This is a genomic window from Lelliottia sp. 489, from assembly GCF_050435885.1.
Classification (GTDB): domain Bacteria; phylum Pseudomonadota; class Gammaproteobacteria; order Enterobacterales; family Enterobacteriaceae; genus Enterobacter; species Enterobacter nimipressuralis.
In genome coordinates this window covers 1-56,133 of the sequence record NZ_JBNDLC010000001.1, presented here as the reverse complement: position 1 = coordinate 56,133, position 56,133 = coordinate 1, and the positions used below count along the sequence as shown (strand labels likewise).

Sequence of the window (56,133 nt, the reverse complement as noted above, 5' to 3'; positions counted from 1 at the left end):
GAGCGCATAATCCGCATGTTCGTTATCGCCCCGCTTCCATTCACGCACGCGCGCGCCCGGAATGGCTGTCGACAGCGCCTTAATCCAGTAAGGGGTATCAAACGTCGGGTGGTAAAAGATGATATCCATAAATGACTCCTGCTTTTTATTGCGATGTTTTATATGTGTTTTCAAGAGGATTATCAGGATAACAAATATTGCGCAGGGTGTGTTGATGATAAAAAAAGCGCTTTCAGCACATTCAGGAATCACATTGCTGAAACTTTATCTAAACACGCCAAATAACTGAAAAAGTTGATTGACGGCGATGCCCCTTTTACTTACATTAGCGCCCGTCCCAGCAACAACGGGATGACAATACGGTGAGGTGTCCGAGTGGCTGAAGGAGCACGCCTGGAAAGTGTGTATACGGCAACGTATCGAGGGTTCGAACCCCTCTCTCACCGCCATATTTGAAAAAGAGCTCGCATGAAAATGCGGGCTTTTTTTTCGTCTGTCGTTTGGGTCTACTCCTCGACAATCCGCGCGTATTCTTCGGCCAGAAAATCCACCAGCGTGCGCACAGAAGGCAACAGTCCGCGCCGCGAAGGATACACGGCGTGAATGACTTCCCGCTGCGGCTCCCACTCGCTCAGTACCCTGACCAGCTCACCGCGCGCCAGCTGCTCCTTGACCATTAAAACGGGCAACTGGACCACACCGACGCCAGCCGATGCTGCTTCGCGCAGCGCCAGCATATCGGAGGTGATATAACGCGGCGTAAAGTGGATCTCCGCCTTCGCGCCCGCAGGCCCGGTCAGCGCCCATTTGTGAACCTGCTTGCCCGCCCCCATACTCAGTCCGGGCCACTGGCTGAGTTCAGAAGGCGCTGTCGGTGTACCCAGCCGTTCAATCAGCTGCGGGCTCGCCACCAGACAGTGACCGCGATCGGCGAGCACACGCAGGACCAGATCGCTATCGTCAAAAGGCCGTGGCCTTACGCGAATTGCCACATCAATCCCCTCCGCCACCACATCCACACGCCGGTTGGTGGCTTCCAGCTGCAGATTCACGCCCGGATAGCGGACCATAAAACGCGCCAGCATCGGGCCAATATGGACATGCAGCAGCGTTACCGGGCAAGTTATGCGCACCATTCCGCGCGGCTCTGCCTGTAGAGCGGCGACGGCCTCCTGCGCCGCCTCGGCTTCGACCAGCATCGCTTTGCAGTGCTGATAAAAGGTATGGCCGATGTCGGTGACCGTAAACTGCCGCGTGGTGCGCTGTATTAATCGCACGCCCAGCCGCTCTTCAAGCTGCGCAATACGACGGCTGAGGCGGGATTTTGGTAAATCACAGGCCCGTCCTGCTGCGGCAAATCCGCCGTGGTCCACCACTTTCACAAACCACGCAAAATCATTGAGATCCTGCATTTCGCCTCCATCGTCCTGTTTATGGAACAGTGAGTATTAATTTCACACTCTACCGGGATATTAATGTCGAATATAAGCTAATACACATCAACCGAACAGCAGGAGAAAAACATGAAACAGGTTACTGGCGTCTATACCGCACCGCGTCCCCACTGGGTGGGCGACGGTTTCCCGGTACGCTCAATGTTCTCTTACCAGACTCACGGCGAAGCCCTCAGCCCTTTCCTGCTGCTGGACTATGCAGGCCCGCACGTCTTCCCCGGCGACGGCGTGAAACGCGGTGTGGGTGAGCATCCCCATCGCGGCTTTGAAACGGTGACCATTGTCTATTCGGGCGACGTGGAGCATCGCGATTCAACCGGTAAAGGTGGTGTGATTGGTCCGGGCGATGTGCAATGGATGACCGCCGGTGCGGGCATTTTGCATGAAGAGTTTCACGCCGATGCCTTCTCGCGCCAGGGCGGTGAGCTGAAGATGATGCAGCTGTGGGTCAACCTTCCGGCGAAGCACAAAATGGCCACACCGGGCTACCAGAGCATCACCAAAGCGGCGATCCCGGTCGTGGCGCTGCCCGATAACAGCGGCGAGCTGCGGGTGATTGCCGGTCAGTATGGCGATACACAAGGTCCGGCGCACACCTTCTCGTCCCTCAACGTATGGGACATTGCCTTGCATCAGGGCGGTCATCTGAGCCTGAACCAGCCGGATGGCTGGAGCACGGCGCTGGTGGTGGTCGAAGGCAGTATCACAGTGAATGGCACCACCGAAGCCGGTGAAGCCCAGCTGGTGGTGCTGAGCCAGAGCGGGGATAAACTGCATCTTGAAGCTACCCGTGACGCAAAAGTGCTGCTGATGTCCGGCGAGCCGTTAAACGAGCCGATTGTCGGTTACGGTCCGTTCGTGATGAACACCAAAACCGAAATCGCAGAGGCGATCGGTGATTTTAATTCCGGTCGTTTTGGTCAGATGTGAGCGTAAACCGGCAGAGATGATTATTGCTTAACCGAACAGCCACTCGGGCATAAAATTTGCTTGACCGTTTTAGCGCAACTCCCTATAGTAGCGCCCCGTTGCCCCCGAGAGGTCAGGCAGCGAAACAATACGGTGAGGTGTCCGAGTGGCTGAAGGAGCACGCCTGGAAAGTGTGTATACGGCAACGTATCGAGGGTTCGAACCCCTCTCTCACCGCCATATTTAGAGAAGAGCTCGCATGAAAATGCGGGCTTTTTTTTCGTCTGTCGTTTGGGTTCCCCAGAAAGCAAAGCCCGGTTTCCCGGGCTTTGTCATCAGTAGCAAATTCAGTCGTAGGCAAGCAGTGCGCGCTGGCACAGAACCGAGCGTACGCAATCATCTTTGTTGAAACGCACCACCCCAACCATGTCATCTTCCACAAAACGTGCCAGCGCATCGCTCAGGCCCGATTTGACACCCGACGGCAGGTCGCACTGGGTGATATCGCCGTTGACGATAACGGTCACGTTTTCCCCGAGGCGCGTTAAAAACATCTTCATTTGCGCTGCGGTCACGTTCTGAGCCTCGTCGAGAATGACGACCGCATTTTCAAATGTACGTCCGCGCATATAGGCGAACGGCGCGATTTCCACCTTACCAATCTCTGGTCGCAGGCAGTACTGCATAAAAGAAGCCCCCAGGCGTTTCACCAGCACGTCATAGACAGGCCGGAAATACGGGGCGAACTTCTCTGACATATCGCCGGGCAAGAAGCCGAGATCTTCATCGGCCTGCAATACCGGACGGGTGACGATAATTCTGTCCACATCCTTATGAATCAGAGCCTCCGCCGCCTTGGCAGCACTTATCCACGTTTTCCCGCATCCGGCTTCACCGGTTGCGAAGATCAGCTGTTTACTCTCGATAGCATTCAGGTAGTGCGCCTGAGCTTCATTGCGGGCGGCAATTGGGGAGTTATCACGGCTGTCTCGCGCCATGCCAATTGCTTCTACGCCGCCACTCATCTGCACAAGCGAGGTGACCGACTCTTCTTCACGCTGTTTATGGCTACGTGAATCCCGTCTCAGCACACGTTTTGCTTCGCGACGAGCTTTGATCACTGCTTTTTGTCTTCCCATGGATAGCACCTTGAGTTGTTGGTATTCATCACACGCGCCGTTGGCAGCGCGATTATGCGCACGAACATCTGAGGTTTGGCTTCCTTGTAAGCCCTTGCTTGCCTTTTGGAATGACGATGCAAAACAGCTACGCGCACCGTTCTGCACGCCGGATAAGTTCTTTTGAGGTATTGGGGAGGAGAATTTTGTGGTGAAGAAATCGCTGCCGGAGTCAGAGCCTCCGCGCCGGGTGCTGCGGTTGTTATGTTTAACTTGTCCAGTACAGGACCCAACCATTCGCGATCTCCATAGTGAATCGTTATCACTGCCGGGAACTACCGCTGTCTTATATTAAGTACATCAGGATTTATCACAAATGCAACATCTTTTTTACCTGAACGCAACTTTTTCACACTCGCCCTGCAGCTGAGTTCAGTCTCATACAGAAATATGACAGAAATATAACAGTGAGGGTCATAGGAAAAAATAATCTCCCCGCGCGGGTGGCGGGGAGAATAATCAGGCTTCGATCAGCCCTTGCGCGAGATACGCGGTGTTATCGCGCACGCCCGGCAGAGCAAAGAAATAGCCGCCGCCGATAGGTTTTATGTACTCTTCCAGCGCCTCGCCGTTTAACCGCTTCTGCACGGTTAAAAAGCCCTTCTCCAGATCGTGCTGATAGCAGACAAACAGCAGGCCCATATCCAGTTGCCCGGAGTTGGTCACCCCCAGCGAATAGCTGTAGCCGCGACGCATCATCAGGCTGGACTCGGTTTCCGGCGTTCGCGGGTTCGCCAGACGAATATGGCTGTCGAGCGCGATGGTATCGCCGTCCGGATCTTTTGTGTAATCCGGCACATCGTGTTCGTTTTTCATACCCAGCGGCGCACCGCTCTGCTTGTCACGACCGAAAATGGTTTGCTGCTCTTTCAGCGGCGTGCGATCCCAGAACTCCACGTGGAACTGGATAATGCGCACCGCCTGATAAGTGCCGCCCACCGCCCACGCCGGTTCGTGCTGATCCGCCGTGGTCCAGACCACGTTTTTCATCAGGGCCGCATCGCGGCTGTCCGGGTTGGCCGTTCCGTCTTTAAAGCCGAGCAGGTTGACCGGCGTCTCTTTTCCCTGGCTGCGCGCCGCGTGATCAGAGATAAACCCTTCCCGCTTCCAGCGCACGCTGAGCAGATCCGGCGTGTGCTTGATGATATCGCGCAGGGCGTGGATCACCGTATCCTGGGTGTTAGCACAGATCTGGATCAGCAGATCGCCATGACAGAGCGCGGCGTCGAGAGAATCATTCGGAAAACGCGTCATCTTTTGCAGCGTTTTCGGTTTCTGTTTCTCAAGCCCGTAGCGGGCGTCAAACAGCGACTCGCCAACGGAAACCGTGACCGTCAGGTTATCCGGGGCGATAAACGGCCCCAGAATACCTGAATCCATCGGCGGCATCCGCGGATTCAGCGTTTCCGGCGCCGGGCCGCCTGCCGTCAGAAACGCAATCCGCTTCGTCAGCAAACGGAACAGACGTTCCAGATCCGCTTTATCGCTCGCCAGCGAATCAAACGCCACCACCATCATCGCCGCCTGCTGCGGCGTCAGGATCCCGGCCTGATGTTCACCGTAGAACGGCTGCGTCTCCATGCGTGCATTCGGGGAGAGGGTTCCCGGCGCGCTTTGCGGTTTGGCCGCATGCGCCACCGGGCACCCCCCCGCCAGAGCGAGCGCGCCGCCAAGCGCCCCCACCCCTTTTAACAATCGACGGCGCGACGGTTCTGCGACGTCGATTTCATGATGTTTACTCATAATGCTTAGTCCAGACCCAGTACGCCACGCAGCTGTGCCAGATCTTCCGCCAGCGTCGTGATTGGCCCTTTCAGCGCATTCCGGTCGGCGTCCGTCAATTTGTCGTAAGTCTCATACCCGTCTTTGGTACGGTACTTCGCCAGAATGGTATTCACTTTCTTGAAGTTGGCATCCACTTTTGCCAGCAGTTCGCTGTTGTCTTTCTGCAGCTGCGGACGCAGCAGGTCTACAATCTTCTGCGCGCCGTCTACGTTCGCCTGGAAGTCCCACAGGTCGGTGTGGCTGTAACGATCTTCTTCGCCACTGATTTTGCTGGCCGCCACTTCTTCAATCAGGCCAGCCGCGCCGCCCACCACTTTTGACGGCGGGAAAGCCAGCTCGCTAATGCGTTTTTGCAGATCCAGCACGTCGGTATTCAGCTGCTCCGCGTACTTCTCCATCCCTTTGGTGGAGTTATCGCCAAACAGCGCTTTCTCCAGACGGTGGAAGCCGGTGAATTTCGGATCGGCGGCTTTCTGCTCGTAATCATCTTCACGGGCGTCGATGCTGCCGTCGAGGTCAGAGAACAGCTCGGCAATCGGTTCGATACGCTCGTAGTGCTGGCGCGTTGGCGCGTACAGAGATTTGGCTTTCTCAATATCACCCGCTTTTACCGCGTCGGTAAAGGCTTTAGTACCGGCAACCAGGTCGGCGGTCTCTTTGGTCACGTAGGCTTTATAGGCGGTGATCGCCTCGCCCAGACTCAGCAGTGCTTCGCCTTTCGCCGCATCCGCCGTGGCTTCGCCTTTGACGATCAGCTTGCCTTTCGGGTTGGTCAGCAGGCCGCAGGTCATGTCATATTCGCCCGGCTGCAGGTTAGCCGTCATTTTCTGGGTAAAGCCTGGCGCGATGTTTTCACGCTCTTCCACCACCATCACGCCTTTGAGGATTTCCCACTCCAGCGCCTTCTGGCTATGGTTCTGAATGATAAACTGGGTTTTACCGCTGTTGACCGTGATGGTCATCGGCTCACACTGTTTATCGTTCACGGTGACTTTCACCTGAGGAACATCTGCCGCGCCCGCTGAGAATGCATACGCAAACAGCGCTGCCACACCTGCCTGTAATGCAGTACGTCGAAATTGAATTGCCATGACCCTTCCCTTTCTAAAAGTATGTATAAACAACACGAAGCACTTCAGGGCGCAGTACGCGACGGCTGAGTACTGGGGCGTGATGGCATAAAGAACAGCACCAGCGCCGGAATGAGATAGATGAAATACATCGCCACTTCGCTGACGCTCGGCGTTTCCTGATAGCCGAAGATGCCTTCGAGCAGGGTGCCGGTCAGAGAGTGGGTGGAGAGCGTATTACTGAAATCGAACGCAACGTCCTGGAAGTGGTTCCACAGGCCCGCCTCGTGGAAAGCGCGAATCGCCCCTGCCGCCAGCCCGGCGGCGACCAGCAGAATGAACAGGCTGGTCCATTTGAAGAACGCGCCAAGGTTCAGGCGAATGCCGCCCCAGTAGAGCATGAACCCAAGCACAATCGCGGTGGCGAGCCCCAGCATCGCGCCGAGCGGCGGCCAGATCCCTACGTCCTGCTGGAACGCCGCCAGCAGGAAGAAGACTGACTCCAGCCCTTCGCGGGCGACGGCGAAAAAGACCATCCCAATCAGCGCCCAGCCGTGGTGGTTGCCCTTTTGCAGCGCGTGATCGACCGCCTGCTCCAGCTGCACTTTGACGTTACGCGAGACTTTGCGCATCCAGAACACCATCCAGGTGAGGATCACCACGGCGATCACCGCCACGATCCCTTCGAACAGCTCCTGCTCTTTTTGCGGGAATTCACCGGTGGTTTCGTTAATCAGGATCCCGAGACCTAAACAGAGTGCGGCGGCGAGAATGACGCCAATCCACATCACACCAATCCAACGGCCGCGCTGGGTGCGCTTCAGGTAGCTGGCAATCAGACTGACAATTAAGGCCGCTTCAAGCCCTTCACGTAACATAATGAGAAATGGAACAAACATGCCGACACCTTAAATGTTTATCGCGGTCAACTGGTGCAAAGAAAGGTAAATAACTGTGATAGTGATTATCATTACGGCAGAAAGAAAAACAAGCGAATTGTGTCAGGTTTTGATGACCAGTTGTAAATCCATCGCCGGTTAATAGTTACGATCGTTACCGTTATGTATATAACTTATAACGTAAATGCCCATTTACGGTTCCCGTGCCCTATGGCTAAATAAGCGCTTCGTTTACCTGCTGAAAATTCAAAATGTATAACTTTGTTCATTTCCTGCTGGCGCTGGTCATTATTCTCGCGCTCGCCTGGCTGGTGAGTTTCGACCGCCGAAAAATTCGTATTCGTTATGTTTTACAGCTTATTGTGATTGAAATTGCGCTGGCGTTCTTTTTCCTGCACGCCGAAAGCGGTCTCTTCGTGATTAAATATGTCTCCGGTTTCTTTGAATCCCTGCTGAAATTTGCCGCTGAAGGCACCAATTTTGTCTTTGGCGGAATGGGTGAAAAAGGGCTGGCGTTCATTTTCCTCGGCGTGTTGTGTCCGATTATCTTTATTTCTGCCCTGATCGGTATTCTCCAGCACTGGCGAATTCTGCCGATTTTTATTCGTCTGATCGGCACCCTGCTGTCAAAACTGAATGGCATGGGCAAGCTGGAATCTTTTAACGCCGTCAGCTCACTGATTCTCGGCCAGTCGGAAAACTTCATTGCTTACAAAGGGGTGCTCGGCGATCTCTCGTCTCGTCGTCTGTTCACCATGGCGGCGACGGCGATGTCCACCGTTTCCCTGTCGATCGTCGGCGCTTATATGACCATGCTCGATGCGAAATTCGTGGTCGCGGCGCTGATCCTCAATATGTTCAGCACCTTTATTATTCTGTCGGTCATTAACCCGGCAAGCCCGGAAGCCGAGCCGGAAATCAAACTGGAAAAACTGCACGAATCCCAGAGCTTCTTTGAGATGCTGGGCGAGTATATTCTGGCCGGTTTTAAAGTGGCGATGATTATTCTGGCGATGCTGATTGGCTTTATTGCCCTTATTAGCGCCGTCAACGCCCTCTTCTCCAACCTGTTTGGAATGAGCTTCCAGCAGATCCTCGGCTATGTGTTTTATCCGCTGGCGTGGCTGGTGGGCATTCCCCTGAGTGATGCGCTGAACGCGGGCAGTATTATGGCGACCAAACTGGTGGCGAATGAATTTGTGGCGATGATTGAGCTGCAAAAAATTGCCGGTCAAATGACACCGCGCGGGCTGGGCATTCTCTCTATCTTCCTGGTGTCGTTCGCCAACTTTGCCTCTATCGGCATCGTGGCCGGGGCGATCAAAGGGCTGAACGAGAAACAAGGCAACGTGGTATCTCGCTTTGGTCTGCGTCTGGTGTACGGCGCGACGCTGGTGAGCTTGCTGTCGGCAAGTTTTGCGGGGCTGGTGCTTTAACACTGTTGTCGAACAGATGATATGCAGGCCGGGTCAGCGTTAGCGCCACCCGGCTTTTTCTTGCAACAATAACAATGAGGATAGCGAACAATGACCATCAAAACAGGGCTTATGGTTGCCGCACTTTTCATGCTGGCAGGCTGTAACGCCCCCTCGCATACGGCTCCTGATGCCACCTGCAAAGTGGATAACCAGATGCAGCAAACCACGCTCTATTTCGGTCTGAATCGTCCGGCGGGTGCCGCCATCACCGGGCAGGAGTGGCAGCAGTTTGTCGATCAGGACGTAACGCCGCGTTTTCGCGATGGCTTAACGGTGTTTGATGCGCGCGGACAATGGCTGGGCAATGACGGGAAAGTGGCGCGTGAGCCAAGCAAAGCGTTGATGCTGATCCACGGGAAAGATGCTCAGAGCGAGAGCAATATCGAAGCATTACGCGGGATCTACAAATCACGGTTTGCACAGGAGTCGGTGATGCGCGTTGATCAGCCGGTCTGCGTGCAGTTCTGACAAAAAAAAGCCGGGCGGCGGCGACGCCTTACCCGGCTTTGAACACCTGTTAACGCTTATTCAGGCTGTAACTTTACCGGCGGTGCCGTGTGGTAATGCGCATCCGCTTCGGCAAAACGTTCCTGCATAGCCGCCGACGGCGCTTTACCCAGCAGGCTGAACACCACAATCCCGATGCTGCCGAAGATAAAGCCTGGAATGATTTCATACAGGCCCAGCCACGCGAACTGTTTCCAGACGATAACCGTCACCGCACCGATGATCATCCCCGCCAGCGCGCCGTTGCGGGTCATGCGTGACCAGAGTACAGAGAACAGCACCACCGGACCAAAGGCCGCACCGAAGCCCGCCCAGGCGTAGCTCACCAGGCCCAGCACGCGGTTTTCCGGGTTTGCAGCCAGCGCGATAGAGACCAGCGCCACCGCCAGCACCATAAAGCGTCCGACCCACACCAGCTCTTTCTGGCTCGCGCCTTTACGCAGGAAGGCCTTGTACAGATCTTCTGTGATAGCGCTTGAGCAGACCAGCAGCTGACAGCTCAGGGTCGACATCACCGCCGCCAGAATCGCCGACAGTAAAATCCCGGCAATCCACGGGTTAAACAGAATCTGCGCCAGCTCGATAAACACGCGCTCGGCGTTCTGGTTCACCGCCCCCGCCTGCGCCGGGTTGTTATTGAAGTACGCAATGCCGAAGAAGCCGACCGCGACCGCACCCGCCAGGCACAGGATCATCCACGTCATACTGATACGACGCGCATGCACGATGCTGTGGTGAGAATCCGCCGCCATGAAACGCGCCAGAATGTGCGGCTGGCCGAAGTAGCCCAGGCCCCAGCCCATCAGTGAGATGATGGCCACGAAGTTCAGCCCTTTGAGCATATCGATGTTTTCAATGCTCTTTTGCTTGATCACTTCCAGCGAATCGCCAAACCCGCCGACGGTGATAATCACAATCACCGGGGTGAGAATCAGGGCGAAAATCATCAGACTCGCCTGCACGGTATCCGTCCAGCTGACGGCCAGGAAGCCACCGACGAAGGTGTAAAGGATGGTGGCTGCAGCACCGGCCCAGAGTGCGGTTTCATAGCTCATGCCGAAGGTGCTTTCAAACAGACGAGCCCCGGCGACAATCCCGGACGCACAGTAGATGGTGAAGAACAGCAGGATCACCAGCGCGGAGATGATACGCAGCACGCGGCTTTTATCTTCGAAACGGCTGGTGAAATAGTCCGGTAGCGTCAGCGCGTTGTTGTTCACTTCGGTGTGAACACGCAAACGACCGGCCACCAGTTTCCAGTTAATCCATGCCCCGATACACAGGCCGATAGCAATCCAGCTTTCGGAAATCCCGGAGATGAAAATCGCGCCCGGTAACCCCATCAGCAGCCAGCCGCTCATGTCGGATGCGCCCGCTGACAGCGCGGTCACGAAGGGCCCTAAACTACGCCCACCTAAAATATAGTCGTCAAAGTTTTTGGTCGAACGCCATGCAATAAACCCTATCAGGATCATGCCAAAAATATAAACGAGAAATGTCACCAGCATCGGTGTGCTAATAGCCATTTAAAATCTCCAAAAATATCGAGCGACAGCCGTCCGGGCTGCCTTATTATTCGATTATCGGAACGTGATAATCATGAGTGTATTTCGGTTGGGCGCGCGTATCCTGCCGTAAGCGCTCCACATGCACAAATGATTTAACACTGCATTTACATCAAATTCATCCCTGGATTTATAGGTCTTTCGTATAGGTTGCACTCGCTCACGCTTTTACGGGTTGCACCTTTTAAAAGTGTTAAGTGCCGCATAAAAACTGGCCTCACACGCAGAATCTCATCGTATTTACCAGCTTACTTATCGTTAACAATCCATTCATTTTTCAGCTTGCAGTCCAGGTCACATTTAACACGGTTGCACAAAGTTGCAACATGGTGGATATTTCACGCTAACGAACGAACATCACTAAAGATCAACAGGAGTTACTGGCATGGGCATGACCACCATGGGGGTTAAGCTGGATGACGCGACCCGCGAACGGATTAAGAGCGCTGCAACCCGCATTGACCGCACGCCGCACTGGCTGATTAAACAGGCCATTTTTAATTATCTGGAACGTCTGGAAAACGAAGACGACTTACCGGAACTGCCTGCCCTGCTGGCGGGTGCCGCCAACGAAAGCGAAGACGCCGCCGCCATCGCCGAAGAGAACCACCAGCCGTTCCTCGACTTTGCCGAGCAGATCCTGCCGCAGTCCGTGAGCCGCGCCGCGATCACCGCCGCGTATCGTCGCGCCGAAACCGACGCCGTGCCGATGCTGCTGGAGCAGGCCCGTCTGCCGGAGCCGATTGCATCCCAGGCGCACAGCCTGGCATATCAGCTCGCCGACAAACTGCGTAATCAGAAATCCGCCAGTGGTCGCGCCGGTATGGTGCAGGGGCTACTGCAGGAGTTCTCCCTCTCCTCGCTGGAAGGCGTGGCGCTGATGTGCCTCGCGGAAGCGCTGCTGCGTATTCCGGACAAAGCCACGCGCGATGCATTAATCCGCGACAAAATCAGCAACGGTAACTGGCACTCGCACATTGGCCGCAGCCCGTCGCTGTTCGTCAATGCTGCCACCTGGGGCCTGCTGTTTACCGGCAAACTGGTCTCCACCCATAACGAAGCCAACCTTTCCCGCTCCCTGAACCGCATTATCGGTAAGAGCGGCGAACCGCTGATCCGCAAAGGGGTGGATATGGCGATGCGTCTGATGGGCGAGCAATTCGTCACCGGTGAAACCATCTCCGAAGCGCTGGCCAACGCCCGCAAGCTGGAAGAGAAAGGCTTCCGCTACTCTTACGACATGCTCGGTGAAGCGGCCCTGACCGCCGCCGATGCCCAGGCTTATATGGTTTCGTACCAGCAGGCGATCCACGCGATTGGTAAAGCCTCGAACGGGCGCGGCATTTACGAAGGGCCGGGGATTTCCATCAAGCTCTCCGCCCTGCACCCACGCTACAGCCGCGCTCAGTACGATCGCGTAATGGATGAACTCTACCCGCGCCTGAAATCCCTGACCCTGCTGGCGCGCCAGTACGATATCGGGATTAACATCGATGCCGAAGAGGCCGACCGCCTGGAGATCTCCCTCGATCTGCTGGAAAAACTGTGCTTCGAGCCAGAGCTGGCGGGCTGGAACGGTATCGGCTTCGTCATTCAGGCCTATCAGAAACGCTGTCCGTTTGTGATTGATTATCTGATCGACCTCGCCTCCCGCAGCCGCCGTCGCCTGATGATCCGTCTGGTGAAAGGCGCCTACTGGGACAGCGAAATCAAGCGTGCGCAGATGGACGGGCTGGAAGGCTATCCGGTCTACACCCGTAAGGTCTATACCGACGTTTCTTACCTCGCCTGTGCGAAAAAACTGCTTAACGTGCCGAACCTGATTTACCCGCAGTTCGCCACCCACAACGCCCATACGCTGGCGGCGATCTACAGCCTGGCCGGGCAAAACTACTATCCGGGCCAGTACGAGTTCCAGTGCCTGCACGGCATGGGTGAACCGCTGTACGAACAGGTCACTGGTAAAGTGGCAGAAGGCAAACTGAACCGACCGTGCCGTATCTATGCTCCGGTTGGCACACACGAAACGCTGCTTGCCTATCTGGTGCGTCGTCTGCTGGAAAACGGCGCGAACACCTCCTTCGTCAACCGTATTGCCGATACCACGCTGCCGCTCGATGAACTGGTTGCCGATCCGGTGCAGGCCGTGGAAAAAATGGCAGCCCAGGAGGGCCAGCTCGGCCTGCCGCATCCGAAAATTGCCCTGCCGCGTGAGCTGTACGGCAGCGATCGCACCAACTCAGCGGGCCTGGACCTGGCGAACGAACACCGTCTGGCGTCCCTCTCCTCCGCCCTGCTCAACAGCGCCCTGCAGAAATGGCAGGCGAAGCCGATTCTCGAACAGCCCGTGGACGCAGGCGACATGCAGCCGGTAATCAACCCGGCCGAGCCGAAAGATATCGTCGGTTTTGCCCGCGAAGCCACCGCCCAGGAAGTCGAGCTGGCGCTGGAAAACGCCGTCAACAATGCGCCAATCTGGTTCGCAACGCCGCCGCAGGAGCGTGCCGCGATCCTCGAACGCGCCGCCGTGCTGATGGAAGGCCAAATGCAACAGCTGATTGGCATCCTGGTGCGCGAAGCCGGGAAAACCTTCAGCAACGCCATCGCCGAAGTGCGCGAAGCGGTCGACTTCCTGCACTACTACGCCGGTCAGGTACGCAACGACTTCGATAATGAAACTCACCGCCCTCTGGGTCCGGTGGTCTGTATCAGCCCGTGGAACTTCCCGCTGGCGATCTTTACCGGCCAGATTGCTGCCGCGCTTGCCGCCGGTAACAGCGTGCTGGCGAAACCCGCTGAACAGACGCCACTGATTGCCGCTCAGGGTATTCAGATCTTGCTTGAAGCCGGTGTTCCGGCAGGCGTGGTACAGCTTCTGCCGGGGCGCGGTGAAACCGTCGGCGCTCAGCTGACCTCTGACAACCGCGTGCGCGGTGTGATGTTTACCGGTTCCACGGAAGTGGCAACGCTGCTGCAACGTAACATCGCCACCCGTCTCGATCCGCAGGGGCGTCCGACGCCGCTGATCGCCGAAACGGGCGGGATGAACGCGATGATCGTCGACTCCTCCGCCCTGACCGAACAGGTGGTGGTGGACGTCCTGGCCTCAGCCTTCGACAGTGCCGGACAACGTTGCTCCGCCCTGCGCGTGCTGTGCCTGCAGGATGATATCGCCGACCACACGCTGAAAATGCTGCGCGGTGCGATGGCAGAATGCCGGATGGGTAACCCAGGCCGACTGACCACTGACATTGGCCCGGTGATTGATGCCGAAGCCAAAGCCAATATCGAACAGCACATTCAGGCGATGCGTGCCAAAGGCCGTCCGGTCTTCCAGGCGGTTCGCGAGAACAGCGAAGACGCCCGCGAATGGAACACCGGCACCTTTATTGCGCCGACGCTGATTGAGCTTTCCAGCTTTGACGAGCTGAAAAAAGAGGTCTTCGGCCCGGTGCTGCACGTGGTGCGCTACAGCCGCAACAACCTCGAGGCGCTGGTCGATCAGATTAACGCCTCCGGCTACGGCCTGACCCTCGGCGTGCATACCCGTATCGACGAAACCATCGCTCAGGTGACGGGCAGCGCGAAAGTCGGCAACCTCTACGTCAACCGCAACATGGTGGGCGCGGTAGTCGGCGTGCAGCCGTTCGGCGGCGAAGGCTTGTCCGGCACCGGTCCGAAAGCCGGTGGCCCGCTCTATCTCTATCGTCTGCTGGCGAACCGTCCCGAGAACGCCCTCGGCGTGACCCTGGCACGTCAGGATGCGGAACGTCCGGTGGATGCGCAGCTGAAAACGCTGCTGACTCAGCCGCTGGAGGCGCTGACCAAATGGGCGGAAAAACGCCCGGAACTGCACGCCCTGTGCCAACAGTATGGCGAACAGGCTCAGGCCGGTACTCAGCGTCTGCTGCCCGGCCCAACCGGTGAGCGCAACACCTGGACGCTGATGCCGCGCGAGCGCGTGCTGTGCATCGCCGACAACGACCAGGACGCGCTGGTCCAGCTGGCTGCCGCTGCGGCAACGGGCTGTGAAGTGCTGTGGCCAGAAGACGGCCTGCACCGCGATCTCGCCAAACAGCTGCCGAAAGAGGTGTCTGCGCGCATCACCTTCGCGAAACCGGACGTGATCACCACGCAGGCCTTCGACGCCGTGATTTACCACGGCGATTCCGATCAGCTGCGTGAGCTGTGCGAGCAAGTAGCGGCGCGCGATGGCGCGATTGTGTCGGTGCAGGGCTTCGCGCGCGGTGAAACCAATTTGCTGCTGGAGCGTCTGTACGTTGAGCACTCTCTTAGCGTCAACACGGCGGCCGCAGGCGGTAACGCCAGCCTGATGACAATCGGCTAATCGTATAGCTACAATGAACCCGTAGGCCGGATAAGCGTAGCGCGTCCGGCTTTTTTATACGGAGGGTAAAATGAAACGAGTATTGATTGCCGGCGCGGTATTGCTCTTCAGCGCTAACGCGCTGGCGGATGAGTGTGCCAGTGCGACCACCCAGACCGATCTGAACACCTGCACCGCCCAGCAATATCAGGCGGCAGATAAAAAACTGAATCAGACGTACCAGGACGTGATGAAGCGTGCTGCCGCGCCCCAGCGTGATTTACTGAAAAAGGCTCAGCAGGCGTGGATTGGACTGCGTGATGCCGACTGCGCCTTTGCCGGTTCCGGCACCGAAGGCGGCAGCATCCAGCCAATGATCATTAATCAGTGCATGACGGAAAAAACCGTCGAGCGCGAGGCGTTTCTGGCCTCGCTGATGCAATGCGAAGAAGGCGATTTAAGCTGCCCGCTGCCGCCAGGCAATTAACGCAGACGGATCCCTTCAATAATCAGACGCTGCACGTTATCCACCGCACTCTGGAAAAACGCTTCATCCTGGAGCGTTTTTCCGGTCACGGCTTCAACCTGGCTGGCAAAGTCAGCGTAGTGTTGGGTCGAGGCCCAAATCATGAAAATCAGGTGCTGCGGATCGATTGGCGCCAGCTTTCCGCTCGCCACCCAGCCCGCAATGATGGCCGATTTGTCGTCGATCAGCTGCTTTAAATCCCCCGTCAGTTCCGCCTGCAACAGCGGCGCACCCTGCAGCATCTCCATGCAGAACAGCTTCGACGCCTGCGGATGGTCGCGGGAGACCTCCAGCTTGAGGCGAATGTACTCTTTGATCGCCACCAGCGGCGTCAGTTCTTCGCGAAACGCTTTCAGCGGCGCCAGCCAGATATCGAGAATTTGCTGCAGAACGGCGACATAGAGCGCTTCTTTCGACGGGTAGTAGTAGAGCAGATTGGTTTTCGACACGCCGGACAGCTCCGCCACCTGCTCCAGACGCGTGCCATGAATGCCGAACCGGGAAAAGGTCTCCAGTGCGGCTTTCAGAATGGCCTGCTTCTTGGCGCTCACCGCCCGCGAACGTTTACCTGCTGTTTGCACTGCGCCTTGTGTCATGCCTGCTCTCCTTGTTGATGTGCGTTCAGCATAGCAAAACCCCTCGCTTCTCACGACATTCTGCACCTCAATCGCGCATAACTGCCTGATTTGTGTGCATCGCTTTTGACCAGTTAGTCCACTTTTACCGGCATCTTTTTAACAACCATCAGTTAACACACTAATAACAAAGCCATTTTCAAAACTGGCATTCCCTTTGCAAAACCTCCATCACGAGGCTGAACAGGAAATGCAGGATGCAGCGCCACGTCTGACTTTCACCCCACACTGAGTTGAAGAGAGGTTCGTGATGAAAATTGGCGTATTCGTCCCTATCGGCAATAACGGCTGGCTAATCTCCTCCCACGCGCCGCAGTACATGCCGACCTTCGAGCTGAACAAAGCCATTGTGCAAAAGGCGGAGCATTACCATTTCGATTTTGCGCTCTCGATGATCAAGCTGCGCGGTTTCGGCGGTAAAACCGAATTCTGGGATCACAATCTGGAGTCCTTCACCCTAATGGCAGGCCTGGCGGCGGTGACGTCACGCATTCAGATTTACGCAACGGCCGCCACTCTCACCCTGCCCCCGGCGATTGTGGCGCGAATGGCGTCGACCATTGACTCTATCTCCGGCGGTCGTTTCGGCGTGAATCTGGTGACCGGCTGGCAAAAACCGGAATACGAGCAGATGGGGCTGTGGCCGGGCGATGAGTATTTCTCGCGTCGCTATGACTATCTTACCGAGTACGTGCAGGTCCTGCGCGATCTGTGGGGCACCGGCAAGAGCGATTTCAAGGGCGATTACTTCACCATGAACGACTGCCGCGTCAGCCCGCAGCCCTCCACGCCGATGAAAGTGATCTGCGCCGGACAAAGCGACGCAGGCATGGCCTTCTCGGCGCAGCACGCAGATTTCAATTTCTGCTTCGGCAAAGGCGTCAACACCCCGGCCGCCTTCGCGCCGACTGCAGCGCGGATGAAAGAAGCGGCGGAAGTGACCGGGCGCGAGGTCGGTTCTTATGTGCTGTTTATGGTGATCGCCGACGAAACCGACGAGGCCGCGCGGGCGAAATGGGAGCATTACAAAGCCGGTGCCGATGAAGAAGCCCTGAGCTGGTTGACGGAACAGAGCCAAAAAGACACGCGTTCCGGATCGGACACCAACGTGCGCCAGATGGCGGACCCGACCTCCGCGGTCAACATCAATATGGGCACGCTGGTCGGCTCTTACGCCAATGTGGCGCGAATGCTTGATGAAGTTGCCAGCGTGCCCGGTGCCGAAGGCGTGTTGCTGACCTTTGACGATTTCCTTACCGGCGTGGAAACCTTTGGCGAGCGCATTCAGTCGCTAATGCAGTGCCGCGCACATATTCCCGCCGTCACCAGGGAGGTCGCGTAATGACGACGTTACACGCACGCCCGGAAGCCATCACCTTTGCGCCTGAGCAGAGCGCGCTGATCGTGGTGGATATGCAAAACGCCTACGCAAGCCAGGGCGGTTATCTGGATCTGGCCGGATTTGATGTCTCGGCCACCCGTCCGGTAATCGACAATATTAACACCGCCGTTGCCGCCGCCCGCGCGGCGGGCATGCTCATTATCTGGTTCCAGAACGGCTGGGACGATCAGTACGTGGAAGCCGGTGGTCCCGGCTCGCCTAACTTCCACAAATCCAACGCGCTGAAAACCATGCGCAAGCAGCCGGAGCTACAGGGAAAACTGCTGGCAAAAGGTGGCTGGGATTACCAGCTGGTGGATGAACTGGTGCCGCAGCCCGGCGATATCGTGCTGCCCAAACCGCGTTACAGCGGCTTTTTCAATACCCCGCTCGACAGCCTGCTGCGCAGTCGAGGCATTCGCCATCTGGTCTTCACCGGGATCGCCACCAACGTCTGCGTGGAATCGACCCTGCGCGACGGCTTTTTCCTTGAGTATTTCGGCGTGGTGCTGGCAGACGCAACGCACCAGGCCGGGCCGGAGTTCGCGCAGCAGGCCGCCCTGTTCAATATCGAAACCTTTTTTGGCTGGGTCAGCACCGTCGCCGAGTTTTGCGATGCCGTCTCCCCGCCATCGTTAGCCCGTATCGCCTGAGGAGCCACACTATGCCGAAATCCGTGATCATTCCCGCAGGCACCAGCACGCCGATTGCGCCCTTTGTACCCGGCACGCTCGCCGACGGCGTGGTGTATGTCTCCGGCACGCTGCCGTTTGATAAGCACAACAACGTGGTCTATCCCGACGACCCAAAGGCGCAAACCCGCCACGTTCTCGAGACCATCAGGAGCGTTATCGAAACGGCGGGTGGAACGATGGAGGACGTGACCTTCAACAGCATTTTTATCACCGACTGGAAAAATTACGCCGCGATTAACGAAATCTACGCCGAGTTTTTCCCCGGCGACAAACCGGCACGGTTCTGTATCCAGTGCGGACTGGTAAAACCCGAGGCGCTGGTCGAAATCGCCACCGTTGCGCATATCGGAAAATGAGGTTGCCATGAAAATATCCGTTTCACCGCCCCCGTACGCCGGTGCGCCGGTGGTGGTTCTCATTGCCGGGCTGGGTGGCGCGGGAGGCTACTGGCTGCCGCAGCTGGCGGTGCTTGAGCAAGAGTATCAGGTGGTGTGCTACGACCAGCGTGGGACCGGGAATAATCCCGAGGCGTTGCCCGAGGGCTATTCTCTCGCGCAGATGGCGCAGGAGCTGTATCTGGCGCTGACAGAGGCAGGCATTCCGCGCTTTTGCGTGGTAGGCCACGCGCTGGGGGCGCTGGTCGGCCTGCAGTTAGCTCTCGATCACCCTGAGGCGCTCACCGCGCTGGTGTCCGTCAACGGCTGGCTAACGTTAAACGCCCATACCCGCCGCTGCTTTCAGATCCGCGAGCGTCTGCTGCATGCGGGCGGCGCGCAGGCCTGGGTGGAGGCGCAGCCCCTGTTTCTCTACCCCGCAGACTGGATGGCGGCCCGTGGCCCGCGCATGGAGGCCGAAGAGGCCCTGGCGCTCGCCCACTTCCAGGGGAAAGCGAATCTGCTGCGTCGGCTTCAGGCCCTGAAACAGGCGGATTTTAGCCGGGATGCGGCTCGGATTCGTTGCCCGGTGCAGGTGATTTGCTCCGCAGACGATCTGCTGGTGCCCGCCGTCTGTTCGTCTGCGCTGCACGCCGCGCTGCCCCTCAGCGAAAAAGTGGTGATGCGCCAGGGCGGACACGCCTGCAACGTCACCGATCCCGATACGTTTAATACGCTATTGCTGAACGGGCTTGCCAGCCTGCTGCATACGCGTGAAAAAGTGCTATAAGGAGCCGCCATGAGCGAAGCCATCAACCCGAGCGCGCTGAAAACGCTCTTTACCGACGCCCGAACGCACAACGGCTGGCAGGATATTCCGGTCAGCGATGAGACGCTGCGTGAGATTTACGACCTGATGAAATGGGGACCGACCTCCGCCAACTGCTCCCCCGCGCGGATCGTGTTTGTTCGCACGCCCGAAGGCAAAGAAAAACTGGCGCCGGCCCTCTCCAGCGGCAATCTGGCAAAAACCCTCGCCGCCCCCGTCACGGCGATTGTGGCCTGGGACAGCGAATTTTATGAGCGTTTACCTGAACTGTTCCCCCACGGCGATGCCCGCAGCTGGTTTACCACCAGTCCGGAACTCGCTCAGGAGACGGCGTTTCGCAACAGCTCGCTGCAGGCGGCCTATCTGATTTTCGCCTGCCGCGCTCTGGGGCTGGATACCGGACCGATGTCCGGCTTTGATCCGCAAAAAGTGGATGCAGCCTTTTTCACCGGCACCAGCCTGAAAAGCAATCTGCTGATCAATATCGGGTATGGCGATGCGAGCAAAGTCTATGCCCGGCTGCCGCGTCTGACCTTTGAAGATGCCTGCGGGCTGGCGTAAGGAGCAAACATGAGCGTACCGGATCAACAAACCTTTCGCGACGCGATGGCCTGCGTCGGCGCGGCGGTGAATATCATCACCACCGATGGCCCTGCCGGACAGGCGGGATTTACCGCCAGCGCCGTGTGCAGCGTGACCGACTCACCGCCCACGCTGCTGGTGTGCCTGAATCGCGGCGCGTCCGTCTGGCCGACGTTTAGCGAAAACCGCACCTTGTGCGTCAATACCCTCTGCGCCGGACAAGAGCCGCTGTCTAACCTGTTCGGCGGGAAAACTCCGATGGCGGAACGCTTCGCGGCGGCAAACTGGCAGATCGGTGAAACGGGCTGCCCACGGCTGGAGGAGGCCCTGGCGTCGTTTGACTGCCGCATCAGCCAGGTGGTCAGCGTTGGTACCCACGACATTCTGTTTTGCGACATTGTCTCCATTACCCGCCACCCCGCGCCGCAGGGACTGGTGTGGTTTGATCGCGGCTATCACGCACTCCTGCGACCCGCCTGTTAACCCTCCTTAAGGAGACAGCTCATGGCCTTGTTCAGTTTTCCCCACTGGCAGTTAACCTCGACCTCCACTGAACGCGGCGTGGTCGCGCCGGATGAGAGGCTTCCCGTCATACCCACCGTGGTGATGGGGGTTCAGCATGCGGTCGCCATGTTTGGCGCGACGGTGCTGATGCCCATTCTGATGGGGCTTGATCCGAATCTGTCGATCCTGATGTCGGGGATTGGCACGCTGCTGTTCTTTTTCATCACTGGCGGGCGCGTGCCGAGCTACCTTGGCTCAAGTGCCGCTTTTGTCGGCGTGGTGATCGCCGCCACGGGCTATAACGGCCAGGGCATCAACCCCAATCTCAGCATCGCCCTCGGCGGCATTATCGCCTGCGGGTTTATCTACACCCTGATTGGGCTGGTGGTGATGAAGGTCGGCACCCGCTGGATCGAACGCCTGATGCCGCCGGTCGTGACCGGGGCGGTGGTGATGGCGATTGGCCTGAATCTCGCGCCTATCGCGGTGAAAAGCGTCTCCGGCTCGTCTTTTGATAGCTGGATGGCGGCGGTGACGGTGCTGTGCATTGGTCTGGTCGCGGTATTTACCCGAGGAATGATTCAGCGGCTGTTGATCCTGGTGGGACTGATTGCGGCCTGCCTGGTGTATGCCCTGATGACCAGCGTGCTGGGGCTGGGTAAACCGGTTGATTTTACGCTGGTGCAAAACGCCGCCTGGTTTGGTCTGCCGCACCTTACCTCCCCCACCTTTAGCGGGCAGGCGATGATGCTTATCGCACCGGTCGCAGTGATTCTGGTAGCGGAAAACTTAGGCCATCTGAAAGCGGTTGCGGGAATGACCGGGCGCAACATGGACCCGTACATGGGGCGCGCGTTCGTGGGTGACGGGCTGGCCACGATGCTCTCTGGCGCCGTGGGCGGCAGCGGCGTGACGACATATGCGGAGAATATCGGCGTGATGGCGGTGACCAAGGTTTACTCCACGCTGGTGTTTGTCGCCGCGGCGGTGATTGCCCTGCTGCTGGGCTTTTCTCCGAAATTCGGGGCGCTGATCCACACCATTCCGGCGCCGGTGATTGGCGGAGCGTCGATTGTGGTGTTTGGTCTGATTGCCGTGGCAGGCGCTCGCATCTGGGTGCAGAACCGCGTGGATCTCAACCAGAACGGCAACCTGATTATGGTCGCCGTAACGCTGGTGCTCGGCGCAGGGGATTTCGCGCTGACGCTCGGCGGCTTTACTCTGGGCGGGATTGGGACGGCGACCTTTGGCGCAATTTTACTGAATGCGCTGTTGAGCCGGCGCACGGCTGAGGTTACCCAGGCTGAAGTAGTGCGTCAGGATTCCTGACAGAAGGTTTGTGCCGGGTAATGGCGCGTCGCCTTACCCGGCACAGGATAGCGCTGGCAGAGTGAATGGCCGCGCTTCAGGTGCAATACCGCGTTATTCGAGGGTCAGATCGGCCTCTTCACGACGTCTCTTTTTTAGCTTTAACTCACTGACCAGCACACCCAGCACGATAAACGCCGCACCTAACAGCGCCAGCAGTGGCAGGCGTTCGCCCGCCAGACGGCCAAAAATCCCGGCCCAGACCGGTTCACCGGTGTAGATGACGGTGGCGCGCGTGGGCGAAACGCTGCGCTGCGCCCAGTTCATTGTCACCTGAATAATGGCGCTGAAAATCCCCAGGCCGAGCGCCACAACCACCAGCCCGGTGGACATTGGCGGCACCGATTCGCCCGCAGGCACCATCGCGATAAAGGCCACTATTGAGGCTGTTGCCAGCTGCACGACGGTCACCCGTTTAACGTCGACCTTTCCGGCCCAGGCGCTGATCAGAATAATTTCTGCCGCGATCGCCACCGCGCCAATCAGCGTAATGATTTCGCCCGGCCCCATCGCCAGCAGGTTGTCACCCGGTCCTGCTAGCAGGATCAGGCCAATAAACGCCAGCACAATACCCATGCAGGACATCAGCCCCGGCATTCTGCCCAGACACAGCCACTGCAGCAGCGGCACCAGCGGAACATACATCGCGGTAATAAACGCCGATTTGCTGCTGGGGATCGTCTGTAAACCCCAGGTTTGCAGGCTGTAGCCCATCGCGATAGCAACGCCAATCGCCACTCCAGCCTGTAGCTCTTTCAGGGTCAGACCGCGCAGGGTTTTCAGTGAAATCAGCGCCACCGCAATCGCCGCCGTGGCAAAACGCAGCCCGACGAAGAAAAAGGGATCGCTGAGCGTCACCGCGTATTGCACCGCGAGGAACGTACCGCCCCAGAACATGGTGATCAGAATCAGGATCGCTTCCTGGGGTTTGATGGAAAAGGCGTAACGAGAGGAGGACATGAGCTACCTGCAACAAGAGTCAATCCGCTAGTGTGCGATGGCTTTGGTTACAGTTCAATGTCATGAAACGAAAAAACCGCCGGGAAACCCGGCGGCAGGGGGATATTTCAGGTTGGGTGACACTGAAATGGGGAGACGTTAACTCTTATTACTGCTCCCATGACTGTTTTTGCCCCCTTTTTTGCCAGCTTCAGATGCACGCTGCGGGTCATTCTTGAAGTTGCCCCCGCTCTGCTGGCCACCTTTACGACCTGCTTCTGATGCTCTGTCACGGTCTTCAGCGAAATTACCTGACCCACCACGATGGTTTGCCATCTCGAACCTCCAGAATATGAAACATTAGACATCATACTGCATTCAGTAAAAGAGGATTCTTTCACCTGACGACACAAGGTCAGTACCTTTGTCTGCGTCGCGTGAAACTAAGCTTAGTGGAATGAGCCGATCCAGCCAGTAAACGGTAATATTCTGCAACATGAAATCAGCCATTCGTGTGAGATCGCGAAAGCGAGACCAATAAGCTCCTCTTATCATTCAGAAAACGCGATTTCTTAAAAATGTTTCATTTTACTACAAGGAATCGTCTTAGATATCTTGTTATAAATCAAAGAAATGGCTTTCAGGTTTGCAGTCTGGCCGTGGCGTCTTATCTTTAAAAGAACGCAGCGATTCGCTGCCAGAAACCACAATCGAGGAGTGATGCAAGATGGCAAAAGTTCTGGTGCTCTATTATTCCATGTATGGACACATTGAAACCATGGCTCATGCGGTGGCGGAAGGCGCAAGTAAAGTGGATGGTGTTGAGGTCGTGGTGAAACGCGTACCGGAAACCATGAACGCCGAGGCGTTTCTAAAAGCGGGCGGTAAAACACAGAATGCGCCGCAGGCAACCCCGCAAGAGCTGGCCGACTATGACGCCATCATCTTTGGTACCCCAACGCGCTTTGGCAACATGTCCGGGCAGATGCGTACCTTCCTGGATCAGACCGGCGGGCTGTGGGCGTCAGGCGCACTGTACGGCAAACTGGCCAGCGTCTTTAGCTCCACCGGGACCGGCGGCGGCCAGGAGCAGACGATCACCTCCACCTGGACTACCCTTGCCCATCACGGGATGGTGATTGTGCCGATTGGCTACGGTGCGCAAGAATTGTTTGATGTTTCACAGGTGCGCGGCGGGACACCGTACGGGGCGACCACCATTGCTGGCGGCGACGGTTCACGTCAGCCAAGCCAGGAAGAGCTGGCCATCGCCCGTTATCAGGGTGAGCACGTCGCGGGCCTCGCAAAAAAACTGAACGGTTAACCTCAACAGGAGGACAAGCATGCCAACTCAACAATCCAAAGCTCATCACGTCGGTGAGTGGGCAAGTTTACGCAATACCTCTCCAGAAATTGCCGAGGCGATCTTTGAAGTCGCGGAATATGACGAGAAGCTGGCGGAGAAAATCTGGGAGGACGGGAGCGATGAAGTGCTGGTCCGTGCCTTCGACAAAACAGACAAAGACTCGCTCTTCTGGGGCGAGCAAACCATCGAACGTAAAAACGTCTGACCGTTGCCCCCCGCCGAAGCGGGGGGTTTTTACTTATTTCGCCGCGTCGTTCATCAGCGTATTAAATTTATCAATCGGGCAGAAACCGTTGGTATCCACCGGACAGTCTTTCAGTTCGAGCGTCACACGCTGCGCCGGAGATTTCAGCGACAGCACATCGGCGTTTCGCAACTGCTCTGAGCTTTGATAGACATACTCAATTTTCATCAGGTCACGATTCGCACTCTGATCATGCCAGCGCTGGAAGACGATCTTCCCGCCAATCGGCGTGCGTTCGTGCTGGTCATGCAGCTGATAAGGTTTGAAATCCAGCGCCGTCAGCAGCGATGCGATGTTGGAGTCATGCCCCACCAGCACGGTGATTTTCGGTGCTTTCGCCTGATCGGTGACCAGTGCCTTATCGATATATTTCACCAGCGGTTTGGCGACGTTTCGCGCCACTTCCGTGGAGGTGAAAAGAGAATCCTGATAGCCATTTTTCAGCTGTGACAGGACGCGCCACTGCTGGTCCGTCTTGATTTCGCCCCACGCCACCTGATCCAGCGGGAAACCTTCGTAATACTGCAGCGTAAAGGCATCCACCAGCGAGTTGCCTACTTTAAGCGGACCAGAGACGCTCGGCTCTTTTTCATAATCGGCGGTGAAGGTGTCTTTGGCCTCGGTCAGAGAGCACTCTTTTTTCTCTTTGCAGGACGGGGAATCGGTGTATTTGGTGATTTGTTCCAGCAGCTTGTAGCTCTCATCCAGCTTCATGCCCTGGCGCTCGGTCTCCATCGCTTTGACCGCTTTTTCGCGGAACTCCGGCGAATTATCGGTGATCACCGGGTTAAAGGTCGGGTCCATGGTGCCCATTTTTTCCTGATGATGCACCGGCACATCACAGCCAGGGAAAGCCCCGGTGATAAAGAACTGCGCGGTCGCGACGGTACGTTGCAGACTGTTGGCATAGGTATAGACCGCGTCAGCCGGTGGGCATTCGCCAGTGGTCACCATCCCCTGCTCCGCCAGCCATTCACGCATGTAATGGCCCATATAGACTTCGAGCACGCCGCCTTTGGTGGTGAGCTGCCCGCCCGGCACCTCCCATTCCGGCCATTTGCCCGGCGTGGACTGCTCCAGCACGCTGCCGTTATTCGCCAGCGGCGCGCGCAGGTTGTGGCGGCTCATGATTAAAACCTGCTGCAACTGATAGCCTTCCGGGGCCGGTTGCGCCTGAACGCCAGAGGTCATTGTTACGGTGCCAGCCACTGCAATAGCGAGTAGTGTTTTTCTCATCCCTTGTTCCTCACGTATTATTATCGTCGATGTGATTGTGACAGATTGATGACATATTTCCGGGAACCATTTCTCAAACTGATAGTTATCTCTTTTTACGCGGGCGAAAAAAGGTTTTATAATAAAACTATCAACCTCAGGAGTGACTGTGAAACGAACCCGTCTTGAAGAGAGTACCTGCCCCGTCGCCCGTTCGCTCGATATTATCGGCGACTGGTGGTCGCTGCTGATTGTGCGCGACGCCCTGCGCGGGCTGAAGCGCTTTGGGGAGTTCCAGAAAAGCCTCGGCATCGCCAAAAATATGCTTGCCACGCGCCTCAAGCTGCTGGTGGAAGAAGAGATTCTGGTGTTGCAGCCCGCCTCCGACGGCAGCGCCTGGCAGGAGTATGTCCTGACCGATAAAGGCCGTGCCCTGCAGACGGTGCTGGTGGCGTTGTCCCAGTGGGGCAATGAATTTCTGTTTGCGGAAAATGAGCTGGGAAGCGTGCTGGTGGATGCCGAACATCGTCAGCCGCTGCGTAAGCTGGCGCTTATCGCGCACGATGGCCGCGAACTGACGCCGGACGAGGTGGTCCCAAAGCTCCCTTAGCCCTTATTTTCAATACATTAGCCGTACCTTCGCCCTCCTTCTGACCGCAGAATAAAAATAATCTTCGCAAATTGGTTGCATTATAAAACCAAATATCTCACAGTTGATTCAGTTTCATATTGAAACCATTAATCCACTCCGCTTTGAGGTAACACGCAATGACAACTCAACACTCGACCGCGTTGATCACAGGGGCATCATCCGGTATTGGCGCGGTGTACGCCGATCGTTTCGCTGCGCGGGGCATCAACCTGGTGCTGGTCGCCCGCCGGGAAGATCGTCTGAACGCGCTGGCATCGCAACTGCGTGAACGCTATGGCGTTAACGTCGAGATTCTGGTTGCTGACCTGACACAAGAGACGGGGATCCGCGCCGTCGAGGAAGTGCTGCACAGTAATAACGCCATCGACACGCTGGTCAATAATGCAGGCACGGCGCAAATGGCACCGTTCCTCGCCAGTGATGCCGCTTCGCATCAGGCCATCAATACTCTCAACACGACTGCGCTGATGCGTTTGACGCTCGCGGTTCTTCCACGCCTGGCGGAAAACCGTCGCGGTACGCTGATCAATATCGCCTCGGTGCTGTCAATTCACGCCCGTGCGGGCAGCGCGCTCTATAGCGCCACCAAAGCGTGGGTGCTCAACTTTACGCGCGGTTTGCAGGAAGAGTTTGCCGACAGCGGCGTGCGGATTCAGGCGGTGTTACCTGCCGCCACCGCGACTGAAATCTGGGAAATTTCGGGTGTCTCGATGAACGATCTGCCGGAAGGATCGGTGATGACCACCGACAATATGGTCGATGCGGCACTCGCCGGGCTGGATCAGGGTGAACTGATTACTATCCCGCCAATGCACGATGTGCAGCTGTGGGAGGACTATGAAGAGGCGCGTCTGGCCCTGTTCAACAGCGCGCGCACCGGCGTCCCGGCCCCGCGTTATTTCAGTCGTTAAACTAGCGCTCCAGCTGGTCGCCGTACTCCCGCATCCAGGCGGCCAGCGGAGAGAGCGCGCTTTGCAGCGTCAACCCTAACGCCGTGATCTGATATTCCACCCGCGGCGGGATTTCCGGATAAATGGTGCGCGACACCAGCCCACGCTGTTCAAATAATCGCAGCTGTTTGGTCAGCTCTTTTTGAGTGATGGGCGCGGCGGCGCGCAGCAAATCGCCAAAACGCACCGGGCTGTTCAGCACAATCAAACGATAGAGAATGGGGATCGCCCATTTGCCCGAAATCAGATTGACGAATTGCGTCATCGGACAGGATTCCGTCGCAGAATTTTTTTCGCAGGTTAGTTCGCCTGTTTGCGCCATAGCACACCCTTCGCCTCGTTAGTATCCAAATGGTACCTGGTTTCTTTTGGATACTAACGTTTCTATAGTGCTTTCTCCAGTGACATTTCAGGAGATAACCATGGGTCGTTTAGCAGGTAAATATACGCTTATTACAGGGGGTACCAGCGGCATCGGTCTGGCGACAGCGCAGGTGTTCATCGCCGAAGGAGCACACGTCGCGGTGACCGGACGTAACCCGGACACTCTGGCCGAGGCCCAGCGCGTGCTGGGGGACAACGCCTGGGTGATCGCCACCGACGCCGGGAATATCGCGGAACAGAAACAGCTGGCAGATACCCTCGCTGCACGCTGGCCGCGACTGGATGCGGTGTTTATCAACGCCGGTGATGTGACGCACGGGCTGCTGGAAGAGTGGCGCGAAGAGGCGTGGGATCGGTTGATGGGCATTAACCTCAAAGGCCCGTTCTTTCTGGTGCAGGCCCTGCTGCCGCTGTTGAATAACCCTTCTTCGGTGATCCTGTGCGGATCGGTAAGCGCGCGGATCGGCTTACCCACCAGCAGCGTGTACGCGGCCAGTAAAGCAGGTCTGCTGTCGCTGGCGCGGACACTTTCTGCGGAACTTCTGCCACGTGGCATTCGTGTGAACGGCTTAAGCCCTGGTCCGGTAGAAACCCCGGCGTTGAACAAACTGGGGCTGAGCGCAGAGGCACAGAAAGCGCTGCAGGGGGATATCGCAAGCCTGGTCCCACTTGGGCGAATGGGTACACCAGAGGAACTGGCGAAAGCGGCGCTCTATCTCGCGTCCGATGAGTCCAGCTATACCGTGGGGATCGACCTGCTGGTGGATGGCGGAACCGGGAGTCTGTAATTTCACAGGCGCGATATAGCGGAATTCGTGCCGGTATATCGCGCCTGGTTTAATAAGCATTCAAATATAACTTCACTGAATAATAGTCTGTTTCAATGTTATACTTACGAATAGTCTTAGGTGGTATTGCAAAGGAATTAACCTTCTTGTCACAACGTAAATATATCACTGCAACGATAATTATCATTGCCTGCACAACGTCAATATTCGCAACGTTAATTTCACATGAAGTAAAGAATCTTCATGGTTATATGGGTTACATTGCCGAGAACGGGAAATCGGCCCTTTTCCATGAAGAATTTATTAATGAGGATATCGCCTATCGTTTATCTCGCGCGTTTTCTAAACAAGCGGCCTCAGGCGTAAATAATAAAGAAAAAGCCAAATCGCTCTGCAAGAATGTTGAAACTGTTGGCGAGATCAAAGGCTTTAATCTGGTGGCGAGAACGACCATCCTTCTGGAGGGGACCCTTCAGACGCGAAATACCGCCTGCGAAGCCTGGGGGCAGGATGTACCCGCCCTGCCTGTCATCAATATGACGGAGACTGTAGCCTCGTCAAAATACACTTTTTCCAACTACACGGGCTACGCGTTTAATAGCACCCGATATTATATTGACCTCGTAAACAACTATATTTACATCAACCATCTGGTGAACACGTTTGATTACACCTTTGGTAACTGGCTGGTGGCCGACGGGGACAGAATCAATCTCGCAAACAACCCGAACACCATTACGATAGATGATAACGCGCTGGAAGATTTGATCCAGGGCGAAAATATTGTGACGCACATTTATAAAGATGCCTATACCAGGCGAAATATTATTAGCATGATCAAGCCGGTATTTTTTGATGGAAAAATAAAAGGCCTACTGATCACTGACATTAATATTCACGATCTGGCCACGTCGTTTATTACCCCTGACCGCCCAATATTGTGGAAATTCCTCTCCCTGTATGTCACGGATAATACCACCGGGGGGAATATCATTTTCCATAAGCCGATCCTTAGGTCGCTGGATCTGATTAATTATAAAGATGAAATGACGCAGTACTATACCCTGCACGTTAAGCTCGATGCGATTTACGTGGTGATTTTGACTTTCTGGCTGGTGTTGCTTTACGTCCTGGCTACCGTGATGCTGCTGCGCTATGCCCGCAAACAGTTTATCCGCCAGAAATTACTCTCCCGCGACAATATTACCGATGTGTTAACCGGGCTGTATAACCGCAAAGTGATCACGCCAGAACTCAATCAAAAAATTCAGTTACTGGTGGAGAGAAATATTCCGGTCACGGTGATTGCTATCGATAGCGATGGACTCAAAAGAATCAATGACACCTTAGGTCATCATATGGGCGATAAGGCGATTCAGTCCCTGGGGCTGGCGCTGGCTCAGTCGATTCGCAAAAGCGATTACGGAATCCGGCTCGGCGGCGATGAGTTTTGTTTAATTCTGATCGACAATAATATTGACCGCTCCCGGGATATGATTGCGCGCATACAAGGTTATTTGCAGACCATTGATACGGAAAAAATGGTGGCGTTCTCCTGGGGGAGCTACCAAATGCGCGAGGGTGATACTCTGGAGGAGGCAATGCTGAAGGCGGACGCGCTGCTCTATCAGCATAAACGGGCAAAATACGCAGATCGCCAGTAAACGGATGATGTGGCTGGAAAACATGTGATCCGCGTGAACGGCTAAAGCCCTCCGGGAGAAAACCCGGTGCTGATGCCGATCACCGCGCCGACATACAGCGCCGCCCAGACGGCGGCAGAGATCAGGCTCACCGCGTAAACCTTCCCGACATTCACTCTGAGCATCCCCGCCGCCAGCGGTACGATGTAGCGCAGCACCGCCAGAAAACGAGCGGTGAATAACACTGCCACGCTGTTTTTCTCTAACTGATGCTGGATGCGTAAAAAGCGATCGGCATGTTTTGCACTCAGGCGCATCATCATCCGCGTATTGCCCATGAGCTGCCCCAGATGGTAATTCAGCACTGAGCCGCACGTCGCGCCCGTCACCACGGCAAGCCAGGCCAGCACGGGCGAAAGCGTTGTCTGACTGACGGTAATCCCACCAAGCAACATCAGCGACGCGGGCGGAAGAATGGAGGAGACAAACACCGTTGATTTGCAGAACGCCATTACCGCCAGCAAGGCGAACAATTGCGCCGGGTAGTGTGCAAAATGATTAAGCAAATTATTGAGCCATTCCATCGCAGCGCCTCTTTAGAAAGGGGAATCTGCTATTTAAAATGAAATGAATTAAATAAACCCTCAACGTGGATTAAATATATTTAACCTAAACCGTTCGTCAACATTAATGATATTTTAAAGCAGCATTTAAAAACTGGCGTATTATCCCTACCGCTTTACTACGATCTCGTTATGGCGAGGCTCCTGTACAAATACACGTTATCGCTCTGGTGGTTTCGAGAGAAACAACACAGGGTAAAACAGGCACTGTCGAATCAAGGCTTTGTCAGTATAACTTCCCTTCGGGGATACGGTGTACAGTGCTGAACCCAGGACGTGGGGATCTCCTCTTCGACATGCCCTGTCTTGCTCGCCCCTGAGAGATAATTATATTCAAAGGGAATTCACTATGTCTTACACCATCCATAATTCACTTCCGGCATTTAACGACAGCGCCATCGCGCAATATATGAATACGGATTTTATTGTCCTCGACGCGTCATTATGTGTCGCGCTGGCGCGTGAACATTTCTTCGCACAATTAAAAGATGACGATATTCCAACGCATATTTTTATTGAAAATAATGGCCGATTGGCTGGAATGATTTCGGTCAGAACGTTATTACAGGAAGCCAATACCGTTCAGGCCGTGAGCGCGCTGATGGTCTCTCAGTTTTTGCAGGTTAAACCCGACGATGAGCGTGCAGAAGTGGCCGCCCTGCTGAGCCATGCCGGTGTTGACGTTGTACCGGTGGTCACCCACGGGAAACTGGTTGGTTGTCTCACCGAGCGCGAAATCGCGCATTTGCTGGAAGATGACGTGACGGAAGATGCGCAGCGCCAGGGGGCAACGCTGCCGCTGGAGCGGCCTTATCTCGAAACCAGCGCCGTGCAGCTTTGGAAAAAACGTGCCGTCTGGCTGCTACTGCTGTTCGTCGCAGAGGCCTACACCAGCACCGTGCTTCAGCATTTTGAAGATGCTCTCGAATCCGCGATCGCCCTGGCGTTCTTTATTCCGTTGCTCATTGGCACCGGCGGCAACAGCGGCACGCAGATTACCTCCACGCTGGTTCGTGCGATGGCGCTGGGTGAAGTTGGGCTGAAAGACCTGGGACGCGTGCTGCGTAAAGAGATGACCACCTCGGTGATGATTGCCGTTACGCTCGGGCTGGCAGGCTGTGTGCGCGCCTGGATGATGGGCATTGGAATGGACATTACGCTTATCGTGAGCTTGACGCTGGTGTGCATCACCCTCTGGAGCGCCATTGTCTCGTCAGTGATCCCGATGGTGCTAAAACGCTGCGGCATCGACCCTGCCGTGGTATCCGCGCCGTTTATCGCCACCTTTATCGACGGAACAGGCCTGATTATCTATTTCAAAATTGCACAGTACACGCTGGGTCTGGAGTGACAGGCGCCTAGTCTAAACAAAAGCCTCGTGAGAGCCGGGAATGCGCCCCCGGCTCTCGCAACATCTTCGACGTGTAGTGATCCACATTCCCATCATTCAACCACATCGGTAGCGTCCCGCCCTTCATCGGGCTAAAACTCTCCTTTCCTTGAGTCGCTGGCATTGTCTGAACAGGCTATGGATTGAGCCAAAGAAGATTCTGATGAAAAGAGAGCAAAAAAAGGGGTTACCTTTCGGTAACCCCTTTTTTCGTATTTGGCGGAAGCGTAGAGATTCGAACTCTAGAACCCTTTCGGGTCGCCGGTTTTCAAGACCGATCCAATCTGGCAATGTTTCAATGACTTACATTATATTCATGGTATATAGGGTGTATTTTATATACTTAAAAATCAATGTATTAGCGACTTTCAAATAGTTTATATACCAACACTTTTATCAAAGTCGCCATTGATCCTTTTGTAAGACTTAACCAGTACGCACCACTTTCTCTCCCTGCCCTATACTTTCAGTCTGACATCTGGCTGGAGGTTTCTATGTGTGGGCGCTTTGCACAAGCTCAAACTCGCGAAGAATATCTGGCATACCTGGCAGACGAAGCCGATCGCGATATCGCTTATGACCCGGAACCGATCGGCAGGTATAACGTGGCGCCAGGCACTAAAGTTTTGCTGCTGAGCGAACGTGACGAGCTGCTGCATCTCGATCCAGTGTTCTGGGGTTACGCGCCCGGGTGGTGGGACAAACCGCCACTGATAAACGCGCGCGTAGAGACGGCAGCCACCAGCAGAATGTTCAAACCTCTTTGGCAGCATGGCCGGGCGATTTGTTTCGCAGACGGTTGGTTTGAGTGGAAACAAGAAGGTGACATAAAACAACCCTACTTCATTCATCGGGCCGACGGTAAACCGATTTTTATGGCAGTGATCGGCAGCACCCCATTCGAACGCGGAGACGATACAGAAGGTTTCCTGATTGTGACTTCGGCAGCCGATAAGGGGCTGGTCGATATTCACGACCGGCGGCCACTGGTGCTGTCACCTGAAGCCGCCAGAGAATGGATGAGGCAGGATATTGGCGGGAAAGAAGCGGAGGATTTAGCTGCCGACGGCGCTGTGCCAGCCGACAAGTTTATCTGGCATGCGGTCACTCGAGCCGTAGGAAATCCGAGAAATCAGGGACCGGAGTTAATCGAAGCTGAGATCTGATGTACAAAAACTACGCGATCATGTCTGCTTTGAGCGAGGATAGGACATTCCGGTAAAGTGCATTTTTTTAAATTCATTCTTCATAACATTTTTTTGACGTTGTCTAACCAGTCTGGAAGATGCTCTCTATACCAGTTTAGATAAATGGGAAATGCAGCCTTTTGCCGCTTTTGAAGTAGGGTAATCACTTCCGTGACAATCCAGGCTTTGGCTATAGCAATTTCTCTGGCCAGATCTATGATATTTTTGTGGGAGGATAGCTCGCAATAGCGTTCTGAAAGGGCCATAAACATTTGTTTTTTCCCCATTCCCTTTATAAGGGGAGCTAGGTCGATAGCAGGACTCCCTTTGCCAAATCTTTCCCAGTCAAAAAGAACTAAATCACCGTTTTCTCTCATTCCCCAGTTGCCTGCGTTGCTGTCGCCTGAAACCAGGCTTTGGTAGCCAAATAACTCATTACTACATTGCTGAAATCGTCGTAGCTGCTGTGCACTTTTTTCTGGTAACGCCAAAAGCACGAGAGAGTTTTCTAACGCTTTTTCTGTCCATGTATGAGTGTGATAAAGCCATTCAGAATGCGCAGGATAACGATGCAGGCGGCCCAGCATAGCTATGGCATAATCATTTGCCACATTGGCTTGTTCAACCGAGTAAGGAATATACTCCATACTTAATTGGCGTAAGGCTGCATCAGCAGACAAGAGCTTAGGAGTTGCAACCTCTGCCTGATTAAGCTCTGTTGCCACGTATTTATAAAAGGCCCACTCAACTTCGCTGACAGGCCACTTCTCTATAACTATATGATCACAATCACTGGTATTCAGAGCCACTCTGGCAGTGCCCATTTTGGATAAATCCATGGCAGACATGCACTATCCCTCCAAAATTAGCGGATTGGTTGTTCTTGTTTATTAAGTGTAATGCAAATAGGTAGTGGTGCGGATGAAGTTATAAAGCACCATTCCTAATTTGCGCGTATGGCAACGTCCGCTCCTGGCACTAAGCGGACAAATATATGCTTTGATTGTCATCGAACCCTAAGAAGATCAGCGTATCTCGTCGTGTACCTCGGCGAGAGCATTTCACGCTTCATCTGCCACTGCTGCTGTATGCCCTGGCCAGCAAAGTAAAGCGTGCCCTTCCCGCCTTTAGCGTTCAACCGATCCAGCACCTCCATTAACCTGTCGCCACCGGCCCGCGGTGCGTTCTCGTCAAATAAATTGAGCTGGGCCACGCCTTGGCTAAAAAAGTCTCCAAGCATGATGCCCGCTTTCTGATATCGGTGGCCATCCTTCCAGATTTTGTCCAGGCACTTTACCGCGGCGTTGATAATGTCGCGGGAATCCTGAGTTGGTGTGAGAAGCTTTATAGATGCACTGTTACCATAATACGGCTCGTTAAGCGCAAAGGGAGAGGTTTTCACGAACGCAGAGATAAAGCGGCAGTACTGGTGCTCCCCGCGAAGCTTTTCTGCGCCACGAGCAGCATAGGAGCAAATAGCCTGGCGCATCTGCTCATAGCCGGTAACGCGTTCGCCGAATGACCGGCTGCATAGGATTTCCTGTTTTGCGGGGGCAAACTCCTCGAGATCGAGACAGGGTTCGCCGCGCAGCTCCCTGACCGTTCGCTCGAGCACGACATTAAAGTGTTTACGAATAATCCAGGTGCTTTGTTCTGAGAGGTCCAGAGCCGTTTTGATGCCCATAGCGTTAAGCTTTTTGCTTATGCGCCTACCGACGCCCCACACGTCCTCTACAGGCACGATAGCCAACAACCGACGCTGGCGATCGATATTAGATAAATCAACCACCCCGCCTGTCTGTCGCTGCCATTTCTTGGCGGCGTGATTTGCCAGCTTAGCGAGGGCTTTCGTCTGCGCGATGCCAACCCCGACAGTCAGATGTGTACGCTTCAGAACCGTAGCTCGGATCTCTTTGCCGAACTCCGTCAGGTCCCGGCAGTTGCGAACACCAGTCAGATCGCAAAAAGCTTCATCAATACTGTAAATTTCGACGCGAGGACTCATTTCCTCGAGCGTCGTCATTACCCGGTTCGACATATCAGCATACAGCTCATAGTTGCTGCTGAAGCAGACAACGCCAGCGCGCCGGAACAGATCTTTCTGCTTAAAGAACGGCTCACCCATGGTAATTCCAGCCGCCTTGGCCTCTGCGGATCTCGCGATCACACAACCATCGTTATTAGAAAGAACAACTACTGGCCGCCCCCGCAGATCCGGTCTGAAAACCGTCTCGCATGATGCATAGAAGGAATTCACATCACAGAGTGCGAACATACTTCAGCTCGCCGATTTAACGATGAAAGTCACGACACCAAAAACGTCCAGGGTATCTTCACTGCCAATGATGATCGGGCTGTAAGCGCTATTCATTGGATTAAGCTGAACAGTCGGTCGAAGCTGCAGACGTTTTACAGTGAACTCCCCTTCCACTGCGGCAATCACAATATCTCCATGATCTGCTGTGATGGAGCTGTCCACCACCAGCAGATCACCATCACCGATTCCCGCATCGCTCATCGAGTCCCCGGCAGCCTTCAGGAAGTAGGTTGAACTCGGGTGCTGGATCATCAATTCATTGAGATCGATACGTTGCTCGACGTAATCCGCTGCCGGGCTGGGAAATCCACATTGCACTAAGTCGCTGAAAAGCGGAATAGCAATGACCTCACGTAACTCTGCTGGTCTGTACAACTTCATAATGCACGCCTCGATACTGTTTTTATATACAGTAGTTGAATGAAAAATTCTGATCAAGGTGCGCTGTGAAGCTAGCTGATTTATGCTTAAGCGGTTTACTCGTAACCTACTCATGCATCGACAAATATGCTTTTGTAAATTTTTCAGCCCGCCGACAGTTCTGCGCCAGCCGGCTTTCCTACCGGGAATTTTTTGTACAGAGTGCAGACCGCTACGTCGTAAATCAGTGCTACTTGCTTACGGTCGATGCCGTTCGCAACGAGTCGTCCAGCTTGTGCCCATTGCTCCGCAGTCAATTTTGGGCGCCGACCACCAACCCTTCCCTTTTCTCTCGCAGCGGCAAGGCCAGCGCGCGTTCTCTCGACGATCAGTTCCCTTTCCATCTCGGCAAGAGCGGACATGATATGGAAGATGAATCGCCCCATCGGGCTGGAAGTGTCTATGCTGTCCGTGAGGCTACGAAAATGAATACCGCGCTGCCGTAATTCGTCTACCAGAAGGACAAGATTCCGCATACTCCGGCCCAGTCTATCCAGCTTCCAGACCACCAGCGTATCGCCTTCGCTTAACGTCCGAAGCAGCCTTTTTAGTGCCGGGCGATTAGCCACGGTTCCGCTCATTTTTTCTTCAAAAATCTGCTCACATCCTGCGCGTTCAAGTGCCTGCCGCTGGAGATCAGTATTTTGGTCATTTGTTGACACCCGGACATAGCCAATCTGCATATTTTTTACCCAATATTTTTTGCCAAAAAATCAGGTGAAGTTATCGACCACGCACTTGAGAGGCAATCTATAAAACGTCGGTTTGGGAAGTAGTGCCACGAAGGATGTCGGAACCGCAGCTGGGAACGTCATGCAGGTGGGGGCTTTTGGGTTGGGAGTTCAAAATACTCTGTATATGGATGCGACCGGAAACTCAGTTTCATCCTTACTATCAATACAGGGTGGAACTGAGCACAATCCCGCTGGCACAACGGGAGTAACAGTACTCCACATCCCCCAGGGATCATATGGCTCTGATTTTGCCATTACCGCAGGAGGTAAAGCCCGTGGCTTTATACGTACCTACGGCAATTCTCAGGGCGGGACATGGTCAGAGCTGTATTCAACAACAAACACGACAAAAGCCAGCGATGGCACACTTAAAGCTGCCTCTCCAGTTGTGCAGATTAATCATGATGGTGGTTATCAGATTAATGAGGAATCGGCGGGGTGCGCAGTGACGCGCCTGGGTGTTGGTCAGTACCTTATTGAAGGTTGTATGGGGATGAACGCTGATGCGGCATGGAGTGGTGAAGATGGTGGTTTCGAGATACCTACAGACCGCAACAAACAGCCTTTGATCTGGCTGGATTATGAAGTAAATCCTGACGGTTCGGTGCTGGTAAAAACCTATCATCGCTCGCATCCGGGCGCACCGGCGTTTGCCCGGAATGAAAAGGACGGCGTGAGCGATGGCGATCCGGTCGACATTCCCCGCGACCAGTTTGTGTCCGTTCGTGTCGAAATGCCTGCCGATTCTTTATACAACCAAAGAATGAGAGCGGCTGTGCTCACCATGACTGACGACGAAGGTGAATAAAGGTCGGTTTGGGAGATACAGTTACACCCAACTTCGGCAGCCTTGAAATCGGAGCCAAAAAAACCTCTTCAGCGAGCTTCGTTGACTTCCATTTTCTTGGCTCGAATGACTATGACGCGCGCATCCTTTGCGGTGGCAATTCCAATGGAGCTAATGGCAAAGGGGACTTTACATTTTATGCAGGAAAATACGTGTTTATCGGAGACAGTTTCGAGTTCCGTAATCCAATTAACTGCCAAAACAGCATCAGCGCCGATGGCACACTAAGAGCAACCACGTCGTCAAACATATGGGCTTCCAGCGATACGCAGAATGCGCACCTGTGGTTTTACGGGGTCGGTGGGAATGCATCGCGCGGGGTAATCTATGCACCTAAGGACGGTACGATCCGACTCAGACCGGACAGCAACGATAACGGTGGAGCGAATGGCTATAGTTTTTCGTTTGAATCATCTGGCCGGTTCACCTGCATTTCGGTAAACCAGACCTCTGACGAACGAGTTAAGTTTGACAAAGAACCTGTCAGCAAGGCCCTGGAGAGGATTTGCTCACTTACTGGTTATACGTTTGGCATTCAACTCACCGAATCAGCGACGGTACGAAGCGCAGGCATTATCGCTCAGGAACTGGAGCAGGTTCTGCCGGTGGCTGTGAGTTCTGGCGGCACCGGCACAACACCTGCTGGAGAAGAAATTAATGATCTCAAAACTGTGGACTACAGCGCAATGAGCGCCCTGTATGTGGAGGCAATAAAGGAGCTTGCCGAGCGTGTCAGAAGCTTAGAAAGAGAACTGCGTGAACTTTGCAGCCCATCGGCTACCTAATCCTCCACCGGTTTCTCTAGTCCCTTCACACGGATTGTCAGCGCTTTGATTGCCGCCAGCGCATCGAGCACAAGAGGGTTGAGGTCGAGCGTCATTTTCCCCGATTCTTCAGCTGAGTGAACGTACTGCGGATCTATCTTCTCAATCTCCTGTGCAATGATGCCGCGACGAATCGTTTTATCCTCATCAGCCAGGTAATAGAAAGTTTTAAAATCCATTGCCTCTATGTTCGAAAGCGACTCGTTTAAATCAAGATCACCGGTTACCTTTTTGAAGTTAATGTCTGACGTTCCAGAGGCCTGGTAAAGTGTCCACGGTACATCGGTTTTTGGCGTTTGAGGGTTTGTGTTTGTCAAAAATCGGCTGTACCCGGCACCGTTAGATGTTACCCACATTTGAGCAATACGCTGCGTATTGTAAGAACTTTGATAACCGCAACCATTGGCTGGAGCCCACAGGGTTAGACCATCAGCGTCACTGATAAAAGATGCATTAGCATCGTTTGGCTTATTCTGCTGAGGTGAACCTAGCCCAAAAGCCCCCACCTGCATGACGTTTCCAGCTGCGGTTCCGACATCCTTCGTGGCACTACTTCCCAAACCGAGGTTTGTGCGAGCGTCTTCTTTGGTCGTTGCGCCGGTACCGCCATCTGCGACACCAAGTGCACCATTGCTTCCTTTCTGCAGTAACTTGCCGATCGCTGGAATGGTTACTGCCTTGCCGTTGATGGTGACAGTGATGCTCTGGTTTGCCGTGGTTGTGGCAAACGTCTCCCACGCACCGATATTCTCGTCGTAGTCTTTGATGAGCTGAGACATCGCCTGCGCCAGGCCATCGACCGAGATATTGTCTGATACCAGAATGCCGTACTTCTGGCCGCCCAGCGCCGGGGAAGCAGCAGGCGTAACCGTCATTGACGTGGCGCTGTTTACGGATGAAATCTGGAACATCTGGACCGGGTTAGACATGATGATAATCGTCTGGCCAGCGCGAACCTGGCTGGCGGGAGCCGTCCAGTTTGTGCCTGTGCCGGTTGCGGTATTTCCATTTATGGCGATTGTGCCGGTGTTATAAATCATATTTTCTCCAGACAATAAAAAACCCCGCCAGAGCGAGGTTGTTATTTAAAAATGGTTGGTTATTTGCAGGTGGTGTCAGTGAATGTGTTCGCACTTACCCAGCGCCAGTTGAAAGGGTATCCGGCTCGGTACTGTGTCTGGTTGTTTTGTTTGCGAACGCCGTAAATTTGAACCGTATTTTCCTGACCGCCAACGATGGCTGTGCCACTGCAAACTGGTTCCTGTTTCTCAAGTACGCCAGCGCAGCCAGACAGCATGACAGCTCCAGCCAGGCAGATGAGTAGCTTATTCATGTAATGGTATCCCAAGGTATTCATGAACTTAGACAATACCAACATGAAAGAGGTGGGTATAATTGATTAGATAGATCAATTATCTGTTATTGATCGCTCAAAACGATCAATCAGTCATAGACCGCTGTATTTATCGCTGTTAATGAAATCCCGGTATTTGTACCGCCTCCCGGCGCCCCTGTCCCCGTTGAAGTCCCGCCAGCGTTTACCCTCGTATTTGTTCCATCGAACCTGCATGACGAATATGCATTGATTGTGTAAATGGTAGGAGGTTGGGTGGAGTTATTTACGATTATGGTCTGACCCAGCTGTGCAGGCGCGACGGCCCACGAACCGCTCAGCGTCTGGTCAATATTGATCCCCCCGTTTGCGCCCGGCGTGCCAACTGTCTGCAGGTCTGATAAAACGCGAGACTCATTTGTCAGCACAAGCTTTCCGGCTGCGTCCCAAATAGCCAGACCCCATTTCGGTAATGTCTGCGGGAATACGGCAAATACATATACTGTCAGGGTGAAACTCTGGTTATAGGGGTTAACCCCGCCAACATAGATATTGCCGCCATTCCTGTAAGACATAACTGGCGTGGGCTGTGCTGTATTGGTGGTTTTAATAAATACCATCGCAGGATAACTTGCGTTCAATGCAATATTCTGTGCAACCTGCTGAGAACTGCCATTAGCGGATGAATTAAAGGTGTACTTTCCGTAAAGACAAAAAGGTGTTGATTGTGGTGTAACAAAGGGATTCCCGTTATCCATTAATATCATTGCGCCAAATTCGGCCATTATGATTTCTCCATGAAAATGACCACCTCACACTTTGATGCCGGATAATTGCCCAGTCCTACAGTAGAGGCAGCTGATACGGTTATAGTGTTCCCCGATGCTACAATGCGCCGACCTACGCTGCTTCCTCCTTCATCGAGTGAAAGAACAAAGCCGACTTTCATTCCAGAGGGAATTGTAAAAGACCAACTGCCAGATGTTTGTCCGGCAGCCAGTTGTATACGCCCAACAACGGAAACTGGCTTGATACCGTAGTTATTGGGTTTACCCGACGCATCCCAAGTTTGTATCCCGTAGGCCATATCAGAACACTCCCGTTAACCTGCCAACCTGCACCCTCAGTACATTACTGCCGTCTTTGACGCTGATTGTCTGGTTGGTCTGCTTCATAGCCCCCTCGCCCGCTGTCGAACCATTGTTTTCAAGCGTTCCGGTTTTGAAGTTTATAGACAGGCCAACCTGTCCCTGAACGTAGTTAGCCGAACTGATTGTTTCAGCCAATTTAGCCCGGGTGATAGTTGCATCTTTAATGAAGGCATCATTGATGAACGTCTGGCCGTTCTGGATAACGAACGGCAATGCTACAGTGCTGCCAGCCTGGGTGGTTACGGCGAAACGATCAGCCAGGAAGATAACCTGCGACTGCATACCAGAAGGAGTGTTCTCGACGCCGATCCCCATCCCGGCGGCGTAATACTGCCCGTTAGCGGCCACGCCAACTTTGATGTTATACATCGCGCTGATGTTGCCGTTAATGTCAGCCACCGCATTAGCGGTTTGCGTGATAGCAGCAGTCTGTCCATTCACCGTTACGGTCAGAGAATTGATTTTTGTTGCAGATGCCTGAGTGAAGTCAGCCAGGGTTTCGGTGAGATCGGTTGCGTTGGAAATATTGCCACCGGCAGATGCATCCAGCGTAACAAGTGCACGGGCAACCGCCGAACTGGTATCCGTAATCGTTGTGTCAATGCGGTCGATGCTGGCGCTGTTTCCGGCATTCGTCACAGTTTGAGATCGACGCGAAGTAACCTGCGCCAGCCCGTTCTGGATTATGGCGATAGCGGAGTTCTTCACCCCTCCCGTCATGCCATCCATCGATACAGAAATCTCGTCGATCTTCACAGCTGCCTGAGCCAGAACATCAGCGTTTTCCTGAATGGCCAGCGCCTGCTGCTCAAGGTCGTCGGCATTCTGTTTGATGTCGTCAGCCATGCCAGCAATTTTTTCATTGCTGTCCACCGCGTTCTCGATTAGGTCCTTGAACGTTTCCGACTCTTTCATATCCTCCAGAATGTCATTGGTTATTTCGCTGACATCTATCGAGGACGTGCCCATGATCCAGTCGGTCCAGTCTCCGGCGTTACCAATACGGTCAATCAGGCGCGCGCGGTACCACTGGCGAACGCCAGCCGGCATGGGTCCATGCTGATAATCTGCAGCCGGGTACGGCACCAGGACCAGCAGTTCAGGATTGGCGTGGTCGGCAGTTGTGGCGCGCTGAATCTCTGTATAGGCCGTGTCGCCAGAGCCATCCGGAAATTTCCAGGTCAGGTCGATATGCCAGACCACATCGTCGGTCGCCAGGAAGTTGAGCGGAGTACCCGGTTTTCCCGTTTTACCGGAGAGATAAGTTGTTTCACCGTATCCCCATGGTGACGACGTATCCTGCGCATTCAGCGCCCGGACGCGCACATCATAGCTGCCCGAATAAATGCCCTGAACCGAGAAACCCTGCGCGCTGGTAACCGGAACGTTTATCCAGTCCCCGTTGTCCTTACGCCACTGGGCAACGTACCGGATTGCGCCCTCTACCTTATCCCATGACACCTCCAGGCTTGCTACAGTCAGCCCCTGAGACACATGATCGCTCTCAGTCACCACGATATTCTTCGGAGCAGACAGGACGCTTATCGGCGTGACGGTGATCGGGGGCGACTCGACCCGAACGCCGTCATCGATGTAACGGTATTTGTTTGGATCGTGCTGAACGGCCGTAATAGTGAAACCGCCTGTGCTGTCGTCGTTAGCCGCGATTGAAGTGACCCTGAAGTACTGTATTGCGAGGTTATCACTGTCTATCGCCCAGACAGCGCCCGCCACAGGAACCTGACTGAATGCCGTAGCCACCGTCACCGTTTTTTTATCGGCGCTCACCGCGCTGATTGTCCGCGTCTGGGCTTTTCCGTCGGGAAGGTTAACCACCAGCCGGTCTTTCGCCGCGTAGTCTATTTCTCGATCCAGGGTAATCTGGCGGCCGTTGACCGCCCTTATGCGGCCCCCATTCTCCTTACCAGAACGGAAAGGATCGGCGACACCGATAATTTCAGCGGGCAGAGGGATATAACCGTCCAGCCCCACGCCAAACGATACGGTCCCGTCTTTGGCATTGGAGAGCAATACCCAGCGACCGCGTCGGTGCGCTTCACTTTGCGAGGTGCAGCCGATTGCGGTGAGGGACGTCTGCCGGACGTCGTAACGCTCTACAAGCGCCGAATCGTAGACCCCCTCAACGGTATCGCTGTAATGGTTCTGCGGATCGGACCAGGACACCAGGCAGGAGCTGTAGCGATTCTTGTATGAGCCGCCCGCATAAGTAAACAGCCCATCGATAACGTTTGAGACGTTATAAACCCAGTCAACATCGTCCTGCGGGACGTCTGCCTGGACATAAATCTGATCGTTGCCCCAGAACGTTATTCCACGAAATACCGCGGCGAGATCGTTAAGTACCTGCCAGGCGTCCTCCTGGCTCTGAATGAAAATGTTGCAGGTGAAACGCGGTTCGGTGCTACCAACCCCGTCGGAAACCAGCTCGTCGCAATACTGGGCGATTGAATACAGCGCCCACTTATCCACCATGGACGCATCCACGCGCGTGCCCATGCCGTAAATTTCATCCAGAATCAGATCGTAAAATATCCAGGCGGGGTTATTGGACCAGGCCATTTTGAACCCGCCGGACCATGAGCCAGAATAGGTTCGGGTTGTAGGATCGTAATTATCCGGAACCTTAATCAACTTGCCTTTTATCTTACAGGTCACTTTCGGCGCGCTGCCGTTGAACTGGCTGCTGTCCACTTCGACATACAGTAGCGCGGTTAAAGGATAACGAAGCTTGCTGTCGATGACTTCCGCATACGAAAACACCTTGAAGGCGTTAACCAGTTTCGAATTTGATCCACTGGCATCAGCCGTAATACGTCTGACTCTGACAGACCAGCCGGACGTGGATTTTGGCAGATCGATACGGTGATCTCGCTGATATTCCGTCGTGGTCTTTCCGTCAAACTTGCCGTTTACAACCGTTTTCCACGCGCCGCCGTCCGTTGATAAATCGATCGCATACTCTGTGACCGTGCCCACCATATCGCCGTTATCTTTATAGAGATACTGGACCGGAAGGCTGAGCTTGATGCGGATGGCATCCAGGGAAAGATTGGTAAACTGGCGTGTCCAGGGCGACGTGGTGGTGACCGTGGTGCCCACCGCCAGCTCGTTATCGACCTGGGGCATCCCGGCGATGTAAGTCTGGTCCTGTGTGCCCTTGCGGAACTCCCATTTCACGCCGCTGAAGTTGTACTCCCCGCTGTCGTTTGCCAGCGGCGTATCGTTGAGAAAAATGTTCTGTGCGGTCAGGTCGCCCTGTATTTCCCCCTCAGAAACGGCAATGAGCATTTTTAATTTTGCGACCGACAGCAGATCGTCAGGCTGCTCAACCGGAGTGTGCGCGCTACCCCCGCCCCCTTTGGCACCCTGCAGGATGGTTTCTTGTTCAAGAAGCTGCATTTTTTCACCCATAAAAAAAGGTGCCGAAGCACCTTTAAGTTAATGGCCGCTGGCCTACTGCTGATCGCTCGAGTACATACCGGCGCTGACTATCGCTCCCCCTGCCTCGATCAGACCGTAGGCCAGGGGGACAGGATGCCCCATAGCGACGGTATTGACCGGCGCCCCGAAGGCATAGTTAGGCGTGTTATCCGTGCTTGAGGATTTACCCGCGCCGAAGGATGGCTGGGGCGTGAGCATCTGGACAACGCCGCCCAGCATCATTGACACCCCGACCCCGGTCAAAATTGACGTGGCACTGATGGCTGTTGCACTCATGGCTGCCCCCCACGCGGCCATGCTCGCACCAGCAGTAAAGAATGCGGCGACCAGCGCAACGGCACCAACAACTATCTGAAGGACGCCAGAGTTTTTGGCCCCCTCATAAACGGGCACGACCCGGTATACGCTTCCCCCGCGGGTCATATCAAACTCTTCCAGCCCGATATTGTTATCCCCGTTGAAAAAGGCGAAACGGATCCCCTTCATATGGGCTTCCGACATGTATTTTTTGAAGCCGGGAACCTGCGAACATACTGCCCTGAGCATTTCGCGCAGATCGGCAACATCAAACTGAACGCGTTTACCGAATTTTTTAGCCATTTTCCCTTCGAGAATTAGCGTCTTAACCATGCATTCTCTCCTTATGCCTGACCACCCGGACCGTTCTGTCACGATAATATTTTCCATAAGGCGTTCGCGAAGAAAGATGCCCGAACAGATGATGGAGAATGATGTTGTCACCCACATATACCGCGGCGTGATTAGTCACTGATGCCTGCACACTCATCATGATGATGTCCCCTGGCTGCATTGCACCGGCGGCAATCTCAACAAATCCCTCACGCTCCCAGTTGTCGTCGTAGAGCCGCTCCTTGCCGCTCTCCCACCATTCGTAAGGTACCGAATAGTTCCCGAGAACAATGCCGTATTCGCGCAGATAAAATTCACGGATAAGCGACCAGCAGTCGGCGTAACCCAGTACCCACTGCCGCCCGGCATAATCCCGGTCTTCACGCGGGGAAATCGTACAAAAATCCCCGTCCGGCCAGGACATGATCCCCCACTCAATACCCGACCAGTCGCACTGGATCCGGTCCAGCTCCGAGGGCACCAGCCGAACCACATCCGGATGGGAATGAATGAGCATGATGATCTCACCGCGCGCGCGGGCAGCGAGCTGGTCTTCCGGGGAGAGCGTGAATGTATCCTCGGGTTTATCGGCAATGTTGCGGCAGGGAATAAAGATTTGCTGCTGGCCTGACTGAACAATCAGACCGCAGGCTTCTTTGGGGTATTCAGCAGCGACGTGCTGACGGATAGCATCCAGCAATTTTTCACGCATCTTTATTTCCCCTGCAGGTTGGCGGCCGGAAAACCACCGAACGGCAGCGGCGCGTCCGGGCCGTGACGATCCTGACAATCCTGCCGGCGGCCGCCACAAACGTCTTTCGACGGGTCATCGGTCGGCGTACCGTCTTTGGTAAAGTATTTCGTGCCGTTGTAATCGCATCCGGTCCCGCTTCGGTACCAGCCCCGCATACACCAGGTGCAGACAGGAATAATCTGCCGTGTTGGCAGCTGCAGGCTCTGAATATCGAAAGGCGAACACAGCTCGAAATCAACCTGTACCCGCGTCTCTGCGGTTTTAGCATTGACGTAAAAGAGCTGTACGCGCTCATCGGCCGGGCTGGCACCTGGATTACCGTTTTTCCAGTTGGCGGCATCGAGATACTTCGAAAGCGTGGTATGGATTTTGACCCTCGCCCTGACCATATCGTCATATTCGAGACACAGTGCCGTGACATAGTTTCCGACGTTCCCGACGGACAGCGTGGGCGTTGGCTGGGACCCTGTACTCGATAACTCCATCCCCTTCAGTTCGTAGGGATGGGGATCGTACTGGTTTCCCTGCCAGATAATTGCGGGCAGATTTTCTGCGGCGAAGGCTGCCCACCCCTCTTCCTGAATATTGTGCGCATGAAAACGCAGCACCTGATCCATACCGAATTCAGTGCCGTCGATCTCAATCAGCTGAATAACGCTGCCGGGCTCAAGCTGTTGTATATCTGCCGTAAAACTCATACTCCCCCCATAAAAAAAGCCGCCCGGAGGCAGCTTTCAGTGTTTGTCGAAAAATCAGGGCGCGAACGCCTGTTCAAAAGTGAAGGCCACCGTGGCTTTTTTCCCGGTAGGGAATGAAACGCTGAACGAATCGGCCTTCATTCTGAACAGTTTTTTTCCCCCCATGGCGTTGTCCACCAGAACGATTTAGTGACGTGAGACATCAGAAAAGCGCGCAGCTCAGCGGCTTCCTGTCTGGTTCCCGTCCAGTCCAGGTTCCACGTTTCCTGTTTGTCGTTGATACCCATCCCCGCGATCTGTTTGTAGCCATCGCCAAACTGCGCCTGCAGCGTTCGGGCTGTTTCAGTGCCCTGCGCGGTTTTTCGCGTGCGCCAGGTAAACGTGTCCGTCACTGTTTCCTCCTCGAATAAAGCACGCCGCCTGCGGACATTTCTTTTTTAAGTCGCTCGGTGATTGTCTGCTGAACAATCGCCTGCAGCTGTTTCGCCGTCCCCGTGGCGTTCGCCTGATTTATGCTCCCGTCACTCCCCTGCTGGTTGATGCTGACTGGGGCATAAACACTGATCCCGCCCATACCAGCCCCGGCTGCGCTCCCGCCGCCGACCAGACCACCCGAGGCATACCCGCGCATAAGCCGATAAAGATTGGCCACGCCGATACGACTGGTTGACTCTTTGGTGAAGACGAACTCCCCGCGATGTACCACTCCTGCAGGCTCATATTTTCCGCCGTGCCCGGTATAGCCACCTGCGTCAAAACCTTGTGGCCGGTATGACGGGACCGCGAATGACTGACCTGCAGAGGAGGCTTTCGCCCCGCCGCTCACCCAGCCCATTGCGCTCTGGATGGCGTAAGCCACCAGCAGCTGGTTGATAACGGACACAATCATTTTAAGGATCGAGCTGGTGAAGTCCCGAAAGCTCGCCTTCCCGGTTGTAGTCAGGCTGGTAAGCTGGCCCGCCAGCCCGCTGAACGTTGCCTGTGAAATCTGCTGTACCGAGCTGAAGACGTTTGTTGCTGAATCCTGATATTCGGCCCAGCCCTGTTTCGCACCGGCCAGCCAGTTTGCGCGCAGGGCATCTTCAGCCTCGAACGTCGCCCTTTGCTCTTCGAGAACCTTTTGCTGCGCCTGAGGATTGTACGAATAGCTTTCGCTGAGACGCTGCAGCGTAGTTTGTCGCCCGGCTTCCCGGGTGGATACCCCCTCAGACTGAGCCTGCAGGCCCGCCCTGGCGGCTTTTTGCTGCTGCTCAAACTTCACTGCCTGATCGGCCAGCTGGTTGAGCTTTTGCTGGCTGGCGACCTTATCGCCCAGGTCGGCCAGCTGCCGCTTGTATTCGAGCGTTTCTTCCTTGTGCGCCAGCAGGGATTTTTCCTGCGCCGTAAGCTGACGACGCCCCGCGGCCTCCTGCAGAACGGTGAGCTGATTTTCAGTCTGCCAGAGATCCTGACGCTGTTTGCTTATGACGTCGTTAACGCTGGTATGCTGCTCAAGCGTTTTAAGCTGGGCCTGAAGGGTGAGAAGTTCGGCCTGCGCCTTTTCCTCGGCTTTGTCCCCGGCGGGCGTTGAGTAGCTTTTGCCTTTCGGCGTTTTTGGATCCTTCCACTGCTTTTCAATCCCGGCGCGGGCCGCGGCAATATCCTTTTCAGTCCACAGCGTGGCGACACCGTCTTTCGCATCCTGGCGGTTTTTCTCAATAAGCTGACTGAGTTTTTTCTCTGCTGAAGCCCGCTTTTCTGCCGCCGTCGCGCCGGACTCCACCAATTGGTTAAACTGCTGCTGGCTGCGGATTGCCTGAGCCTGCTGGTCCGTTCGCATTTTTTCACGCGCGGCTGCCAGCCCTTCCTTGGCGTATTGCTGATCGGCAAGATCGTAAGCCTGCTTTTTCAGTTCCACCTGCTGGCGCGCGTTTCTCAGCCTTTCCGCATCCGCTTTCTGCAGAACGTTGTTACCAGCATAATCAGGGTCGACCTTAAGATTGCTGGACAGCGCTCGGTACTCTTTCTCTGCTGCCTGCCATTCAGCAAAAGAGTCCTGGCGCTTCATCGCGGTGTCAGGATTACGCCCTATGCCAAGCATCGCATCCCATGCACCGGAGGCGGCATTCTTCACCCAGTTCCAGGCTTTTTCGAGGGAGCCAAGATTATCCTCGACCGCCCCGGCGCGCTGAATGACCGCGTCAGAATATGCCCGCATGGCCAGCTCGGCAGCTTTCTGCGAATCCCCCAGCGCCTGAGCAGAAGCTATCTGTTCATACTGGGTGGCGGTCAGAAAATGAAGGGAATCGTTGAGCGTCGTGACCGAGTTAACCGGATCATCCTTCAGGCGTTTAAACTGATTTATGGTTTCGTCAACGGCCTGCCCGGTAGCCTGCTGCAGCCTGGCGGCAACATTGCTGACCATGCTGACGTCATTACCGCTGAACGCGCCGCTTCCAACGACCTGCGCCAACACGCCTGCAGCAGCATGCTGTGTGATGCCATTACCCGCCAGTGAGCGTGCAAGCGCCTGCAGTTGGCCTGACGTTTTCCCGGCATAGTTCCCGGTAAGGATCAGCTGTTTGTTGAATTCCTCTGACTCTTTACTGCCGTCATACCAGGCCTTACCCAGACCGATGACTGCTGCGCCAATGCCTCCGACTACACCAGCGATGCCAAGCCCCCTCAGCGTCATAAGCTGGTCTATCCAACCGGCGCGGTTGGCCAGCGTGATACTGGAGCCGCGCAGGGCACCAAAGTTCCCTCTGGCGACCTCACCAACCAGGATGCCGATTTCACGGCGTGCCGCAGAGCTTTGTAGGCCCAGCCCATGCGTAGCGACTTTTGCGGCCTCAAGCTTGCGGATGTAGACCTCCGCCGCATCACTGGCTCCGACCTGCGCCGCTTTCATGCGCAGCAGCTCGGTACCGGAGAGCTTTTGCTCCGCGACCTGTTGCTTCAGTTGGGTAAGAAATCGTGTACGCGCTGCCGCAGATTTTTCCTCCACTACCTGCAGTTCTTTTTGCCGGGCCGTTGTTCGGGAAATAAGAGCGAGGTAATCCTGTTGAGTGATGTTTCCCTGTGCCCTTGCCGCTCTAAAGCGCGCCTGCACGTTAGCAAGAGACTGAGTTTCACCATTGAGCTGGCGAACGCCGTCAATCTGGCGGAAAAATGATGCCGCCAGTTCATCCTGTCGACGGGCAAGTGCTGCGGCCTGCCCGTCATTTTCACGCATGCGTTGATTAAGCTCGGTCACGCGGCGGTGAGTTTCATCAACGGATTTCGAGACGTTCTGCCAGTCTTTGGCAAGCCCTTCTGTTGCAGCAGACTGACGGGCTTTCATCTCAGAAGCTGCAGCTGCACCAGCGTCGCCCACGCTCTTTAGTGCTGCGCTCTGACGATCCGCAGCACGCTGCATTCGCGCCTGAACTTTATCAGACTCATCCGCCATTCCTGTCAGTTGCCCTTTGATTCGGGCGACCTGCTCGCTGAAAGTGGCGCGGTCAACATCCAGCTTAATAACCAGATCGCTAATCTGCTGGGCCATATCGGATACCTCCTGTGATCCCCTCAGCGGCGGTCATCAGCGTGTCATCATCCGGTTCATCATCACTGATGACGCTACTTGAAGGAGAAAGCAGACTGAAATGTGCGGGGGTAAGTTCCGGGTCACGGAAGAAAAGAGTGGAGATGGAGTAAAGCAATCCGGAAAAATGCGCATCGAGCTGCGCGTCCTGAAAATAATGCTCCCGGTAGAACTGGTGCCAGTCGCCCAGTTCACTGGAAGTCATTCCAGCCAGCATGGCGCGCCAGTCGGGTCGCCCGAACTCGCGCGCCAGATTCAGGACAAACTTCAGCTCGCTGGCAAGGGCTTTTCCGCCGTAACGGGTTCTGAGCTTTCGGCCTCAGCAGAGGCATCTGGATTGGCGGCATTGTCATCCTCAACCGGAACGAGCATGCCGGAAAGCAGCTTTATTTCCATTTCGGCTTTACCGATCGCCTCCGGCGGCCAGCCGTTCAGGACCTGCTGATACAACGTTTCGACATCCGTGCCAGCCGGATCGTTGTGCCACAAAGACATCGCGATCAAACGCGCACCGCAGCGAATATTTGAGCCAATCAGCCTGGCCGTCATTTCCTGATCGCTGATGCCGTCGCTGTCAGCGCTGACGGCCTTTTCCTCTGCGGCCATAAACTTGATGTACTCAATACGCTGAAGCGCCGACAGCTCGAAGATTGTCAGGGATTCTGTTTGCCAGGTGAACTTCTCTTTTTTCAGAAACATGCATCCTTCCTTACGCTGCAGTTACGGTGATTTTGCAGACCGCAACGAAATTACCGTCGCTGGTCATAACAATAATGTCAGCGGTGCCTGCCGCCACGCCGGTGACGGTGATCGCGTTGCCGCTAACGGTGACCGTTGCTTTTGCCCCGTCGGAGGTTGCCACGCGGAAGGAGGTATCTGAGGCGCTGGCAGGGTTAACCGTCACATTGAGCGTTGTGGTTGCGCCGACGGCCACGCTTGCAGTGGCTTTATCGAGCGTAACGCTGGTCACGGGGATATTCGGGGTCCCGCTTTCTTCAGCCAGCTCCGGCTTGCCGGTATTGGTGATTTTCGCTGTACGGGTAATGACTTCTTTTGCCGGGATGGCTTTACCCAGGCTACTGCACCAGCCGCGGAAAACGTCGACGGTACCGTTCGGGTATTTGATTTTGTAATAGCGTACTGAGCCATCAATAAACCATGCTACCAGGTCTTTTTGCCCTTCTTCGCCCGGCTTCCACGCGAGTGTGAACGAGGTATCGCCAGCAGATTTTGCCCCCTGGGCAGTGGCGTTCCAGTCGGCATCCTCGTCGTCGAGGTAAGTATCGTCATACGATTCGGCGGTCATTTCGCCCGGCGTCAGTTCTTTGATCTTCGCCAGGCGATTCCAGTCGATATCCGAGAGTGGGTTAGCGAAAGCGTTGCCCGTGCCGGTGTAAAGCCAGAGCGTGGTACCGGCACCTTTTACAGGAGCGAGTGGATTTGGTGTTGGCATGTTTTCCTCACATTTCGTAAGTGATTGAATATTTCATATCGGCGGAAGTCCACAGCCCCATCGCATCATCGCGCTGGTAATCGAAGCCTTGTGGAACCATGAGCGTTAACAGTGAATCGAGGCCGGGAACATCAGCGAGGGCCGGATAGATATGGCTTTCCATCCATTCATCCAGTTCGGAATCTGGTACCTGCGAGGACAGGAAGACCTCGATATGTAACGTTGCCGCCCACATATCGGCATCAAGTTCTTCGCCGGTATACTCCGCATCGGTCAGATAGACCGCGACGGCAGGAAAATCCTCCTCCTCAATGACAGCCGGGCGCCCATCAAAAAACATGACGTCGTTCCCGATGGCCTCTTCAAGCACATCAATAATTTTCTGGCGAATGAGAGTGTGTTTCATCGTGTCAGATGCAACCTCAGTTGTTGCCTGAGGGCATAGCCAAGTTGTTTTGGCATTTCCTCTTCAAGCATGCGTTTCTTCTCTGCTTCGAAAGCAGTGGTGAGGGGCGCGGACAATGGGATTTTGACCACGTCGATGGGATAACGACTTTTACCTGCAATGCGCTTCATGACGTGCCAGCGGCCGTTCGCCAGACGCTGGATAAAGGCGTCGCGAAAAACATAACGGCCAATTCTCAGCACGCTACTTTTTCGAACCAGCGGGCCTTTTCGATTCGTCGCCCTGACCTGCGCGGCACCGAGTTTGATGGCGGGAAGATTGCCCCGGTTAACCTTAATTCGGGCCGCTGAATGCCCGGATGCCGAGGCTTTGTTGATTCGCACCCTTTGTCGGACCAGCTTTACGGGTATTCCCGAAACTCGGTTATCACCGGCTACCGTTTCTTTCGCCACCCTTCGGACGGCAACCGAGACGCCATTAGCAGCAACCCGGTTCACAGCCCATGCGCTAGCATTGGGAACCATATTTCTGTCCAGACTATCCAGGTTAGCGATCGCCTGCTCAAGACCTTTTATCGACATGAATGCTCCTTAACGACGCCGCGAACCGCCGGGAGGTGATCCACTACCCAGCCAAACATGGCAGGACCCGCAATCATTCGGGCCAACGCGATCAACCCAAAATTCACGCCCGTTAACCTTCAGCGTGTCCAGCCTTTCCAGCCCGCTAACATCCGATGTGTTCACAAACAACGTAGGCCTGGTTCCATCAATTCGGATCCCCACTTCGGCGTAACCAATGTTCTCTGGATCGTCAAAGACCCCTCGGAGCGTGATGCCGGATAAAGATCCGGAGGTTATCCTTGCCTCTGCGCCCATCACTCCACGTATAGTGGTATCCGCGCGCGCCATAGCTTCATCAAAAAGATTGTCGAAATCAGCCATTCGGCCCCCTGTCAGATTTCCCGGGCCAGCTCCCGAGATATCAGGTCGTTAGCCTCTACGCCAGTCACGCGGATAACGACACCAGGCTCGACAATAGACACAGACTCGTTACGCGTGGCGTGAAGCGCGTTTATGTGCAAGGTCACCAGCGTTTCAACCGCCACCAGCGCGCCGACCTCTGTTGATGCAGGATTTTCGGTAATCGAGTCAGAGGCGATATCTGCGCCAGGCTGGCCTGACGTGCTGATAACAGCACTACTGGCCGCTTCCGCTCCCTCTTGTCCGTCTTCGTCGAGTTCCTCTTCGAGCTCAGAAATACGTAACGTAAGCTCCTGGATCGTGCCTGTGACATTGACCTCACGATCAAGCTTTACGCCCAGCTCTTTCAGTCGGGCGATAAGGGTTTCTTTTTCTGTCATGGAAAATACTCCAGAAATGTGGCCCGACAGGGCCACTGGGGAAAGTTATGCCAGCTTGACTGAAACGAACGCGTCAGGATCTGGCAGCAGCATCAGCGGAGCTGACTGAATCGTGGGGGGCGCGCGTGCCGGGTCGCCCGTTTGCACCCAGTTTTTCGGGTAGCGCGTTGAAGCATTAATGCCTTCGCGCTGGGCATCTGCATCCAGAATGCAGCCATAGGTGCGCAGGCCGCGCGCCTGTGTATTTCCCAGCACCATTGTCAGGTCTGGCAGAGCGTTCTTTTTGACGTCATTTTCAACAAGCTGGCCTGCGTAAACGACAATGGCCACATCTCCGTACATGCCCTTATAAGAAACGGCTTCACCCAGGTCTTTCAGAGCGGTTTCCAGCTCGGAGTTAGAGCCGCGACGTGTATCCAATTTTTCCTTCACCGCGTCGAAAGAGCGGAACAATGCCCAGCCCTTCGGATCGAACACAATAATGTTGATTGTGCCGCTGGCGTTGAGCGCGTACGCCTCAATATCATCGGTCGGGTCGTACGTTTTTTTGTCGCGAGAGGACCAGGCAGCTGCACCCGCCTGGATGATGTTGTTACCGGCACTGCGGCCCATATCGACTTCTACTGGCTCAAATGCTTCTCCGCTCATGGTGTATTTCCCATAGAGCACAGCTTCAATAGCTTGCTTCTCTTCCACCTGTGCAATCGCCAGCTCTTCATCTTTCATGTTTTGAAGGATGATGCGGCGGCGGCGATAGGCAGGGTCGGCCAGATTTTGTGGGTCTTCATCAGGCAGGCGGCGAAGAGTCATCAGCGGGTTAACTTCATGCTTAGGCTTCACATAGCCAGGCGTAAATTCCGACGTGCTGCCGCCACGGGAACGGATTACTTTCCCGGAGACAATCGGCGACACGTAAAGAGCCATGTTGACCAGGCCAGGAATTTGCGACAGGTAGACTTTTTCTGTACTGAAGGGATAAGTTTCGCGAAAGAAGATGCGCAGGAAGAGCGGATCGAACTTAAATTTCTTCTCATTGACCGCCAGAAGCTGGGCTGTTGTGTACACTGACATAGAATTTTCCCGTAAAAAAAGCCGCATATGCGGCTTTTATGAAAGTTGAGGGTGATTAAACGATGCTGATCGCAGTACCGGCGAACGCGTTACGCTTGATATTTTCGTCGGTAACGGCAGATGGCCAGAGCACATCTTCGATGCGGAACGAACCGGATTTATAAAATGCCAGTTCTGCACTGCTCTGGTCAGCAGTAACCGCCAGAATGCCGGTTGCTGCACCTGCATTCTCGCCGTCCCAAACAGTTAGCTTGCCTGACGTAGCATCGAGCATGAGCGGGGTCATTGCCGGGGTGGATGCTGTCAGTTCGCCCGGTGCATACGCAGTGTGTGCCGGATCGCTGTTACCGAGCGGCTGGTGATGAGTAAATACTTCGGTGATTGCCATGTTAGCCTCTTATACGGGGGTGTTTAACAAATCGTCGCCGGCTTCAGCAGAGACATTCCCTGCAGAAAGAGCGCCAGGTGCGGTTTCCATCAGACGATCCAGCGCCGTATCGGTACGCGCCTGGGCGCTTTGCGGCGCCGCGGCCAGAATGCGCTGCGCACTCTCGATCGTCATGCCCGGCGTTTCGGCCAGCGCGCGAGCCTGTGATTCGCGACCTTTTGCCTCTTCGCAGTTCAGAATACCCATGATGCGACCGTTCTCGGCGGCTACGGCTGCCGAAACCTGAGCGCTGAGGTCTGCCGGGGCCGTTAAGGCAGCGGTTGTTGTGTCAACGGTGGTGACCTGCTCAGTTGGTGCAGTAGTCTGTGTAGCTGTCTGGTCAGTTGGCTGATTGGTCGCTGCAGATGCAGAAGTTGATGGCATAGTTCCTCCAGTGGTTGTTTTTTTACGTCTGTCGAGTGCTTCACGCATCACGCCGAGCGCATCGGTATTGTTAACAAGTTCATCCGCCAGACCATTATCCACGGACTCCTGGCCTGAGAAGACAGCTGCTTCGGTGTCCAGAACGGCCTGCACTGACATGCCGGTATAAGCGGAAACCTTTTCGGCAAACATCTGACGAGTGGCATCGATACGCGTCTGAAAATCAGCGCGAACGTCCTTCGGTAGTTTTTCGTAGGGATTGCCGTCGACTTTGCGATCGCCGCTGTAAATCAGCGTGACCTCAACGCCGTTAGTTTTCAGTGCAGCGCCATAATTACTGTGCGCCATCATGACGCCGATGGATCCGGTTCTGGCCGTTTGCGTGACAAGCCGTCGCGATGCGGAACTGGCAATAAGCTGCCCTGCGCTGCAGTTCATATCGTTCGCCAGCGCCCAGACGGGCTTGATATCCCGCATCCGGGCAATAATATCGGCACAGTCAAAAGCCCCGGACACCATCCCGCCCGGCGTGTCCATATCAAGCAGGATACCGTCTACGCCGGGATCGCTGATTGCCTGCTGCAGGCGGGCAATGACCCCGTTATAGCCAGTCATACCGGAATAAGGCTGCAGCGACCGGGTTTTGCTGACCAGCGTGCCGGAAACGGGCAGCACCGCGATCCCGTTTGTTACCTGATAGCTCCGCGCTGGCCGTGGCCCCATTTCCTCGTCATCGCCAAACAGCGCCAGCGGCTCTGCAATTTGTTCAGCGCCGAGCGAGACGCCAGAAGCGGAATCAGTCAGTTGGGTGATACCCAGCTGGCCTGCAAGCGCGCAAAAGAAAACC

General features: G+C 55.0%; 57 protein-coding genes, 2 tRNA genes, 2 pseudogenes and 1 riboswitch (1 of these 62 only partly in view). Of the genes and pseudogenes, 24 read left to right on the top strand and 37 right to left on the bottom strand.

The window, feature by feature from the left end; all coding sequences use genetic code 11:
• Positions 1–129, bottom strand: partial view of a glyoxylate/hydroxypyruvate reductase GhrA gene (gene ghrA, locus ABIE11_RS00305; protein WP_429183507.1) — the 5' end (the start) only. It extends 810 nt beyond the left edge of the window; 129 of the gene's 939 nt are visible here — the first part of the coding sequence; its start codon is at positions 127–129; its stop codon lies off the left edge, out of view.
• Between the two features lie 232 nt (positions 130–361).
• On the opposite strand from ghrA, the gene ABIE11_RS00300 reads away from it, so the two are divergent.
• Positions 362–449, top strand: a tRNA-Ser gene (locus ABIE11_RS00300).
• Positions 450–506: 57 nt separating this feature from the next.
• Here the strand turns inward: ABIE11_RS00300 and ABIE11_RS00295 are convergent.
• Complete coding sequence (locus ABIE11_RS00295; RefSeq protein ID WP_429183506.1) at positions 507–1,412, bottom strand: LysR family transcriptional regulator; 906 nt, start codon at positions 1,410–1,412, stop codon at positions 507–509.
• A 111-nt stretch (positions 1,413–1,523) separates the two neighbouring features.
• On the opposite strand from ABIE11_RS00295, the gene ABIE11_RS00290 reads away from it, so the two are divergent.
• Entirely contained in the window at positions 1,524–2,384 is an 861-nt protein-coding gene (locus ABIE11_RS00290) for a pirin family protein (protein ID WP_429183504.1), read from the top strand.
• A 131-nt stretch (positions 2,385–2,515) separates the two neighbouring features.
• Positions 2,516–2,603 (top strand) — tRNA-Ser (locus tag ABIE11_RS00285).
• A 107-nt stretch (positions 2,604–2,710) separates the two neighbouring features.
• Here the strand turns inward: ABIE11_RS00285 and phoH are convergent.
• From phoH to efeU, 4 genes are all read right to left on the bottom strand, one after another.
• The gene (gene phoH, locus ABIE11_RS00280; RefSeq protein ID WP_174348619.1) at positions 2,711–3,502 is read right to left on the bottom strand and encodes a phosphate starvation-inducible protein PhoH; all 792 of its coding nucleotides are present in this window, start codon (positions 3,500–3,502) and stop codon (positions 2,711–2,713) included.
• 498 nt (positions 3,503–4,000) lie between these two features.
• The gene (gene efeB, locus ABIE11_RS00275) at positions 4,001–5,284 is read right to left on the bottom strand and encodes an iron uptake transporter deferrochelatase/peroxidase subunit (RefSeq protein ID WP_429183503.1); all 1,284 of its coding nucleotides are present in this window, start codon (positions 5,282–5,284) and stop codon (positions 4,001–4,003) included.
• Positions 5,285–5,289: 5 nt separating this feature from the next.
• Positions 5,290–6,417: an iron uptake system protein EfeO gene (gene efeO / locus ABIE11_RS00270; RefSeq protein WP_100780643.1), complete on the bottom strand. Its 1,128-nt coding sequence runs from the start codon at positions 6,415–6,417 to the stop codon at positions 5,290–5,292.
• A gap of 44 nt (positions 6,418–6,461) precedes the next feature.
• Positions 6,462–7,295 carry an iron uptake transporter permease EfeU gene (gene efeU / locus ABIE11_RS00265; RefSeq protein ID WP_100780644.1) on the bottom strand — a complete coding sequence of 278 codons (834 nt, stop codon included), beginning with the start codon at positions 7,293–7,295 and terminating at the stop codon, positions 6,462–6,464.
• Positions 7,296–7,546: 251 nt separating this feature from the next.
• Here efeU and ABIE11_RS00260 point away from each other — a divergent pair, with 251 nt between their 5' ends.
• Positions 7,547–8,731, top strand: a complete 1,185-nt coding sequence (locus ABIE11_RS00260) for a NupC/NupG family nucleoside CNT transporter (protein WP_429183501.1) — start codon at positions 7,547–7,549, stop codon at positions 8,729–8,731.
• 90 nt (positions 8,732–8,821) lie between these two features.
• Positions 8,822–9,241 (top strand): DUF3574 domain-containing protein, encoded by a 420-nt coding sequence (locus tag ABIE11_RS00255; protein ID WP_102105567.1) that lies wholly within the window; start codon positions 8,822–8,824, stop codon positions 9,239–9,241.
• A gap of 56 nt (positions 9,242–9,297) precedes the next feature.
• Here the strand turns inward: ABIE11_RS00255 and putP are convergent, their stop codons facing one another.
• The gene (gene putP, locus ABIE11_RS00250; RefSeq protein ID WP_100780647.1) at positions 9,298–10,806 is read right to left on the bottom strand and encodes a sodium/proline symporter PutP; all 1,509 of its coding nucleotides are present in this window, start codon (positions 10,804–10,806) and stop codon (positions 9,298–9,300) included.
• 424 nt (positions 10,807–11,230) lie between these two features.
• Between putP and putA the strand changes: the two genes are divergently transcribed.
• Complete coding sequence (putA, locus tag ABIE11_RS00245) at positions 11,231–15,193, top strand: trifunctional transcriptional regulator/proline dehydrogenase/L-glutamate gamma-semialdehyde dehydrogenase (protein WP_429183498.1); 3,963 nt, start codon at positions 11,231–11,233, stop codon at positions 15,191–15,193.
• A gap of 70 nt (positions 15,194–15,263) precedes the next feature.
• Entirely contained in the window at positions 15,264–15,659 is a 396-nt protein-coding gene (locus ABIE11_RS00240; RefSeq protein ID WP_409255672.1) for a lysozyme inhibitor LprI family protein, read from the top strand.
• Here the strand turns inward: ABIE11_RS00240 and rutR are convergent.
• On the bottom strand, positions 15,656–16,294 hold the full coding sequence (gene rutR / locus ABIE11_RS00235) for an HTH-type transcriptional regulator RutR (RefSeq protein ID WP_100780650.1): 639 nt from the start codon (positions 16,292–16,294) through the stop codon (positions 15,656–15,658). The genes ABIE11_RS00240 and rutR overlap by 4 nt on opposite strands.
• A 289-nt stretch (positions 16,295–16,583) precedes the next feature.
• On the opposite strand from rutR, the gene rutA reads away from it, so the two are divergent.
• From rutA to rutG, 7 genes are read left to right on the top strand one after another with little or no spacing between them, the layout of a single operon-like run.
• Complete coding sequence (gene rutA / locus ABIE11_RS00230; protein ID WP_429183496.1) at positions 16,584–17,675, top strand: pyrimidine utilization protein A; 1,092 nt, start codon at positions 16,584–16,586, stop codon at positions 17,673–17,675.
• On the top strand, positions 17,675–18,367 hold the full coding sequence (gene rutB / locus ABIE11_RS00225) for a pyrimidine utilization protein B (protein WP_102105571.1): 693 nt from the start codon (positions 17,675–17,677) through the stop codon (positions 18,365–18,367). The genes rutA and rutB overlap by 1 nt, the downstream gene beginning before the upstream one ends.
• Before the next feature lie 11 nt (positions 18,368–18,378).
• Complete coding sequence (gene rutC / locus ABIE11_RS00220) at positions 18,379–18,765, top strand: pyrimidine utilization protein C (RefSeq protein WP_100780653.1); 387 nt, start codon at positions 18,379–18,381, stop codon at positions 18,763–18,765.
• A gap of 7 nt (positions 18,766–18,772) precedes the next feature.
• Entirely contained in the window at positions 18,773–19,573 is an 801-nt protein-coding gene (gene rutD, locus ABIE11_RS00215) for a pyrimidine utilization protein D (protein ID WP_429183495.1), read from the top strand.
• Between the two features lie 9 nt (positions 19,574–19,582).
• Positions 19,583–20,173 carry a malonic semialdehyde reductase gene (locus tag ABIE11_RS00210; protein WP_194513303.1) on the top strand — a complete coding sequence of 197 codons (591 nt, stop codon included), beginning with the start codon at positions 19,583–19,585 and terminating at the stop codon, positions 20,171–20,173.
• A 9-nt stretch (positions 20,174–20,182) separates the two neighbouring features.
• Positions 20,183–20,677 carry an NADH-dependent FMN reductase RutF gene (rutF, locus tag ABIE11_RS00205; protein ID WP_102105574.1) on the top strand — a complete coding sequence of 165 codons (495 nt, stop codon included), beginning with the start codon at positions 20,183–20,185 and terminating at the stop codon, positions 20,675–20,677.
• Between the two features lie 21 nt (positions 20,678–20,698).
• On the top strand, positions 20,699–22,027 hold the full coding sequence (gene rutG, locus ABIE11_RS00200) for a pyrimidine utilization transport protein G (protein WP_429183493.1): 1,329 nt from the start codon (positions 20,699–20,701) through the stop codon (positions 22,025–22,027).
• A 93-nt stretch (positions 22,028–22,120) separates the two neighbouring features.
• On the opposite strand, the gene ABIE11_RS00195 is transcribed toward rutG, so the two are convergent.
• Together ABIE11_RS00195 and ABIE11_RS00190 are read right to left on the bottom strand one after the other, a co-directional pair.
• Positions 22,121–23,026 (bottom strand): DMT family transporter, encoded by a 906-nt coding sequence (locus ABIE11_RS00195; RefSeq protein ID WP_429183491.1) that lies wholly within the window; start codon positions 23,024–23,026, stop codon positions 22,121–22,123.
• Between the two features lie 138 nt (positions 23,027–23,164).
• Positions 23,165–23,341, bottom strand: a complete 177-nt coding sequence (locus tag ABIE11_RS00190; protein WP_100780659.1) for a general stress protein — start codon at positions 23,339–23,341, stop codon at positions 23,165–23,167.
• Positions 23,342–23,732: 391 nt separating this feature from the next.
• On the opposite strand from ABIE11_RS00190, the gene wrbA reads away from it, so the two are divergent.
• The gene (gene wrbA / locus ABIE11_RS00185) at positions 23,733–24,329 is read left to right on the top strand and encodes an NAD(P)H:quinone oxidoreductase (protein ID WP_100780660.1); all 597 of its coding nucleotides are present in this window, start codon (positions 23,733–23,735) and stop codon (positions 24,327–24,329) included.
• 19 nt (positions 24,330–24,348) lie between these two features.
• Positions 24,349–24,576, top strand: coding sequence for a YccJ family protein (locus ABIE11_RS00180; RefSeq protein ID WP_100780661.1), 228 nt, complete (start codon positions 24,349–24,351; stop codon positions 24,574–24,576).
• 33 nt (positions 24,577–24,609) lie between these two features.
• Here ABIE11_RS00180 and agp read toward each other — a convergent pair whose 3' ends face one another.
• Positions 24,610–25,851 carry a bifunctional glucose-1-phosphatase/inositol phosphatase gene (agp, locus tag ABIE11_RS00175; protein ID WP_429183489.1) on the bottom strand — a complete coding sequence of 414 codons (1,242 nt, stop codon included), beginning with the start codon at positions 25,849–25,851 and terminating at the stop codon, positions 24,610–24,612.
• 148 nt (positions 25,852–25,999) lie between these two features.
• On the opposite strand from agp, the gene ABIE11_RS00170 reads away from it, so the two are divergent.
• Complete coding sequence (locus ABIE11_RS00170; protein ID WP_102105578.1) at positions 26,000–26,440, top strand: winged helix-turn-helix transcriptional regulator; 441 nt, start codon at positions 26,000–26,002, stop codon at positions 26,438–26,440.
• 158 nt (positions 26,441–26,598) lie between these two features.
• Positions 26,599–27,393, top strand: coding sequence for an SDR family NAD(P)-dependent oxidoreductase (locus ABIE11_RS00165; RefSeq protein WP_409255665.1), 795 nt, complete (start codon positions 26,599–26,601; stop codon positions 27,391–27,393).
• 1 nt (position 27,394) lies between these two features.
• Here the strand turns inward: ABIE11_RS00165 and ABIE11_RS00160 are convergent, their stop codons facing one another.
• Entirely contained in the window at positions 27,395–27,754 is a 360-nt protein-coding gene (locus ABIE11_RS00160; RefSeq protein ID WP_100780665.1) for a winged helix-turn-helix transcriptional regulator, read from the bottom strand.
• Positions 27,755–27,854: 100 nt separating this feature from the next.
• Here ABIE11_RS00160 and ABIE11_RS00155 point away from each other — a divergent pair, with 100 nt between their 5' ends.
• Together ABIE11_RS00155 and dgcJ are read left to right on the top strand one after the other, a co-directional pair.
• On the top strand, positions 27,855–28,604 hold the full coding sequence (locus tag ABIE11_RS00155; protein ID WP_429183487.1) for an SDR family oxidoreductase: 750 nt from the start codon (positions 27,855–27,857) through the stop codon (positions 28,602–28,604).
• Positions 28,605–28,750: 146 nt separating this feature from the next.
• A complete protein-coding gene (gene dgcJ, locus ABIE11_RS00150; protein WP_429183486.1) occupies positions 28,751–30,268 on the top strand; it encodes a diguanylate cyclase DgcJ in 1,518 nt (505 codons plus the stop codon).
• 41 nt (positions 30,269–30,309) lie between these two features.
• Here the strand turns inward: dgcJ and ABIE11_RS00145 are convergent, their stop codons facing one another.
• A complete protein-coding gene (locus ABIE11_RS00145; RefSeq protein ID WP_429183484.1) occupies positions 30,310–30,831 on the bottom strand; it encodes a DedA family protein in 522 nt (173 codons plus the stop codon).
• Positions 30,832–30,989: 158 nt separating this feature from the next.
• A riboswitch (M-box (ykoK) riboswitch) is annotated at positions 30,990–31,159 on the top strand.
• Between the two features lie 60 nt (positions 31,160–31,219).
• On the opposite strand from ABIE11_RS00145, the gene ABIE11_RS00140 reads away from it, so the two are divergent.
• A complete protein-coding gene (locus tag ABIE11_RS00140) occupies positions 31,220–32,221 on the top strand; it encodes a magnesium transporter (RefSeq protein ID WP_102105583.1) in 1,002 nt (333 codons plus the stop codon).
• Positions 32,222–32,754: 533 nt separating this feature from the next.
• The gene (locus ABIE11_RS00135) at positions 32,755–33,426 is read left to right on the top strand and encodes an SOS response-associated peptidase (RefSeq protein ID WP_429183483.1); all 672 of its coding nucleotides are present in this window, start codon (positions 32,755–32,757) and stop codon (positions 33,424–33,426) included.
• Between the two features lie 80 nt (positions 33,427–33,506).
• On the opposite strand, the gene ABIE11_RS00130 is transcribed toward ABIE11_RS00135, so the two are convergent.
• The 4 genes from ABIE11_RS00130 to ABIE11_RS00115 all read right to left on the bottom strand — a co-directional run bounded on the left by ABIE11_RS00130 (position 33,507) and on the right by ABIE11_RS00115 (position 36,867).
• Positions 33,507–34,295 (bottom strand): phosphotransferase family protein, encoded by a 789-nt coding sequence (locus tag ABIE11_RS00130; protein ID WP_014882898.1) that lies wholly within the window; start codon positions 34,293–34,295, stop codon positions 33,507–33,509.
• 158 nt (positions 34,296–34,453) lie between these two features.
• Entirely contained in the window at positions 34,454–35,722 is a 1,269-nt protein-coding gene (locus ABIE11_RS00125; RefSeq protein ID WP_429183481.1) for a Y-family DNA polymerase, read from the bottom strand.
• A 3-nt stretch (positions 35,723–35,725) separates the two neighbouring features.
• Entirely contained in the window at positions 35,726–36,145 is a 420-nt protein-coding gene (locus ABIE11_RS00120) for a translesion error-prone DNA polymerase V autoproteolytic subunit (protein ID WP_231276447.1), read from the bottom strand.
• 143 nt (positions 36,146–36,288) lie between these two features.
• On the bottom strand, positions 36,289–36,867 hold the full coding sequence (locus ABIE11_RS00115; protein WP_429183480.1) for a recombinase family protein: 579 nt from the start codon (positions 36,865–36,867) through the stop codon (positions 36,289–36,291).
• Between the two features lie 130 nt (positions 36,868–36,997).
• Here ABIE11_RS00115 and ABIE11_RS00110 point away from each other — a divergent pair, with 130 nt between their 5' ends.
• Together ABIE11_RS00110 and ABIE11_RS00105 are read left to right on the top strand one after the other, a co-directional pair.
• On the top strand, positions 36,998–37,726 hold the full coding sequence (locus ABIE11_RS00110) for a hypothetical protein (protein WP_429183479.1): 729 nt from the start codon (positions 36,998–37,000) through the stop codon (positions 37,724–37,726).
• A gap of 8 nt (positions 37,727–37,734) precedes the next feature.
• Entirely contained in the window at positions 37,735–38,550 is an 816-nt protein-coding gene (locus ABIE11_RS00105; protein WP_429183477.1) for a tail fiber domain-containing protein, read from the top strand.
• On the opposite strand, the gene ABIE11_RS00100 is transcribed toward ABIE11_RS00105, so the two are convergent.
• The 20 genes and pseudogenes from ABIE11_RS00100 to ABIE11_RS00005 form a co-directional block, all read right to left on the bottom strand.
• Positions 38,547–39,629, bottom strand: a complete 1,083-nt coding sequence (locus tag ABIE11_RS00100; protein ID WP_429183476.1) for a tail fiber domain-containing protein — start codon at positions 39,627–39,629, stop codon at positions 38,547–38,549. The two genes, ABIE11_RS00105 and ABIE11_RS00100, sit on opposite strands and share 4 nt — an antisense overlap.
• A gap of 59 nt (positions 39,630–39,688) precedes the next feature.
• Positions 39,689–39,922 (bottom strand): phage exclusion lipoprotein Cor, encoded by a 234-nt coding sequence (gene cor / locus ABIE11_RS00095; RefSeq protein WP_429183474.1) that lies wholly within the window; start codon positions 39,920–39,922, stop codon positions 39,689–39,691.
• A 110-nt stretch (positions 39,923–40,032) separates the two neighbouring features.
• A complete protein-coding gene (locus ABIE11_RS00090; RefSeq protein WP_429183473.1) occupies positions 40,033–40,707 on the bottom strand; it encodes a hypothetical protein in 675 nt (224 codons plus the stop codon).
• Positions 40,707–41,009 (bottom strand): hypothetical protein, encoded by a 303-nt coding sequence (locus ABIE11_RS00085; RefSeq protein ID WP_429183472.1) that lies wholly within the window; start codon positions 41,007–41,009, stop codon positions 40,707–40,709. Before ABIE11_RS00085 ends, ABIE11_RS00090 begins: the two co-directional genes overlap by 1 nt.
• Before the next feature lies 1 nt (position 41,010).
• Positions 41,011–44,493 carry a host specificity protein J gene (locus tag ABIE11_RS00080; RefSeq protein WP_429183470.1) on the bottom strand — a complete coding sequence of 1,161 codons (3,483 nt, stop codon included), beginning with the start codon at positions 44,491–44,493 and terminating at the stop codon, positions 41,011–41,013.
• Between the two features lie 54 nt (positions 44,494–44,547).
• A complete protein-coding gene (locus ABIE11_RS00075; protein WP_429183469.1) occupies positions 44,548–45,165 on the bottom strand; it encodes a tail assembly protein in 618 nt (205 codons plus the stop codon).
• Positions 45,158–45,877 (bottom strand): C40 family peptidase, encoded by a 720-nt coding sequence (locus tag ABIE11_RS00070; RefSeq protein ID WP_409255647.1) that lies wholly within the window; start codon positions 45,875–45,877, stop codon positions 45,158–45,160. Before ABIE11_RS00070 ends, ABIE11_RS00075 begins: the two co-directional genes overlap by 8 nt.
• A gap of 2 nt (positions 45,878–45,879) precedes the next feature.
• Positions 45,880–46,617, bottom strand: coding sequence for a phage minor tail protein L (locus tag ABIE11_RS00065; protein WP_409255646.1), 738 nt, complete (start codon positions 46,615–46,617; stop codon positions 45,880–45,882).
• A 54-nt stretch (positions 46,618–46,671) separates the two neighbouring features.
• A pseudogene (locus tag ABIE11_RS00060) lies at positions 46,672–47,009 on the bottom strand (phage tail protein).
• Positions 47,006–50,143 carry a phage tail tape measure protein gene (locus ABIE11_RS00055; protein WP_429183468.1) on the bottom strand — a complete coding sequence of 1,046 codons (3,138 nt, stop codon included), beginning with the start codon at positions 50,141–50,143 and terminating at the stop codon, positions 47,006–47,008. Before ABIE11_RS00055 ends, ABIE11_RS00060 begins: the two are co-directional and overlap by 4 nt.
• Positions 50,136–50,453, bottom strand: a pseudogene (locus ABIE11_RS00050) (phage tail assembly protein T); the annotation flags it as partial. The gene ABIE11_RS00055 and the pseudogene ABIE11_RS00050, both read right to left, overlap by 8 nt.
• The gene (gene gpG / locus ABIE11_RS00045; RefSeq protein ID WP_429183466.1) at positions 50,450–50,881 is read right to left on the bottom strand and encodes a phage tail assembly chaperone G; all 432 of its coding nucleotides are present in this window, start codon (positions 50,879–50,881) and stop codon (positions 50,450–50,452) included. The gene gpG and the pseudogene ABIE11_RS00050, both read right to left, overlap by 4 nt.
• A gap of 10 nt (positions 50,882–50,891) precedes the next feature.
• A complete protein-coding gene (locus ABIE11_RS00040; RefSeq protein WP_429183465.1) occupies positions 50,892–51,635 on the bottom strand; it encodes a phage tail protein in 744 nt (247 codons plus the stop codon).
• A gap of 7 nt (positions 51,636–51,642) precedes the next feature.
• Entirely contained in the window at positions 51,643–52,041 is a 399-nt protein-coding gene (locus tag ABIE11_RS00035; RefSeq protein ID WP_040017196.1) for a phage minor tail U family protein, read from the bottom strand.
• Entirely contained in the window at positions 52,038–52,622 is a 585-nt protein-coding gene (locus ABIE11_RS00030; protein WP_023292731.1) for a phage tail protein, read from the bottom strand. Before ABIE11_RS00030 ends, ABIE11_RS00035 begins: the two co-directional genes overlap by 4 nt.
• A gap of 9 nt (positions 52,623–52,631) precedes the next feature.
• Positions 52,632–52,985, bottom strand: a complete 354-nt coding sequence (locus ABIE11_RS00025; RefSeq protein WP_429183463.1) for a head-tail joining protein — start codon at positions 52,983–52,985, stop codon at positions 52,632–52,634.
• Between the two features lie 11 nt (positions 52,986–52,996).
• Complete coding sequence (gpFI, locus tag ABIE11_RS00020) at positions 52,997–53,404, bottom strand: DNA-packaging protein FI (RefSeq protein WP_429183462.1); 408 nt, start codon at positions 53,402–53,404, stop codon at positions 52,997–52,999.
• A gap of 45 nt (positions 53,405–53,449) precedes the next feature.
• Positions 53,450–54,475, bottom strand: coding sequence for a major capsid protein (locus ABIE11_RS00015; RefSeq protein ID WP_429183461.1), 1,026 nt, complete (start codon positions 54,473–54,475; stop codon positions 53,450–53,452).
• Between the two features lie 55 nt (positions 54,476–54,530).
• Entirely contained in the window at positions 54,531–54,863 is a 333-nt protein-coding gene (locus ABIE11_RS00010; RefSeq protein WP_040017192.1) for a head decoration protein, read from the bottom strand.
• A 9-nt stretch (positions 54,864–54,872) separates the two neighbouring features.
• Positions 54,873–56,133 (bottom strand): S49 family peptidase (locus tag ABIE11_RS00005; RefSeq protein WP_429183460.1); only part of this gene is annotated, 1,261 nt, incomplete at its 5' end.

Excerpts from the sequence above, each read along its gene's own strand:
- ABIE11_RS00035 (WP_040017196.1), bottom strand. The coding sequence starts at position 52,041 with ATGAAACACACTCTCATTCGCCAGAAAATTATTGATGTGCTTGAAGAG.
- putA (WP_429183498.1), top strand. The coding sequence starts at position 11,231 with ATGGGCATGACCACCATGGGGGTTAAGCTGGATGACGCGACCCGCGAA.
- ABIE11_RS00120 (WP_231276447.1), bottom strand. The coding sequence starts at position 36,145 with ATGAAGTTGTACAGACCAGCAGAGTTACGTGAGGTCATTGCTATTCCG.
- ABIE11_RS00030 (WP_023292731.1), bottom strand. The coding sequence starts at position 52,622 with ATGTCGATAAAAGGTCTTGAGCAGGCGATCGCTAACCTGGATAGTCTG.
- rutF (WP_102105574.1), top strand. The coding sequence starts at position 20,183 with ATGAGCGTACCGGATCAACAAACCTTTCGCGACGCGATGGCCTGCGTC.
- ABIE11_RS00190 (WP_100780659.1), bottom strand. The coding sequence starts at position 23,341 with ATGGCAAACCATCGTGGTGGGTCAGGTAATTTCGCTGAAGACCGTGAC.
- ABIE11_RS00160 (WP_100780665.1), bottom strand. The coding sequence starts at position 27,754 with ATGGCGCAAACAGGCGAACTAACCTGCGAAAAAAATTCTGCGACGGAA.
- rutC (WP_100780653.1), top strand. The coding sequence starts at position 18,379 with ATGCCGAAATCCGTGATCATTCCCGCAGGCACCAGCACGCCGATTGCG.
- rutB (WP_102105571.1), top strand. The coding sequence starts at position 17,675 with ATGACGACGTTACACGCACGCCCGGAAGCCATCACCTTTGCGCCTGAG.
- ABIE11_RS00295 (WP_429183506.1), bottom strand. The coding sequence starts at position 1,412 with ATGCAGGATCTCAATGATTTTGCGTGGTTTGTGAAAGTGGTGGACCAC.
- ABIE11_RS00260 (WP_429183501.1), top strand. The coding sequence starts at position 7,547 with ATGTATAACTTTGTTCATTTCCTGCTGGCGCTGGTCATTATTCTCGCG.
- ABIE11_RS00155 (WP_429183487.1), top strand. The coding sequence starts at position 27,855 with ATGGGTCGTTTAGCAGGTAAATATACGCTTATTACAGGGGGTACCAGC.
- ABIE11_RS00040 (WP_429183465.1), bottom strand. The coding sequence starts at position 51,635 with ATGCCAACACCAAATCCACTCGCTCCTGTAAAAGGTGCCGGTACCACG.
- ABIE11_RS00110 (WP_429183479.1), top strand. The coding sequence starts at position 36,998 with ATGCAGGTGGGGGCTTTTGGGTTGGGAGTTCAAAATACTCTGTATATG.
- phoH (WP_174348619.1), bottom strand. The coding sequence starts at position 3,502 with ATGGGAAGACAAAAAGCAGTGATCAAAGCTCGTCGCGAAGCAAAACGT.
- ABIE11_RS00210 (WP_194513303.1), top strand. The coding sequence starts at position 19,583 with ATGAGCGAAGCCATCAACCCGAGCGCGCTGAAAACGCTCTTTACCGAC.
- ABIE11_RS00195 (WP_429183491.1), bottom strand. The coding sequence starts at position 23,026 with ATGTCCTCCTCTCGTTACGCCTTTTCCATCAAACCCCAGGAAGCGATC.
- ABIE11_RS00135 (WP_429183483.1), top strand. The coding sequence starts at position 32,755 with ATGTGTGGGCGCTTTGCACAAGCTCAAACTCGCGAAGAATATCTGGCA.
- ABIE11_RS00165 (WP_409255665.1), top strand. The coding sequence starts at position 26,599 with ATGACAACTCAACACTCGACCGCGTTGATCACAGGGGCATCATCCGGT.
- ABIE11_RS00015 (WP_429183461.1), bottom strand. The coding sequence starts at position 54,475 with ATGTCAGTGTACACAACAGCCCAGCTTCTGGCGGTCAATGAGAAGAAA.
- wrbA (WP_100780660.1), top strand. The coding sequence starts at position 23,733 with ATGGCAAAAGTTCTGGTGCTCTATTATTCCATGTATGGACACATTGAA.
- ABIE11_RS00125 (WP_429183481.1), bottom strand. The coding sequence starts at position 35,722 with ATGTTCGCACTCTGTGATGTGAATTCCTTCTATGCATCATGCGAGACG.
- gpG (WP_429183466.1), bottom strand. The coding sequence starts at position 50,881 with ATGTTTCTGAAAAAAGAGAAGTTCACCTGGCAAACAGAATCCCTGACA.
- ABIE11_RS00115 (WP_429183480.1), bottom strand. The coding sequence starts at position 36,867 with ATGCAGATTGGCTATGTCCGGGTGTCAACAAATGACCAAAATACTGAT.
- ABIE11_RS00130 (WP_014882898.1), bottom strand. The coding sequence starts at position 34,295 with ATGTCTGCCATGGATTTATCCAAAATGGGCACTGCCAGAGTGGCTCTG.
- ABIE11_RS00090 (WP_429183473.1), bottom strand. The coding sequence starts at position 40,707 with ATGGCCGAATTTGGCGCAATGATATTAATGGATAACGGGAATCCCTTT.
- efeU (WP_100780644.1), bottom strand. The coding sequence starts at position 7,295 with ATGTTTGTTCCATTTCTCATTATGTTACGTGAAGGGCTTGAAGCGGCC.
- putP (WP_100780647.1), bottom strand. The coding sequence starts at position 10,806 with ATGGCTATTAGCACACCGATGCTGGTGACATTTCTCGTTTATATTTTT.
- ABIE11_RS00240 (WP_409255672.1), top strand. The coding sequence starts at position 15,264 with ATGAAACGAGTATTGATTGCCGGCGCGGTATTGCTCTTCAGCGCTAAC.
- gpFI (WP_429183462.1), bottom strand. The coding sequence starts at position 53,404 with ATGACAGAAAAAGAAACCCTTATCGCCCGACTGAAAGAGCTGGGCGTA.
- ABIE11_RS00145 (WP_429183484.1), bottom strand. The coding sequence starts at position 30,831 with ATGGAATGGCTCAATAATTTGCTTAATCATTTTGCACACTACCCGGCG.
- ABIE11_RS00140 (WP_102105583.1), top strand. The coding sequence starts at position 31,220 with ATGTCTTACACCATCCATAATTCACTTCCGGCATTTAACGACAGCGCC.
- agp (WP_429183489.1), bottom strand. The coding sequence starts at position 25,851 with ATGAGAAAAACACTACTCGCTATTGCAGTGGCTGGCACCGTAACAATG.
- ABIE11_RS00075 (WP_429183469.1), bottom strand. The coding sequence starts at position 45,165 with ATGGTTAAGACGCTAATTCTCGAAGGGAAAATGGCTAAAAAATTCGGT.
- ABIE11_RS00180 (WP_100780661.1), top strand. The coding sequence starts at position 24,349 with ATGCCAACTCAACAATCCAAAGCTCATCACGTCGGTGAGTGGGCAAGT.
- rutG (WP_429183493.1), top strand. The coding sequence starts at position 20,699 with ATGGCCTTGTTCAGTTTTCCCCACTGGCAGTTAACCTCGACCTCCACT.
- cor (WP_429183474.1), bottom strand. The coding sequence starts at position 39,922 with ATGAATAAGCTACTCATCTGCCTGGCTGGAGCTGTCATGCTGTCTGGC.
- ABIE11_RS00080 (WP_429183470.1), bottom strand. The coding sequence starts at position 44,493 with ATGCAGCTTCTTGAACAAGAAACCATCCTGCAGGGTGCCAAAGGGGGC.
- rutA (WP_429183496.1), top strand. The coding sequence starts at position 16,584 with ATGAAAATTGGCGTATTCGTCCCTATCGGCAATAACGGCTGGCTAATC.
- ABIE11_RS00290 (WP_429183504.1), top strand. The coding sequence starts at position 1,524 with ATGAAACAGGTTACTGGCGTCTATACCGCACCGCGTCCCCACTGGGTG.
- ABIE11_RS00085 (WP_429183472.1), bottom strand. The coding sequence starts at position 41,009 with ATGGCCTACGGGATACAAACTTGGGATGCGTCGGGTAAACCCAATAAC.
- ABIE11_RS00025 (WP_429183463.1), bottom strand. The coding sequence starts at position 52,985 with ATGGCTGATTTCGACAATCTTTTTGATGAAGCTATGGCGCGCGCGGAT.
- ABIE11_RS00055 (WP_429183468.1), bottom strand. The coding sequence starts at position 50,143 with ATGGCCCAGCAGATTAGCGATCTGGTTATTAAGCTGGATGTTGACCGC.
- ABIE11_RS00010 (WP_040017192.1), bottom strand. The coding sequence starts at position 54,863 with ATGGCAATCACCGAAGTATTTACTCATCACCAGCCGCTCGGTAACAGC.
- ABIE11_RS00065 (WP_409255646.1), bottom strand. The coding sequence starts at position 46,617 with ATGAGTTTTACGGCAGATATACAACAGCTTGAGCCCGGCAGCGTTATT.
- efeO (WP_100780643.1), bottom strand. The coding sequence starts at position 6,417 with ATGGCAATTCAATTTCGACGTACTGCATTACAGGCAGGTGTGGCAGCG.
- ABIE11_RS00255 (WP_102105567.1), top strand. The coding sequence starts at position 8,822 with ATGACCATCAAAACAGGGCTTATGGTTGCCGCACTTTTCATGCTGGCA.
- rutD (WP_429183495.1), top strand. The coding sequence starts at position 18,773 with ATGAAAATATCCGTTTCACCGCCCCCGTACGCCGGTGCGCCGGTGGTG.
- efeB (WP_429183503.1), bottom strand. The coding sequence starts at position 5,284 with ATGAGTAAACATCATGAAATCGACGTCGCAGAACCGTCGCGCCGTCGA.
- ABIE11_RS00100 (WP_429183476.1), bottom strand. The coding sequence starts at position 39,629 with ATGATTTATAACACCGGCACAATCGCCATAAATGGAAATACCGCAACC.
- ABIE11_RS00070 (WP_409255647.1), bottom strand. The coding sequence starts at position 45,877 with ATGCGTGAAAAATTGCTGGATGCTATCCGTCAGCACGTCGCTGCTGAA.
- rutR (WP_100780650.1), bottom strand. The coding sequence starts at position 16,294 with ATGACACAAGGCGCAGTGCAAACAGCAGGTAAACGTTCGCGGGCGGTG.